Source organism: Sulfurimonas lacustris (genome assembly GCF_059705355.1).
Window position 1 is genome coordinate 2,233,553 of sequence record NZ_AP046125.1, and the last position, 44,112, is coordinate 2,277,664.

The window sequence follows — 44,112 nt, forward strand, 5'->3', positions numbered from 1 at the left end:
TTCATTGAAATCTGCGTAGAGAAGCTCAATCTTTGGAGATTTTGGATGTAAATCCAACATTCCTTGCGCAAAATCGACACCACAAAAATAGTCATACTCCCAATCTATCGCTTGTATAAGTGCGCCGCTTCCGCATCCAAGGTCTAAAATACGTTTAGGTTTATGTGCTACATGGCTTAGAAGTTTTTCTATCACCCTGTTTTGGATGACATTGTAACTTCCATACTCTAAGGCACGCTTGGAAAATTCAGAACTTACGTTCATCTTCTATTGATAACCAAAGAGAGGATAAAAATAAAAAGAACACACAGCACTATAGTAGCACCCGATGGAAGTGAGAAGTGAAAAGAGAGCGTCATACCAGAGAAAACACTTAAGAGTGCGATACAAAGAGAGATAAGCACTGTTTTTAAAAATCCAACCCTAAACTGAAGCGCTGCAATGGTCGGGATAATCATAAGCGCACTGATAAGAAGGCTTCCTACTACTCTAATGGAGAGCGCTATGATGATAGCCACAATACTCACAAGCAAAAGATTTAAAAAATCTACTTTGATACCGCTTGTTTTTGCCACCTCTTCATCATAGGCGATAAAGTAGAACTCTTTGGAAAAAAGCAGAAGCAAAAAGAGAGAGATAGCTCCAAATACTGCGATAACAACGATGTCATCGCTGCTTACAGCAAGGATAGAGCCAAAGAGATAGGAAAATAACGAGTTGTTAAAAGCCCCACCGAGCGATACGATAATAACAGCTGATGCTAGTGAACCTGAGAGTAAAATAGCAAGAACAGCGTCACTGTAGAGTGAAAACGCACTTCTTAAATACTCTATAAGCCACGCCGCAAAGAGTGCAAAGAGTACGGCAGACCAAAGAGGGTTAAACTCTGCAACAAGTCCCACTGCCACGCCAAGAAGCGCTGAATGCGAGAGTGTCTCCCCGATGAGGGAGTAGCGTCTTAGAACAACAAACGTACCGCTGATAGAAGCTAAAATGGCGATAATAATCCCCGCTATAAAAGCTCTTTGCATAAAATCGTATTCAAACATCTCTAACATTTTAATGCTCGTGTCTATGGTTGTGAAGAAGATGCGCATCAATGCCATAGAGCGAACTCATCTCCTCACAGCTTAGTGTCTGTTTTGGGTTATTGCAGATGATGGCTTTTTGGTTGATGGTAAAGAGACGTGCGATATCGTCTGCGATAACCCCGATATCATGCGTGATAAAGACGATAGTAATGCCATCTTTTTTGTTGAGCTCTCTTAGGAGCGCATAGAAGTTTTTTTGCGATGCCGCGTCAACGCCTGTGTTTGGCTCATCTAGGATAAGCATCTTTGGGTTTGAGGCAAGGGCACGTGCTATCATGACTCTTTGTCTCTGCCCTCCAGAGAGCGTTCCTACCATTTTGTCTGCCAAGTCTAGGATATCCATCTTTTGCATCGCATCATGAACAAATGTTCTATCGCTCTTACTTAATGTGCTAAAGAGCCTTCGTTGGGATGTTCTTCCCATGTTGACGATATCTAAAACTGTTGCCGGAAAGGAGCCATCGACAAGAGAGGCACGTTGGGGAACATAGCCGATTTTATACCACTCGTTAAAATGCGAAAGCCCTTTGCCATAAATCTTCACTTCGCCGTTTGTAGGTTTTTCAAGTCCTAAAAGCATCCGCACAAGCGTTGTTTTGCCGCCGCCGTTTGGACCGATGATAGCAATATACTCTGAGGGGAAAATCTCAAAAGAGATGTTGGAGAGGATGGTCTGCTCTTTGAGAACAAAACTTAAGTTTTTGACATCAAAAATCGGAACGCTAAATTTCATCGGCACTGAAGGGCTTTAGAGATTTTGGCTAAATTGATTCGCATAATAGCATCGTAGCTAAGTCCTGCTTTTGCCTCATCGGCAGTAATGTTACCAAGCGGTTGCAAGACATCGGCAGTGACATTTGCCTCTTTTGCAATATTTTGCATCGCTTTTTCATTTGCAAATTTCTCAAAAAAGATAACTTCTACTTTGTGCTCTTTGATAAATTTGATAAGTTTTATCATATTTTTTGCGTTTGGCTGTGCTTCGGGTGCTAGACCGCTGAGTGGCTCGGTATGGAAGCCGTATCTTTGCGAAAGGTAGGAAAATGCATTGTGGTTAACGATGATAGTATCTAATTTACACTCTTGAAGAGCTATTTTATATGCTGTTTCGAGGTTTTGGAGCATCGCTACATAGGCGTCTCGGTTCTTTTCATACAATGCTCTGTTTTTTGGAAAGAGTGCGATAAGCTCTTTTGTAATCTGCTCTGCGGCTAGCATCATGTTTGATGGATCTTGCCAGTAGTGCGGGTCAACGCTGTTGCCCTCATGGTTGTGCCCATGCTTATGTGCATCTCCATGATTTTCATGCTTTACGCTAAGCTCTCTTAGGTGCACAAATGCGCTTATGTCAACTGCTTTTTTTTGAAATGAAAAGCCCTTAATCCAAGGTTCTAAGCCCGCACCACTATAAAGAACCAAATCACTTTGTGCTATTTTTGCCATCTGCTTTGGTGTTGGCTCATAGCTGTGAGCATCTACGCCAAAGGGGAGAATCATAAAAGTTTGCGCACTCTCACCCGCTATATTTTTAGCGATATCATAAAGAGAAAAAGTACTTGCTGCGATGGTTGGTTTTTGCTGTGGTTCTTGTGCATACAGCGCAAAACAAGAGAAAAAAACCAATAAAAAAAGTGATACAATCGAATTTTTTAAGCCCATGTATGCCCCTGAAACATTTTTGAAATTATAGCTTATTTTACAAAAATTAGTTTTTTTGGGTATAATTCGCCACTTTTTACATAGGCTATTGCCTTCAAGGATAGAGAATGACAGCTAGTTTTTTGCTTATTGTCCAAATAGTTTTAGTAGTAATGCTTGTGATAGCAGTACTCCTACAGAAAAGCTCAAGCATCGGTCTTGGCGCATATAGCGGCTCAAATGAGTCAGTTTTTGGAGCAAAAGGACCTGCTAGTTTTTTAGCAAAAACAACTTTTACCATAGGGTTTTTATTTGTCATCAACACACTGGCACTTGGGTACATGTACGCTTCTGCAGCGGCTGAATCTGTTGTGGATGGCATTGTTGAAAAAACAGATATCGCGGCACCTTCAACAGTGCTTCCTGCTACAACAAAAGTAGAAGCACCTGTAGTAGTGGCTCCAACTACCCAAGAACAAAACAGTTCTACAGAGACCAATTCTACGACACAACAGTAGTTGCATTTTTTTGCAACTGCCCTTCCCCTCAATTTTTCTTTTAAATATTTTCTCGCTACAATACGCCACTATTTTTTACATTGCAAAGGAACGATATGCTAAACGAATTATTCAACGAGTGTGAAACAAAAATGAAGACGAGTGTGAACCACATGCTACGAGATTTTAAAACACTTAGAACAGGGAAGGTAACCACATCTGTTTTGGATAACGTAAAAATTGACTACTATGGAACGATGACTGCGCTTGATCAGGTTGGCTCTATCATAGCAACAGATGCAACGACTATTGTTGTCAATCCTTGGGAAAAAAATCTCTTAAACCTAATCGACAGCGCTATCTCCAAAGCAAATATAGGCGCAACTCCAAACAACGACGGTGTGCAAATCAAACTTTTCTTCCCTGCTATGACGGTTGAGCAGAGACAAGAGTCTGTTAAGCAGATGAAGGGCATGGGAGAGCATGCTAAAGTCGCTATCAGAAATGATAGAAAAAATGCAAACGACAAAGTAAAAAAGATGGAAAAAGATAAAGAGATTACCATCGATGAGTCAAAATCTGCGCAAGATAACATCCAAAAAATTACTGATAAATTTATTGCAGAGATAGACTCTATCTTAAAGAGCAAAGAAGCTGAGATACTAAAGGTTTAATATGGATGTTAAAAAAATATATATGGATGCGGATGCTCTTTTAGAGGGGCATTTTAAACTTAGCAGCGGTAACCATTCACAGTTTTATCTTCAGTCTGCTAAAGTTTTGGAAGATCCAAAAACTGCAAAGCTTCTTGCCGATGCGCTTGCAAAACAGATAAAAGAGAGCGGTTTAGAAGTGGACACTGTCTGCGCACCAGCTCTTGGGGGTTTGATAGCCGGATTTGCTTTGGCAACCGCACTTGATGTCCGTTCGATTTTTGCAGAGAGAGTAAATGGCGAAATGTCCATCCGCCGTGGATTTGAAGTCAAAAAAGGCGAGAGAGTTCTGATGTGTGAGGATATCATTACAACAGGTGGCTCTGCTATGGAAGCGGCGGCTGTTGTAAAAAGTCTTGGCGGAGAGATAGTAGGTGTTGCGGCTCTTGCAAACCGTGGTTTTTGTAAACGCCAACACAGCGATGTAACCACTAAACCCAACTGTAAACTTCCGCAAGATGTTCCGTTTTTTGCACTTGCGGATTTTACGTTTGAGATGTATGCACCTGAGGATTGTCCTATGTGCAAAGCAGGCAGTGAGGCGATTAAGCCTGGCTCTCGAGGAAACTAAGCAGCTGTTTTGAGAGTACCATTTTTGAAACTGTTGCTTCTTTTTTCTCTTTTTGTATCTTCTCTCTTTGGGAGTGAAGATGCAGAGCTGCAAAAGATGGTCGGACGAATGCTTCTTGTAGGGTTTGCCGATGAGAGTATCAACGAAAAAAGCCAAATCGTAGAGCAGATACAAAAGTACGACCTTGGCGGTGTTATCCTCTTTGACCGCTTTTACAATGATAGGAATAAAACCAAAAATATAAGCTCTCCCGAACAACTCCAAAAACTTACTACATCACTCAAATCATTTTCAAAAAAACCACTTCTTATAGCTGTAGATCAAGAGGGCGGCAAAGTTGCACGACTAAACCCAAAATATGGTTTTGAAGCAACGCCATCAGCTTCAAGAGTTGCGCAACTTGACGCTTATATGGCAACACATGTTTACAATGCACTCGCAAGAACACTTGTTCATAATGGTATCAACTGTGACTTTGCTCCTGTCGTGGACTTGAGGACGAACCCTGACAACAAGGTCATCTATGGGCTTGGACGATCTTATGGAAGTTCGAGCGAAGATGTTGCCATGTACGCAAAAATAATGATGACTTCTCTTAAAAACAATAATGTCATCAGCGTGTTAAAACATTTTCCAGGGCATGGCTCTTCACTTGGAGATTCGCATGAGGGGTTTGTGGATATTAGCAACACATGGAACAAAGAGGAGCTTGAGCCATACAAAGAGCTTATCAGTTCAGGGGACGCTGCTATGATTATGAGTGCGCATGTCTTTAACTCCAACCTTGATGCCACCTACCCTGCCACACTCTCGCACAACGTCAATACAAAACTGCTAAGAGAAGAGCTGGGGTTTAAGGGTGTTTTGGTGAGCGATGATTTGCAGATGGGAGCACTTGCAAGCCGCTATACGCTTGAAGAGATTGTGACGCTCTCCATCAACTCTGGCGTTGATATGCTTCTCTTTGGCAACCAACTCGCCTCACAAGATATAGACGAGCTTGTAGCCGTTATCGTCTCTGGGGTTAAAAAAGGGAGTATCTCTTTGGAGAGAATCAAAGAGTCCAACAAACGCATAGAAAAACTGATGCAAAGATATAAGCTCTAACAATGCATAGTGCTTTTTCTACGCTTGACTGGCTCGTATTTGGTGCCTACTTTTTGGTTCTTGGGGTTAGCTCTTTTTTTCTTAGCCGTACGAAAATAACCTCTTCACGAGACTATTTTCTCTCTCCGACTGCACTGCCCATCTCTGCCGTTGCACTCTCTGTTCTTGCAACGTCCCAATCTGCCGCTACCTTTTTGGGTGTTCCGGAGTACTCCTACAAAGGCGATTTTACTTTTATAGGATTTTACTTCTCAACCATTCTGGCATCCATTTTTATAGCTTATGTGCTTCTGCCAAGATACTACGAAATGCGTGCGGTTACCGTATATGAACTCCTTGAGAAGCGCTATGGAGCTAGTGCGAAAAAGCAGGCGGGTGTTATGTTTCTTGTGGGGAGAGTTTTGGCAAGCGGTGCTAGGCTCTACATAGGCGCACTTGCCGTCTCGATGATTCTCTTTAGCGATATCGCTTTTGCCCATGTGGCGTTCTCTATCGTTCTTTTGATGGCAGGTGCGCTCGCCTACACTTTTGTCGGCGGGGTTCGCTCTATCGTCTTAAGTGATGTGATTCAAGCCTTTACCTATATCTTGGCGGCCGTTGCCGTGGTGGCGTATCTTACTCTTTCGCTGCAAGATGTTGCTATCTTTCAAACATTAAATGAACATAACAAACTCAACTTTATCGATACCTCTTGGAGCGGAGACTTTAACATCTTTGCACTTCTGAGCGGATGGTTGCTTCTCAACATCGCGGCTTTTGGACTTGATCAAGATATGACCCAAAGGGTGCTTGGCTGTAGAGATAAAAATGCAGCAGCCAAATCGCTTCTTGTCTCAGCGCTGCTTACCATTCCAGTGGTACTTCTTTTTTTAACAATCGGCGCACTTTTATACCTCTTTTATCTCCAAGGGGGAGCACAGCAGAGTTTTGAGGGGGAAAAGATTACCGTTTTTATGGTTTATATACTCCATGAGATGCCCGATGGGCTTCGAGGCTTGGTAACAGTGGGCGCAATCGCAGCGGCACTCTCAAGCGCAAACTCTGTTCTTGGCGCTATGGCATCGGTTGCGGTTGAAGACCTCTACAGACCGTGGAAGCTCAAGCGTGGCACAATGGATGAGGAACACTTTTTAAAAACTTCAAGGGTTGCGGTACTCTTTTTTGCGATTTTACTCTCTGTCATGGCGATGGTGAGCTACTTTTGGCAGCGTTACAGCGACCTCTCTTTGATAAACTTCGCGCTTGGAGTTATGTCTTTTGCTTATACGGGGCTTTTGGGTGTCTATTTTGCCGCCATCTTTACCTCTCGCGGAAATAGAACAACTGTTCTTATGGCGCTCATCGGGGGATTTGTCACGGTTTTGGCACTTCAACCCTACACTTTTGGTGTAACTATAGGTTTTGCTTGGCAGATGCTCATCGGTACTGCCGTCTCTTTTTTTATTATGTTGTTAGGAGCCAAAGATGAGTGAATTTTATATCGGCGTGATGTCGGGAACAAGCTTAGATGGGATAGATATCGCACTTTGCGAAATCAAGGAGTATAGTTTTGAACTGATTCATGAAGCATCCTATCCTTTTGATACAGAACTAAAAGAGACTATTTTTGATGCTATCAACAACCCAATCACACTCAAAGAGATAGGCGAACTTGATACACGGCTAGGGGAGATGTATGCCCATGCACTAGAGCGATTTTTGCTCAATAAAAAAATCAAAAGAGAGAGCATCGGGGCTATCGGCCTGCATGGACAGACAGTGTGGCATGAACCAACTGGAATGTACCCTTTTTCAATGCAGCTTGGAAATGCAAACGTGGTAGCGGCACGCACAGGCATACCGGTAGTAAGTGATTTTAGACGCAAAGATATCGCTCTTGGCGGTCAGGGTGCCCCTTTTGCGCCCGCTTTTCACCACTATCTCTTCTCAAGGCTTGAGGGCAACATCGCCGTACTCAACATAGGCGGCATGGCAAATCTTAGCATTCTTGGCGATGAGCTAAGAGGCTATGACACGGGGTGCGGCAATGTGCTTATGGACTACTGGATAGCAAAACATAGCGGCACTCCATACGATGAAGACGGGGTATGGGCAAGGTCTGGAACTCCCAATAAAGAGTTGCTCAAAGAGCTGCTCAAAGAGCCATACTTTTCAAAAGAGGCTCCAAAAAGTACGGGACGAGAGCTTTTTAACGGTGCATGGCTTCAAAAACAGCTTGAAAATTTTGCATGGAAAAACCGAAATACCTTCTATACAAAAGCAAGAGATATTCAAGCAACACTTTTGGAACTCACCGCCATCAGTATCACAAACGAGGTCAAAAAAACTCCGACCACCTTGCTTATCACTTGTGGTGGTGGCGCGCAAAACAGATATCTTATGCAACGTCTCAAAGAGGAGTTAAGCGGAGTTGAAATCGTCTCTAGCGATGAATGCGGTGTGAGCAGCAAGTATATGGAGGCTATGGCATTTGCATGGCTTGCACACGAGAGAATCCATAAAAAATGTGTTAAAATTGCGTCCGTTACAGGAGCGTTAAAAGATTCAATTTTAGGTGCGATTTATGAATAGAGTGCAAGAGTGGGTGAAGACAACCTCTTTTAAAAATTATACAGTTGAAGCTGCTTTGGCGGATGCAAGTTTTAGAAAATACTACAGGCTCAGAGATGGTCAAAAAACGGCTATTTTGATGGACTCTTCACTAGAGAAAAACTCTCTCGATGCTTTTTTGCATGTTACCTCAAAACTCTACGGCGCAGAGGTTTGCGCTCCAAAGATTTTTGAACAAAACAGGGATGAGGGATACCTTATCTTGGAAGATTTTGGCACAACACACTATCTGGACATCTTAAACAAAGAGAACTTCAAAGCTTTCTACACAAAAGCAATCAACACTATCTTAAAGATACAAAAAGCCGATGCCTCTGCACTGCCGCTCTACGATAAAGCATTTTTGCACAAAGAGATGGATTTGATGCAGGAGTGGTACTTAGAAAAGTTACTGCACCTCAAACTCAGCGATGCACAAAAAGAGCTTGTTGCCAACACGCTTGAGCGCATCAGTGATGTCGTGCTTGAACAGCCTCAGGGTGTCTTTGTCCACCGTGACTTTCACTCAAGAAACATTATGCTCAAGGGTGATAAAAAAATCGGTATCATCGACTATCAAGATGCGATGAGTGGGGCTCTTACCTATGATTTGGTGTCACTTTTAAAAGATTGCTATGTTGCTTACGACAGGTCAGAGATAAAAAAACTCGCCCTAGAGTTTCGTGACAAAAAAGGGCTGCGCGTAGATGATGCGACCTTTATCAAATGGTTCGATTTTATGGGAATGCAAAGACACATAAAAGTCCTCGGCATCTTTGCAAGGCTCTCCATACGTGACAAAAAAAACGGCTACCTCAAAGATATCCCACTCACTCTCAAGTACGTAATCGATGCTGCAAACAGATATGAAGAGACAAAAGCGTTGGGTACGTTTCTTAGCAATATAAAATGAAAGCCATGATACTAGCAGCAGGTCGGGGAGAGAGGATGCGTCCGCTTACTGATGAGACACCAAAACCTCTTATCAAAATTCACGCAAAACCTCTTATCGTTTGGCATATTGAGAAGCTTGCTTTGCTTGGGTTCAGTGAGATTGTTATCAATGTTGCACATCTTGGAGGAAAAATCATAGAGTCTCTTGGGGATGGCTCGGCGTGGGGTGTTAGTCTGCTTTACTCGGATGAGCGAGAGAGCGGTGCGCTTGAGAGTGCGGGTGGTATCATCAAAGCGCTTCCATTTTTTGAGAATGAAACTTTTTTAGTTGTCAATGGCGATATCTGGTGTGATTATGAGTTCGAGAGGGATTTTAGACTGGGAGATGATTTGGCACATCTTGTTTTGGTGCCAAATCCGCCACACAATCCAGATGGAGATTTTGGACTTCATAAAAACAGAGTTATCAATGAGACAACCAAAAAGTTTACATTCTCAGGTATCGGTTACTACTCTCCCAAGCTTTTCAATGCACTTGAGTGTGCAAAACTCCCGCTTGCACCACTTCTTCGTGAAGCAGCCCTGCAAAACAGAGTGAGTGGTCAGCTTTATGAGGGAAAGTGGCATGACATCGGCACGCCACAAAGGTTGAGCGAGGCAGAAGCTACTTCTGTATAAACTGCCCACAACCCTTTACTTCCGTGCCTTTAAATGTTTTATAGTCTTGATTTCCATCTAAGTAAGATTGAAATCGTGCACACTCCTTGCTTTTCATGCAAATCTCATTGTTGCACGCCTTATCTACTTCCATAATTTGCTCCTGCATTAAAATTTGGTATTATACTACTACCGTATCAATAAACAGTTAAAAAACAGAAGGTAGCAAACATCATGAATAAACTCTTTTTTCTTCTCTTACTAGCTACGCTGCTTTTTGCAAAGCATAATAACTGTAGCTTTAAAAACAAAGATTATGAAGACATTTGTAAAAAGGCTGTCAAAGCGGGCGTCTCTTACGGCTACGCAAACATTTTTTTGCTCTCGGACTTTAAAACAAAAAAATTTGACGAAAAAAGCTACAAATATCTTCAACCGCAACACATCCCAACACATAGAAAAAATGAGAAAAAAGCAAACAATACACTTGTAAAGTATGTTCCAGAAATGACAGCGCACTTGAGGGCGTATGCTGAAGTTTACGACTATGTAGAACAAGAGTACGGGGTAAACCGTGAAGTGATTGCTGCCATTCTTATCAAAGAGACGCGTCTTGGCAAAATCAGACCCTCTCACGATGCTTTTGTCGTCTTTAACACCCTTGTTTTACGCACAAAACCAAAAACCCAGCGTGAGAAGTGGCTACTCAATATGGGAAAAACAAATATGGTCTCCATCATTGTTCACTGCTACAAAAGAGGCGTAACTCCAGAGGGGTGTAATCTTCCTAGCTCTTATGCAGGAGCTGTGGGGATTCCCCAGTTTATGCCAAATAGTTTTGTTTTTGCAAAAGGGTATAAAACGGAGGTTGGGGATTTGACAAAGATGGAGGATGCCATCGTCTCGGCTGCAAACTATCTACACCAAAAAGCGGGATTTACAGCACTCTTAGATTGGGAGAGAGTTGGAGATATGGCTCAAATAGAGTCTGAGTGGTATGATTTTGAGTTTGCGAACGAAGATGCCTCTTTTGTCTATGCCCAAAATAAAAAAGGTGATAAAAAGTACCAATGCTTTAGCTGTGACAAGGAAGAACTTCAGCATCTAAGAGAGTACGCCATCAAAATCATGAGTTATAACAACTCCTCAAACTATGCAGTGGGCGTTATGCGTCTGGCGTATGAAGCGCATAAGCTCCTGCAAGAAGAGCTAGTCGATAACCGCCCCTAAGATATGCTCCTCTTGGGGTTTTAAAACTCTTGCATCATCAAATGCGTTTGCGGACTCAATGCAGAGCATGTGTTTGTAGGCATCCTCTTGCATACCGCTCATTCTTAACGTTTTTTCTATCCATGGATTCCATACGACAACAGAGGATGAACCACTGTTCTTGATATAAACCTCTCTTTTTTTGTCGCTTAAAACTATCTCGCCCTCCACATTTTGGTAAACTCTATCAACCTCTTGCTCAAAGGTTATATCGCCGTTTTGGATTTCCATCTTCCATGTGAGCGCATCAAGATAGAGCTTTTTATCTAGCCCTTTGATGGCTACCTCTGAAATATGCGAAACACTAAAGTAGGTGTGAAGTGCTTGAGAGATTTTAAAAGATTTATCGTCCAAATTTGTAGTTTTTAGCTCTAGCATCAACTTATCCGAGATAGTGATTTTTAGCTCCAAAAGAAACTTGTAGTGCCAGATTTGGAGCGTTTTTTCATCATGCGTGAGCCTAAGGGTCAAAACTGTTGTTTTTGCGTCCACCTCATCGCCGCCGACAAACTCCCACAACGACGTTCTTGCAAAACCATGTTGAGGCAGAGATTTGTCTTCATTGAACCCAAACCACGGCCAACAGACGGGAACACCGCCACGGATTGCCTTGCCAAGTTCAAAATCACTCTCTTCACTCAACCACAAAATCGGCTCTTCACCTGCTCTTGCGTAATGAAACAGATGTGCGCCTTGCAGAGCCACTTTTGCCTCTGCCGCCTCATTTTTGACTTCTATGTACTCAAAGCCGTTGGCTAATCTCTTGTGAACAATCATTCACCCCTCCATGACGAGATTTTATGCCCCTTAAGCGCATAAAAAAGGATAAAGGTATAGCATCCGATGCCCAGAAGATACGCCTCTTGCATAGTTGAAAAAGAGGCGATTTTACCAAATAGAAGCGGAAGGAGTGCGCCTCCTGCTATGGATGTAATGAGAAGCGCACTTGCTTTTGCGCTGTACGCTCCTATGCCCTCAAGTGCAAGCGGCCAGATGGTAGGCCAGACAAGGGCGTTTGCAAAACCAAGAAGTGCTACAAAAAGAACCGTGTCTGGAAGTGCTGCAAAAAAGGTATGGTTTGTTCCACTTAGAACAATACCAAGTATAAAAAGTATCCCAAGAAGTGCGGAGGCAAGAAGTGCTTTTGGCTGTGAGAGGTATTTGGGTATGCAAAAGATGCCGACTATGTAGCCAAGAACCATAAAAACCATAGTGTAAGATGTGAGTGCGGTGGCATTTTCTACTCCGAGGCTCTGCGCATAAAGCCCTATGGTGTCTCCGGCGATAACCTCAATGCCTACATAAAAAAAGAGCGCAACTGCACCCAAAACCACACGAGGAAATGCAAAAATGCTCTTTTGCGTATCATCACTGCTTTGTTCAAGCTCAAGTTCTGGAAGAGGAGAGAAGCGTATCAACGCTACAAGAGAGAGAAGCAGAAGTGCCATATACATGTAAGGGGCTATAAGTTTGGATGCCATAAGCTCCTTATCTTGTGGTGTTAGCGTTTCGATGGATGGCATATCGGAAAAAACAATTAGCGTAAAGAGAAGCGGTGCTAAAACCCCTGCACTCTTGTTGATAACGCCCATTATGGAGATACGCATCGCCGCACTTTTTATATCTCCCAGATGCACAACATAGGGGTTTGATGCGGTCTGCAAAAGGGTTAGTCCGCTTCCAAGCACAAAAAGAGAGGACAAAAAGAGCATAAAACTTGCACTTTGCGCTGATGGTATAAACATCAAAGCACCCACCGCCATCACAAAAAGCCCCAACATCATGCCATTTTTGTACCCTACCCTCTCCAGCACAAAAGCCATAGGAAACGCCATTACGGTGTAGGCGATGTAAAACGCAAAAGTTACAAAAAGTGCCTCAAATTCGCTAAGTTCACAGATGATTTTTAAAAACGGGATAAGCGAGCCGTTGAGCCAAGTGACAAAACCAAAAATAAAAAACAAAACGCCTATGATAACCATCGGCAAAGCAGAATTTTTGCTACTCATGTTTAAGCGCCTCAAGATAGCGTGCAACCGCATCCTCATCGTTTGTATGCGGCAAAACAACTTTTGCACTCCTTTTGACACCTTCTTGCGCATTTGCCACTGCCACGGAGACACCGGCTAGTTCAAACATACCGATATCGTTAAAATTATCCCCAAAAACGGTCAGTTTACCAAGGTCAAATCCCACATACTCACTCACACTTCTTATGCCGTGAGATTTGTCCGCATCTTTATGCAAAATCGTCAAAAAGTAGCAACCCACATAAGCTTCCGGTGCTAAAATGTACTTAAGCGTATCGCCAAAAAGTTCTTGCAGATGCCCAGCCAAAGGACGCAACAGCTCCTCATCTCCAAAATAGACTATCTTAAAGTTGTCATCCATGGCACGCAGATTCGTCTGCTGATTGTGATGGTCATCATTTTTGTAGTTTTTGAGAACCTCTTTTTGATGTGCATTTAGCGTGGTAGAGTAAGAGAAGATTTCACGTAAAGAAGCGTCCGCCAAAGAGAGTATAAATGGGTAAATCCCAAACTTTGCCCCCTCGTCTATGATAGCATCGGCAATCTCTTTACCTACAAACTTTGTCTGTATGATTTTCTTCTCCACCGTTGCAACCAACGCACCATCAAGCAGAATCATGGGCGCATTTATCTCTATATCTTTGATAAACTGAAGCGTTTTTTTATAGGTTCTAGCCGTTGCCACGCTCATGATGGAGTGCTTTGCCGCCCTGTTCCAACTCTCTTTTGTGTAGTCGCTCAGCGATAGGTCAGTTCTCAAAAATGTATGATCCAAATCCGTTATAAAAATCTTCATCGTCGCCCTTTGCCTCCGATTTGGCATGTCATCATTCGTTCCACCAAGATACGCCCAACTTCCACCTTGTCATCCACAACAGAGGTGATTGGCAAATCCTGCAAGTTCTCTTTATCCTCAAGAGTAGATACTTTAACGACAAGGTTTATATCTTTTGTATGTTTTAAAATCGCTTCACAGATAGCTCTTTTTTTCTCTATATTGTCCAGTGTAACGATAACGGCAGCCGAACTCTCTGCATGCAGTGCCTCAAGCAACGAAAGCTTTGACATATCTCCAAGATACGCCTCTTTGCCATCCTTAATCGCTTCTTGAACATGTTTTGGATTGTTGTCGATGATAACGTAGTGCGCATCTATATTGTCAAGATTTTTTGCTACAAACTTTCCGGTGACGCTATACCCACATATAATGACATGATCCCTTCTAGCCTCAAATGCAGAGGTGTTAAGTCCAAGATACTCATATTTGGTAATATAGGCAACAAATCGGTTGATTTTAGAGATAAAAAAGGGCGTTATAACCATCGAGAAGATAACTACCAAAACAAAAAGAGACTCCAACTCTTTATCTAAGAGCCCACCAAAACTTGCAACCGCAAAGATAACAAACGAAAACTCCCCAACTTGCGAGAGTGCGAGTGCTGTTTTAAGCGAAAGCGGATTGGAAGAGCCTGTAAGGCGAAGAATGAGGTAAGTTATAGCAGTTTTTAAAAACATAACAAGCAAGAAAATTCCTACTATCTTATCTACATTGTTTATAAAAAAAGCAACATCTATCTTCATACCCACAACGATAAAAAATGTACCAAGAAGTATGTCTTTAAAAGGAGCGATATCAGTCTCTACCTTATGATGGTACTTTGTCTCAGCAATTATCATCCCAGCGACAAACGCACCAAGCGAGTAGGTAAATCCTGCAAAAGAGGCCAAAAGTGCCGCACTCACAACGATAAAAAGAACAGAACTCATAAAAAGTTCATCTACCTCACTAGAAGCGGAGAAGTGCAAAAGCCACGTCATCACTCTTTTTCCAACAATAAAAAGAAGCCCTATAACGATAACCGCACTAATAAAAGTATCCCGAAGTATTATAAAAATCGATTGATTTGCATCGCTTGTTAAAAATCCCAAAAGAATCAAGATAGGAATAACAGCGATATCTTGAAAGATAAGTATCCCCGTTGCTCTTTGTCCATAAGGGTTGTGAATCTCTTTAGAGCTCTTGAGATAGCTCAAAACAACTGCCGTCGAAGAGAGGGCAAAGGCAAGCGAGAGGATAAGCGCAGCGATAGACTCAAGTTTAAAAAGATAGTGGCTTATGGCATAAACACTCAGTGCGGTAAAACCAACTTGCATAAAACCATTGAGAAAAATCTCTTTTTTCATGTTGTACATTCTTGCCAAAGAGATCTCTAGCCCGATAGTAAACATCAAAAAGACTATTCCAAACTCTCCTATATGCTCTAAAATCGAAGAGTTGCTCATATAACGCAAATCAAAGAGATAGACAATGACCGTTCCCGTAAAAATGTACCCTATGATTTGAGAAATGCCGATTCTTTTTAAAAATAGGTTAAATACAGTCGAGACACCCAGTGCCATAACTATATATAAAAGCGTTGTATCCATATATTTTCTCTCTTGACTTATATGAGTTGATTATACAAAAAAAAGCTTTTAGCTCTTATGAAGTATGATGTTTTTTAAGAGATGCTTCACTATAATTACTTTTTTAATTGACATTTTGGAGCTATTTTATGACAAAATATATCTTTGTTACAGGCGGTGTTTTAAGTTCTCTCGGCAAAGGGATAACGGCGGCGAGCATAGGTACACTGCTTAAGCACTCAGGCATACGTGTTGGCATGTTAAAAATAGACCCATACATCAATGTCGATCCGGGAACCATGAGCCCCTTAGAGCATGGAGAGGTTTTTGTCACAAAAGATGGAGCAGAGACCGACCTTGATATCGGAAACTATGAGAGATTTTTAGATACCTCTTACCTTAAATCAAGCAACTTTACCACAGGTCAGGTTTACTCAAGCGTCATCGAGCGTGAGCGTGCAGGCGGTTATCTTGGGCAAACCATTCAGGTTATCCCGCATATCGTAGGCGAAATCGTCAAGCGCATCAAAGAAGCAGGCGAGGGGCACGAGATACTTATCGTCGAGCTTGGCGGTACAGTTGGAGACATCGAGGGGCTTCCGTTTATGGAGGCGATTCGCCAGATGAAGCATGACGAGGAGGTTGAGGGGACTTTTTTTGTCCACGTTACACTTATCCCATTCATTAAAGCAGCAGGCGAGCTGAAGTCCAAACCGACACAACACTCAGTTCAAGAGCTTCGCCGCATCGGCATCACGCCTCAGATGATAATTGCAAGAAGTGAAAATGCACTCCCAAAAACTTTCAAGAAAAAACTCGCAATGAGTTGTGATGTCTCTTCAGACAGCGTCATAGAAGCACTTGATGCGGCTTCTATCTATGATGTCCCGATGTCATTTTTAAGACAAAATATCTTAAAGCCTATCTCAAAAGAGTTGGAGCTTGGCGAACTGAACCCAAATATGGAAAACTGGGACTCTCTGGTCAAAAAGATAGTTCAGCCTAAAAACCGTATCGTTTTAGGTTTTGTCGGAAAATATCTTGAACTAAAAGAGGCTTACAAATCACTCACAGAATCCCTCATCCATGCAGGTGCGCATCTCGATACTCGTGTTGAGATTCACTGGGTGGATAGTGAAAAGATAGAAGAGAGAGGTGCAGAAGCACTTCTAAGCGACTGTGACTCTGTTTTAGTTGCAGGAGGCTTTGGAAATCGTGGCGTTGAGGGCAAAATCAAAGCTATCGAGTACGCACGTGTCAACAAAATCCCATATCTTGGCATCTGCCTTGGGATGCAGCTCACACTTGTAGAGTTTGCCCGCAATGTGCTTGGTTTTGAGGGTGCAAACTCCGTTGAGTTTGATGAAAACACACCTTACCCGATGATTTATCTTATCGACAACTTTATGGATCAAAGCGGCAACACGCAACTTCGCACACACAAATCCCCAATGGGTGGAACACTCCGTCTTGGAGAGTATCCGTGTGACACAAAAGATGGTTCGCTTATCCGCAAAGCTTACGGCGGGGCAAAAACCATCTATGAGAGACACCGCCACAGATACGAAGCAAACCCGACATATCGCAAAGCACTTGAAGATGCAGGCATGATTGTTACAGGCGAATCAAACGGACTGATTGAAGCAGTAGAGATACAAGATCACCCATGGTTCTTGGGCGTTCAGTTCCACCCAGAGTTTACATCAAGACTACAAACCCCAAACCCCTCTATCCTAGCATTCGTTGAGGCAACACTCGCTATAGCGCAACAGGAGTAACAGCTCTTTTATGGATATCTTTGAGAACATTCCCACTCTTAGCAAAGCTTCACTCGCAGCGATGCTTCGCTCAAGAGTAACTGATGAGAAAAAGCTCTCCGAGATTCCAAATCCCGCACTTCTTCATGATGCACCAAAAGCCGCAAAAAAGATAGCAGAGGCAGTGAGAGAGGGCAAAAAAATCGCTCTCGTTGGAGACTACGATGTCGATGGCGTAAGTGCAACTGCCATTATGGCTGATTTTTTCAGACAAATCCCCTACCCGCTTGAGACATTTATACCAAACCGCTTTCATGACGGCTACGGCGTCAGCCCTACCATTTTAGAGCGTATCCATGCAGATATCATTATCACGGTTGACAACGGCATAACAGCCATTGAAGCGGCACGTATCTGCAAAGAGCGAGGCATAGAGCTTATCATCACAGACCACCACACGCCTCTTGAGGTACTTCCAGAGGCATACGCCATAGTAAACCCTAAACTCTCGGCATGCAGCTATCCATTTGCAGAGATATGCGGCGCACAGGTAGCATGGCTGCTTTTGGCACTTCTCAAAAAAGAGCTTGACCTCTCCATAGATATGCGCTCTTTTTTGGACATCCTCTGTATCGCCATCATCGCTGACATCATGCCCCTTACCAACATCAACAGACCGCTTGTCAAAGAGGGGTTAAAGATGCTTATGACTTCACAGCGTCCCTCTTCTATCATCATTAGAGATTTTTTAGGCAAAAAAGCGATTACTTCAGAGGATATCGCTTTTCAGATAGCCCCCCGTATCAACTCGGCAGGAAGGCTTGAAGATGCGAGCATTGCACTTGAATTTTTTAGTGCCAAAAACACCCATGAAGCCTACAGAGCATTTGAAACACTAAGCTCACTCAACGAACAGAGACGTGAACTTGAAGCAGAAGCAACACAAGAAGCACTTATTCTTGCCGATGCCAACGACACCGTTATCGTCGTTGCCAAAGAGGGGTGGCATGAGGGCGTTGTGGGTATCGTTGCGGCAAGATTGGTTGAACATTTCTCAAAACCAGTTATCGCTCTAAGCATAGAGGATGGCGTAGCAAAAGGGAGTGCCAGAAGCATAGGCAGTGTCAATATCCACAATCTTATCAAAGAGAACAGCCACTTTCTGACAAAGTTTGGCGGACACAAAATGGCAGCAGGGCTCGGACTTTGTGAAGCGAACATAGCACCATTTAGAGATGCACTTAACAAAAGTGCCTCAAAACTAGACCCGGAAGATTTTTTACCGCTTGAAGAGGTTATCGGCATGCTTCCAAGCAGTGAGATAGACCATGAACTCCTAGACCTTCTTGAGAGTTTTGAGCCATACGGCGAAGCAAACACCCGTCCACTCTTTCTACTCAAAGATGCTCGTATTTTAGAGACAAAAACTTTTGGCAAAGACGAGTCACACTCAAAAGTCAAAGCACAACAACCACAAGACACAACATCCCTTGAACTGCTACAATTTAAAAAAGTGCTCCATTTCCCCCCACAAAAGAGGCTAACATGCAGCTACAGAGTTGTCAAAAATGAGTTCAACTCAAAAGTAACAGCACAGCTCATTATCAACAAGATTTATTAACCCCTTCTTCAGTTTTTTTCAGCTTTTTTGTGATAAAATTCCACACACAAAATAAAAGAGGGAACAAAAATGAGAAAAATCGTAACACTTTCAGCTGTTGCTTTCTTAAGCACAATGGCTTTTGCAGACGCTGATACGCAAAAACAGATTGATGAACTCAAGAAAAAGATAGAGCAGTTAGAAAAAGCTAACAAAGCCCAAGACACTAAAATCTCTAAAGTCAATGCACAATCAGCGATGGATAACATCAAATTCGATGTTGATTTTAGAACTTCGTATGACAACTTACGCTACGAAACAGCAAATGGAGAGCACTACTCTAATAGTTCACTCTATTCAAACCGTCTATGGTTGGGTATGGGCTATGCACCTACAGAAAATATCATGTTTAAAGGACAACTTTCCGTCAACAAAGCCTTTGGTGCAAACTACGGACAAAGAGGTACTGGATTTGACACTTTTGATTGGATTCACAATGAAACTCTTACAGATGATACTATCAAGCTAAGAGAGGCTTACTGGCTCTGGACTTTTAACACTGGAGATATTGGTTGGACTGTAAGCGCTGGTCGTCGTCCTGCAACAAATGGCTACCTTATCAACCTTAGAGATGACGATAAAGCAAAATCACCGATGGGACACATTATCAATATGGAGTTTGATGGCGCATCTGCATCAATGCAACTAGATAAATATGTATCTGGAATGTACTTTAAACTCTGCCTTGGTCGTGGGTTAACAAACGCACAAGGTTGGGCAAGTGAAGCTAATTCATATCTAGCAAGAGCTGGGGGCGCTACAACTCCTAACTATATTGATGATAGTCAAAATTTAGACAATGTAGATATGGTTGGACTAATTTTTCAACCTTACGATAACGGTCAATACTCTGTAATGTCAAAATTCTATAGAGGTTTTAGCGTACCGGGATTATCTATGACAAATCCAACAAGTGCTGTTCTTAAAAGCTTTGGCGATATGGATGGAGCTGCTATCTCTTTTAAAATAGATGGGATTGGTAACGAGATAAGTGATTTCCTAGATGATACTATTGTATTTGCCTCTTTTGCTGCATCTAAGACAAGACCAAATGAAAACCAACCAATGCTTGGAAGCCCTGATGATGAAACAGGAACATCTTTTTGGATAGGTACTCAGATGCCAAACCTTACAGGTGGAAAGTTTGGTTTAGAGTATAACCATGGTTCAAAATACTGGAGACCATTTACTTATGGTGAAGATACTATGATAGGTTCTAAAATGGCAGTTCGTGGAAATGCATACGAAGCATACTGGACACAACCGCTTATCAAAGATGTATTCTCTATGCAAATCAGATATACATACTTAGATTATGAATACACTGGTTCTAACGCATTCTTCGGAGATGGCGGAACACCACTTACTATGTCTGAGGCAGTTGGAAACAATATGGATCCTGTAGAAACAGCTCAAGATTTACGCGTTTACTTTAGATATAGATACTAAAAAACAGAAGAGTCTTTTGTGACTCTTTTGTAATAGTTCTTTCTTCTTTTCTTCTCTTAATTTTTGTAATACTAAAAAGCTAATAAAAAGTAACATATCCGCAAAGCATAGCCAAAAACCCTATCATTAACCCTACTTATTATAAATAAAATATATAATTATGCATTAAAAATGAAAGTGGAAAAAATCGATAAATTGGGGAATTTTAGGGGTAAAACAGACCAATTTAAAACTCCCTTAAGCATCAAACTTGTAGAATTGAAGACTTTATCACAAAAAAAGGAAAATAGATGAAAAAGAATAAAATCTTAGAAGAGATTTTGAATGAAGTTGACAAGCATCCAGAGATTATGTCTCGTCGTGAGGCTCTTAAGTATTTGACGATGTCTCCGCTTGCGGCTTCTGTAATCGCAGGTGCAACAGTTGGTGCTACAACTGCAAGTGCATCAAGCAGTGTAAAAGGGAAAATCGTTATCGTTGGTGGTGGTTTAGCAGGTATGAGTACAGCTGCTCTTATCAGAAACACTGCATCAAACCTTGAGGTTACGGTTATCGAGCCAGATCCTACATCTGTATCGTACCAACCAGGACAAACTCTTGTTGCAGCGGGCGTATGGGACAAAAAAGATATTATTTATAACAGAGATGATTTTGTGCCAAGCGGCGTGAAACTTATCAAGGGGACTGTTACTGCATTTGATCCAGACAACAACAAAGTTGTTGTAGATGGCAAAGAAGAAGTTTCATACGACCATATGATTGTTGCTACTGGTCTTGTTCTTAACTATGGTGACATCAAAGGCTTAGAGGGTGTTATCACATCTTCAGGTGCAGACAATGCAGTTGTAAAACAAAAAATCGGTAAAAATGGAGCTTACTCTATCTACTTCCGTGATGGTGCAGAAGATACTTGGAAAGGTATCCAAGAGTTAGTAGCAAAAGCAAAAGCGCACACAGGACCTGAAAAACTTCAAGCTCTCTATAGTATGCCAGCAACTGCTATCAAATGTGGTGGTGCTCCGATGAAAATCATGTACCTTACACACGCTCACTTAGCAAAAGCAGGGGTTGCAGATAAAGTTGAGTTAACTTTCAACACAGCTGGCGGCGCTCTTTTTGGTATCAAAGAGTATGCTGAAGTAATCACAAAGCAGTTTGAAAAAAGAGGCTTTAAGTGGAACTTTGGTTACAACCTTACAGAAATAGACACTGATGGTAAAGTTGCAACATTTACAAAAACGTGGAAAGAAAAAGGTGAGTACGATGAAGATTTAGAAGAGTACGCAATGGTAACAAAAAGCCAAGCGTTCCCATTCAAGTATGATTTCATCCACGTAACACCTCCACAAGGCGCTCCAGAAGTAGTAGCAAAATCTGCTATTGGTTCTATGCAAGGATGGGTACCAGTTGAAAAAGAGACACTACAGCATGCATCATACAAAAATGTATGGTCTTTAGGTGACGTTGCTGCACTTCCAATGGGTAAAACTGGTGGTTCTGCTCGTAAAGAGTACCATGTAGTTGTTGAGAACTTAATAGCTGCAATCGAAGGAAAAGCTCTCCCGTCAAAATTCGGCGGATATACAGTTTGTCCACTTATCACAGGTCTTGGAACAGTTATGCTTGCTGAATTTGACTGGAGTAAAAAACCAACTCCTTCCTTCCCACTTGACCCAACACAAGAGAGATGGATTTGGTGGTTACTCAAAGTTTACGCACTTAAGCCAATGACAATGTACGGAATGCTCTCAGGTAGAGCGTAATCTCTATTTTTTAAACTTTGGCGCAGGGGATTTTCCTTGCGTCTTCTTCTCTTCTTGCCTTATTTTTCCATATAAATATTTATTTTTTGCCTCTTCCTTATACAAATTGTTACACCTATGCATAAAAATTATATATAAATTTTATAATAAATATTCGTTTTATTTTTTATAAGATAAAATGTTACAAATTATAAGGAGATACAATGACAAAAATTGTAAAAATTGCATTAAGTGCGGCTTTAATATTAAGTGTTGGTGCAGTAACTGCAAGTGCAGATGCTGACAAAGGTCTAAAACTCTACTCTAAAAAACTTAAAGACGCATGTGGCATAAGTGGTGCAGCTATGGCTGGAAAACATTCTCAAAGTGAGTGGGAAGAGCTTAACAAAAGTGGAAATCTTGCAAAAGAGATTAAAACTATCTGTCCAAAAGCAAAAGATGAAGATTTGGATGCTAAGTTTCTTCCTCACTATTATGACTTCTTCTTTAACTTTGCAAGCGACAGCGGAAACGTTCCATCTTGCTAAAAAGCTTCTAATCCTCGCTTCTGCAACTGCAGAAGTGGGATTTTTATACTCATTTCCTCTTTTTTTACTCCGTTTTTTTCAAATTTTACTTTTTTCACATAGATAATTCAACCTACATCAAGTATAATAAATCTCAATATATCATAGGAGATACGATGAAAAAAATTGTGTTTTTAGCTTCAACAGTCATAGCATTTTCGCTCACGCTCAATGCTTTTACACTCGGAACATTAGGAAACTTTGAGTTTAAAAAAGCTCATGAAAATGTCTATATTATGCACGGACCAGAAAAAGAGCCAAGCAAAGAGAATGAGGGCTTTATGAACAATCCTGCCATCATTGAGAGTAAAAACGGGCTTATTGTTATCGATCCGGGTGGAAACTACAATGTTGGCAAGAAGATACTTGCTGAAATTGAAAAGGTAAGCAAAAAGCCTATTATTGCAGTTTTTAACACACATAAGCATGGTGATCACTGGTTTGCAAATAAAAATATCTTAGAAAAATACCCAAATACACCAATTTACGCGCTCACTTATATGATTGAGCAGGTAAAAGACAACTCTGCTGAGACATGGTATGGTATTTTGGACAGACTTACTGGAAATTTAGAGGGAACTAAACCTTTTACCTTTCCAACGCAAGGCATAGAAAACAAACAAACTGTTGAAGTAGATGGGCAAACATTTATCATGCGTCACTTTATCGGCGGACATACTGACACCGATATACTTATAGAGCATGTTAACTCTAACACACTCTTTATCGGCGACAATCTTATCACAAACCGCTTTGGAGCGTTTGATGAATCATCAAGTATTCTCGAAAACATCAAACTTTTAGAGAAGATTATGAAACAAGAAGATGGCTTCAAGAAGTATGCACTCTACGTTCCAGGGCATGGTCCTTCAGGAAAAGACCCAAAAAAGACGGTTGAACCTTTCTTGACATATCTCAAAATCGTTGCTGCAGGGGCGCAAAAAGCGTATAAAGATGGCGTTGAGAGCTATGAAATCAAACCAGAAGTACATGAGCAACTCAAAGCGTACCACAAATGGGATGCATACGAAGGGCAGATGGGTAAACACCTTATGAAGGCTTACTCTGAAATAGAAGCTTTAGACTTCTAAAATAATTGAGCCATTTTTTATGGCTCAAACCTCATCTCTACTCCCATCACAACTAACTTTCAGTTCAAATACTACTTTTTTTATCTATAATATTTTATGCTTAAGATATATGAGTGCCAAAGTGCCAAATCTGATATTACTGCTTTAACTATGCTGAGTGATGCGCTCGTGGCGTATAGTACGCTGTTACATGGCATAAAAATCTTTGACCTTAGCGCATGCGAAATCAGAAAAAGCATTGCAAATATTTCTTTAAACTCCTCCGTCACTGCCTCGGCTTTTAGTCCAAACGCTCACTATTTTGCCTTTGCAAACACTCCATTTCTCTACATCATAGACATAGAAACCAAAGAGCTTCTCCAAACGATTGAGACATATGATGAAGAGATTCAAATCATCAGTTTTGATCCAACATCAAACTACATTGTTGTTGGAACAAAAAACGGAAGAGTACTTCAGTACAAAACAAATCAGTCACAACTTCTCTCAAGACTCTGCTCTTTTCCCTATGAGAGAGAGAAAAACCCTCTCAAAACAAAAGAGGAAAAAAACTTTGTCAGCGCGTTTGCTTTTCATAAAAATCAGTTTGCCTGCAGTGGCTATGGTGGTGCTATTTTTATCATTGATTTTTATACACAGGCAAGTAAAGATGTTTTGACACATAGTAAAAACAGAGCTGATGCACTCTGTTTTTTAGATGAAAAAAGACTTCTTGTGGGAAGCAGTGATGGAAGCGTTGATGTCATCTTGCTTGACAATCACCACATATATAAAAGCATTAAAACACCGCTGCTTGGCATTAAACAGCTTTTAGTTATGCCAAATCCCAACTATGTCATGGTCATTGGCAAATCTAACACGGTCATCATCATTGATATCCAAAACTACAAAATCACGCATAGCAGATACATAGAGTTTGAGACACCGATAAATAGAGTAGTAATGAGCAGTGCTGATTCTCTAGTCGTTGCTCTTGAAAACAACAAAATCGTCAATGTCGCTCTTCCGGGTATCGCAAAGCTTCGCTCTCTTATCCTGCATAACTCCCTCGCAGAAGCATTTAAACTTATAGCAAAAGAACCCATGCTTCAAGGTTCTTATGAACATAAGATGCTTGAAGAGAAGTTTGAGAAGAGTTATGAGAACGCTACAAAAGCACTTATCAACCAAAACAATGCACTGGCGATACAGATTTTAAATCTTTACAAAGATATTCCGTCTAAACAGACCAAAATCAGAGAGCTCTTTGACGCTTTTAAACACTACCTACGATTTCAAGCACTCTTTTTAGAAAAAAAATATCCTCTTGCCTATGCGATGTGCTCAAAATATGAACCTCTTAAGCAGACGCTACAGTATCATAAAATGGAGCAGATTTTTAAGCTCGCTTTTTCAAATGCGCAAAGACATATTCTTCAAAACAATCTTGAGAGTGCCAAAGCGCTTTTGGCGCAGTATAGCACCGTACTTTCAAAAAAGCCTCTTATCAAGCTTCTACTTACACAAAACAGAGAGTTTGTAGCCCTCCTAAAGGCGATTCAAAAGCGAGATTTTAGAACCATCAACCAACTTATCGATAAAAACGAGCTCTTCAAGCAGATTCCAAACTATATTGCTATGAACAAACAGGTTCAAGAGACGATTGAAGAGGTGCAAGAGGCGATACAAAAAGGTGAAGTAGAGAAGGCAAGAAAACTCCTCTTAACCCTTCAAGAGATTCCAGATGTGGCACAAAAGGTAGAGGAGTTGCACCGCAAATGCAAGCATATTTTAGCACTACAAAAAGCCTACGGTGAAAATAATTTCATAGAGTGTTATGAAATTTTAGATATGCATCAGCACCTCAAATCCATAGAACTCGGGATACTTTTAGAAAAACATTGGTCAAAACTGATGCTAGCGTGTGAAGAGTATGCACTTGCTGGAAATATCAAAGGAATCAAAAAAACACTTGGAGAGCTTCTTACACTCCATAGCAGACGCCATAAAATAGGCGATTTACTCCGTGTAAGTTTTCATGCAAGAATCCAAACACTTATCAATACAAAAGATTTTAGAGGTGCGGAAGCGATTATCTACACCTATATCGATGTCTTTGGCATAGATAGCGAAATGAGCCAAAACATGAAAAACTTTGAGCAACTCTCTGGGCGCAAACTTGCCATCACCCAAGAACAAGCGCAAAGACCAAGAAGAGACAGCTGGAGAAATTTCGATATTATTATGAAGAACCCATAAGCTTTAGAAGTGTTGCTACCGTCTCATCAAAGTCACTCTGAAAAGAAGCACCTTGCTTCAAAAACTGTTCCATCTCGCTTTTTTTGTTCATAGCTTCATCAAGTTCAGCATCACTCCCTTTTTGATACGCTCCTATGCGGATAAGCACCTCGTTCTCTTTTAGGAGTGTGTAGAGCCTCCTAAACCTCATCACAGCCTTAAAGTGCTCAGGAGAGATGATATCATTCATCACCCTAGAAGCAGAGTTGAGGATATGCACAGGAGGGTAGATGCCAAAATCGGTCATTTCACGAGAGAGAACGATATGACCATCCAAAATAGAGCGAGACTGATCAGCGATAGGGTCGCTCATGTCGTCCCCCTCGATGAGAACCGTAAAAAAGGCAGTGATAGAGCCTTTACCTTCCTCTTTTCCTGCACGCTCCATGAGTTGTGGCAAAAGTGTCAAAGAGGAGGGCGGATACCCTTTTGATGTCGGTGGTTCGCCAAGGGCTAGCCCTATCTCTCTTTGAGCCATCGCAAAACGTGTAACCGAGTCCATGATAAAGAGAACATCCAGCCCTTGATCTTTGAAAAACTCCGCCACGCTCATAGCCGCAAATGCACCGTACTTTCGCATCAATGGCGAATCATCAGATGTTGCAACGACGATAACAGTATTTTCAAGATTGCCGCCTAAGTTTTTTTCTATAAACTCAGGAACTTCTCTTCCACGCTCACCGATAAGTGCGACCACTTTTATGGGTGCAACCGCACCACGTACAATCATCCCCATAAGTGTCGATTTTCCAACACCGCTTCCCGCAAAAATGCCTAGTTTTTGCCCTTTTCCGCATGTCAAAAGCCCATCAATGCTCTTTACTCCGACACGAAAAACCTCATCTATCATCCCTCGCTTCATGGCAGCTATGGGCGCTTTGATGATGGGAGAGAGCTTTGAACTATTGATGCCCCCTTTGCCGTCAATTGGGCGCATAAACGGATCAACAACACGTCCAAGTAGAGATGCGCCAACAGGGATATTCAACCCCGTCTGGTCTAAAAACACTCTATCGCCAGAGCAAAACCCCTCAACAAAACTAAAAGGAGTGATAAAAAAAGTAGTGCCGTCTATCTCTGTAACCATGCCTATCGTCTCTTGGGCTGTCTCGTTGGAGATTATCTTGACGATGTCACTGATGCTTACTTTAAGACCTCTGGCAGTGATAACGGTCGCATTGATTTTCACAACCTCGCCAAATGTAACCGAATACTTTTTATTTGAGATTTTCTCCCTAAGCGATTTTAGAGGCACAGCAGGCGTCCTTTGTCTTGCATAACTCTAATAACGTGAGCCAGTAGGAGAGTTTATCAAAGAGAAAAACTCGCTTCTTGTCTTCTCATCTTTTTTAAACAACCCCCTAAGAGCCGAAGATGTCGTAGTTGAGTTGATTTTTTCCACCCCTCTCATCTCCATACACATGTGTCTCGCCTGAATCACAACTGCAACGCCTTTTGGTTCTATCGTATCCATAATCGCATCGGCAATCTGCTCTGTAAGCTGCTCTTGAATCTGCATGCGGCGTGCAAAAACATTGACAACACGTGGAATCTTTGAGAGACCCACCACTTTGCCATCTGGTATGTAAGCCACATGAACACGCCCAATAATCGGCAAAAGATGATGCTCGCAAGTAGAGTAAAATTCTATATCTTTTAAAAGCACCATCTCATCGTTAGAGCTTGTAAAAAGAGCAGATTTAAGTATCTCTCTAGGGTCTTCCTTGTACCCGCCAAAGATAAATTCATAAGCCTTTTTAACTCTCTGCGGAGTTTTTAAAAGCCCCTCTCGGTTTGGATTTTCTCCAACATGAAGCATCATACACTTCACTGCGTCTTCAAATTGTGTTTCGTTTTTCTCTGACAATGCTCTGCCTTTTGAATTTTTTATAAGTGTTAGAGTACCGATAAGTTGCTGAGAAGTTCATTTTATAAGCTTTTTGGCTTGCAGATTTAAAAAATTTGAGCTAAACTTTTTTAAAAAAGGCTTTCAAATAAAACTCCTACTTTTCTCCCTTTTGCTCTACTCTCAAAACTACCTTTTTTTACTCTTTTTTGGGAGTGGATTTGAGTTTTCGCTTTTGGAGTTTTTGATGCTCTTTGCGACGCTCTGCCTTTTTTCAAAATCACACTATTTTAAAGCTTATCTTCTTGTTTTACAGAGTTTGTATCTTGTCCATTTTACTTTTATGGCTTACTTTGGCGTTCATGTTCGCACTAGCGATATCTACCTCTTTTTTACACATATAGCAGAGACATTTGAGACGCTTGGGACTCTTTATGAGGTGGGGCTTTATCCGCTTTTTGTGGTTGGGGTGACCTCTTTTGTTGCTATGTCTATGGGTTATAAAAAGAGCAACATATCGCCGATTTTACTCTCCCTTTTTCTGGTTTTCTCATTTTGGTTTCAAGAAAAACTGCATGATGCTTCGCTTTTGCTCATCAAAGAGAGTGTTAAAACTATTTTTTTACAAAAAGGGCAGGGTGCTATCCAAAAAAGTGATGGAGGGCAAAAAACAGCTCTTTATCAGCGTGACAACAACATTATTTTAGTGTTAGGCGAGAGCATGAGAAGCCGTGAGCATCTTAAAGAACGCTATGAACTGTTTGAAAACTACAACTACAAAACCATCCTAAGCGGAGCGACAAATACCGATGTCGCCGTGCCTCTGCTTCTGAATGGCGCACTCTCTCCAAAAACGCTAGATTTGCAAAATAACCTCTTTTTACTTGCAAAGCAAAACGGCTACAAAACGACTTTTTTCACAACGCAAAGCCAAAAGAGTTTGCAGTATATAGCTCCATATCTCTCTACGGAGCATATCGACACTTTTAAAGTAGCAGGTTCACGAGACGACAAGGAGTTGCTCGCACATCTAAAAACTCTCTCTTTGGATGAGAAAAGCTTTATCGTTTTGCAGATGCAAGGGGAACACAGTCCATACATCTACTATGAAAACGCAAACAGGAGCGACTCCATAGAGAAAAGATACCATCTCTCTATGCTCTATTCGGACGCTATCTTGCGCCAACTTATGGCTTATGTAAGTAGCCACTCCACAAAACCATATCTTTTTATCTTTGTCTCAGACCATGGAGAGATGCTTGGGGAAGAGGGCAAAACAGGGCATAACAGGTTTGAAAAGGAGATTTACTCTGTACCGCTTGTGATACACTCAAACCTTGAGACGCACATTGAAAAGATACTCTCTCATTATGATATCTATGAACTTGTCTATCACTATCTTGGATATACAAAAGAGTTTCAACCTAGCGAAAAAAAAACAGTGCGGGTTTATGGAACGATGATGAGCGAAGAGGATGGATACAGAGATATAGATTTGCAGAGATAATCCTCTGCAACTCCAATGTTACATTACAAAAATATGCGGAACGATAAGCGGATATTTTTTCATTTTTCTGTAGATATGCTTTCTCACAACTTGACGAAGGTCGTTTTCTAGTGCTCTTGCATTTTCAAGAAGTCCCTCTTTTATGTTAGCAAGGAAGTGCTCTAAAACTTCTTCTATCTCATTGGCAAAATACTTATCTTGCTTGTCAGCAACAAGACCAAACGATGTTACAAGCGGTTTTGAGAGCATCGTTGAGTGCTGTCCATCGATTTGAGCAACTATCATGACAATACCATCAGATGCAAGTTTTTGACGGTCGATAATGATATCGTCATCAATTTTATGGTTATTTTGGTTGTCAATATATGTCTTACCAGTTCTAACGGTTTTCACTTTTCTCATATATTTTGGAGCGATTTCGATAGTGTCGCCATCGTTCATAATGTAGATATTACGTTCAGGAATACCACACATCATCGCCGTCTCTTTATGCTTCATAACATGGTTATACTCTCCATGGATAGGCAAGAAAAACTTAGGATTTACAAGACGGAGCATCAGCTTTTGCTCTTCGATAGAAGCGTGACCTGAAACGTGAATATCTCTATCATTAGCCACTTTTGCACCAGCACGTTGGAGATGGTTTAACATCCCAGAAATAGAGCCTTCATTTCCTGGAATAGGGCGAGATGAGAGAACGATTAAATCCGTAGGTTTAATCTTCACATGTCTATGCTCACCGATAGACATTCTAAAAAGAGCAGAGCTTGGCTCTCCTTGCGAACCTGTTGTTACTATCAAAATCTCTTTATCGTTCATAGAAGCGATTTGCTCAGGCTCTACAAAGATATTTTTTGGCAATTTGATATAGTCATACTGCATCGCCACTTCTATATTTCTCTCCATTGAGCGACCGATTACACAAACCTTACGCCCATACTTCACACCATACTGGATAGCTTGATAAACACGGTGGATATTGGAACTAAAAGTAGAGAGAATAACTCTTCCCTCAGCCTTTGCAAACACTCTATCAAGAGCAGGTGCGACACTTAGCTCTGATGGTGTTGGTGCTGTGTTGTAAGAGTTTGTAGAATCACTAAGCAGACAAAGAACTCCTTTATCCCCATAATGAGCAAGTCTATGCAAGTCCGCTGTATAGCCATCAACTGGGGTATGGTCGATTTTAAAGTCACCAGTATGGATGATAGTTCCGCATGCTGTCGTAACGGCAAGCGAGGATGAATCTATAATAGAGTGGGTCATATGCATCCATTCTATGTCAAAATCTTCACCGATTTTATATATTTTTCTCTTCTCAATCGGATTAAAATACTGTTTAAACTCTTTTATGTGATGCTCATCAAACTTACTTGCAATCATCGCAAGAGGAAGCGGAGAGCCGTAAATAGGGAACTGCATCTCTTTGTAAAGATAAGGCATCGCACCGATATGGTCTTCGTGTGCGTGTGTAATAATGACTGCTTTTATCTTATCTTTTATCTCACGGATATAGCTAAAGTCAGGTACCAAAATATCTACACCATGCATATCTTCATCTGGAAAACTCATTCCCACATCGATAAGAATTGCCTCATTTTGTGTTTCAAAAATAGTGATATTGCCACCAATTTCACCAAGTCCACCAAGCGGAGTAATACGGATTTTATCTCTTGAGTTCAAATCTAGTTTGTAGTGTGGATTAAGTCTTTGCTTATGTGCTTCTTGATTGAGTTCAACAAATGCTCTAAGATTTTCATCTACAGGCAAGCCTTGACGACGACGCCCTTTTGAAGCATTTTTATTTTTATTTGCTGGGTTAGCATTTGCTGGTGCAGCAGGTTTGTTGGCATTTGGGTTATTTGGTCTGCCACTATTGTTATGTCTTTTGTTATTGTTATACTGTTTACGATTTTCTTGAGAAACGCTTTTAACGCTTTCCTGACTCTCTTGTTGTTCCATCCAAACTCCTTGTTAGTTTATAGAGTTGGTGATAGTCAAGTGTAGAGACTTGATGAGGACGAATGGTTTGTGCTAAGCCTATCTTAAGAAAAGCTTCTTGAAGAAGATTTTTTTCATACGTTACCGATAGATTTTTCATAAGAGTTTTTCGAGGCTGCGTAAATGCAACTCTCAGCATATCCTCAAAATCTCCATTACATCTATCGCTATTTTTTTGTATCAAAAAAACTGCAGAGTCTATTTTTGGTTGCGGTTCAAACGCTGTTGGCGGAACTCTCACAACTATGTGTGCATCCCCAACGCTTTGAGTTATAATACTCAAAGAACCAAACACTTTATCGCCCTCACGAGCACAAAACTTCTCTGCAACTTCAAACTGCACCATTACAAGTATATTTTTGCATTTTGAATCTGCGAGGGCTTTTAGAATGATATTTGTCGCTATATAGTATGGCAAATTTGCCACCAAATCATACGACTCTTCTATAAGCTCACTCTTCCAAGCAGTTAAAACATCCCCGCAATTTATGCGGAGCCGGTTGGTTGCGATCTCTTTTTCAAACTTTTTTTGTAACAGTTTACACAAATCGGTATCGACCTCAAAAGCTTCTACACTTTTGACATCTACTAAATATTTAGTTAAATCACCTAAGCCAGGTCCAATCTCTACGATTTTATTATCGTTGTTGGGCATCGCTTCGACGATTTTTTGTAAAACAGTTTCGTCTTTTAAAAAGTTCTGTCCGAACTTCTTTTTTGCTACAATTTTTTCCATTGAGGGGGATTGTATACTAATTTTGCTTATATTTAGTTAATGTCGCTATTTTTTTATCATAATAACCGAATGTTTCACATGAAACATTTTGCAAGTTACTGCCAAATACAACTATAAGTCATAAATAAGTATAATTTCATAATATTATCAAAGGCTTTTATTTTGAATAACTACTTTGCAAAAAGAATTATCCCATGTCTTGATGTTAAAGACGGGCGTGTTGTCAAGGGTGTAAATTTTGTCGGACTTAAAGATGCAGGCGACCCTGTAGAAGTTGCAAAAAGATACAACCAAGAGGGTGCGGATGAAATTACATTTCTCGATATCACTGCATCAAGTGATAACCGTGATACCATTGTAGATATCGTTGCGCAAGTTGCTAAGGAGGTTTTTATACCTCTAACGGTTGGCGGCGGCATACGAAAACTTGAGGATATTTACAAACTCTTAAATGTCGGATGTGATAAGGTAAGCGTCAATTCCGCTGCCATCAAAAGACCTGAACTTATAGATGAAGGTGCAAAAAGATTTGGTTCACAGTGTATCGTTACGGCGATTGATGTTAAAAAAACGGGCAATAGATACCATGTTTATCTCAACGGCGGAAGAGTTGATACTGGGCTTGATGCGGTAGAGTGGGCAAAAGAGGCAGTCGATAGAGGTAGCGGTGAGATACTCTTAACCTCTATGGATGCAGACGGAACGAAAGCAGGATTTGAGCTAACCATCACAGAACTTATCAGCCGTGCAGTCAATGTTCCAGTGATAGCAAGCGGCGGAGCAGGGACGATGGAGCATATAAAAGAGGCATTTGAACATGGTGCAGATGCTGCTCTTGCGGCAAGCATCTTTCACTATAAAGAGATAGATATCATGGATCTTAAACACTACCTCCATGCAAACAATATTCCGGTTCGTCTATGATTATCTGCGCCGGAAACAACGAAACATTTGATTTTGCCACTCCCATGGGAGTAGGGCTAATAGAGACAACCATAAATCTCACAAGAGCTTGCCTTTTTGACAAACCAGAATTTCTGCTTTTTGTGGGGAGTGCGGGAAGCTATGGAGAGCTTGGTATCTTTGACATAGTCGAATCAAAAACTGCTTCAAACATCGAACTTGGCTTTTTGTCGGGCGACGCTTATACACCACTGGACAATGTTATCTCAACTAACACCACTAACAAAAAAGATGTTATCGTCAACTCTTCCAACTATATCTCTACTAACGAAGAGCTAACAAAAAAGTTTTTTCGATTTGGAGTTGGCATCGAAAATATGGAATTTTTCGCTGTTTTAAGCGTTGCACAAGAGTTTGACATACCTGCTGGCGGAGTTTTTTGCATAACAAACTACACTAACAAAAATGCGCATGCGGATTTTCTTAAAAACCATGAAGAGGCGAAAAGGCTCTTAAGTGAGCATGTAAAAAAACGAATAAAAGAGCTAACAAAAAAATGAAACCTTCCCTTTATGAATTTACCCTCAAAGAGTTACTAACAGAGGTAAAACCCTCATTTCGAGCAAAACAGATTTACGGCTGGCTCTATCATAACTATGTAACATCTTACGATGAGATGAAAAATCTGCCAAAAACATTGCGTGATGAACTAAGCGAGAGGTTTGTTATAGACCCGCTGAAAATCGTAAAAAAAGAGATTGCGTCGGACGGAACTATCAAGTACCTTTTTGAACTTCAAGACGGCAAAACCATCGAAACTGTCTGGCTAAAGATGAAAGAGGAGATAACAGATGAAGAGGGAAATGTCACTCAAGAAGCAAAATACACCATCTGCGTCTCAACGCAAGTCGGATGCAAAGTAGGGTGTGCGTTTTGTCTAACTGCAAAAGGCGGTTTTACGAGGGATTTGAGTGCGGCGGAGATTGTTGCTCAAGTTGTTGCACTCAAACGAGACAATAACCACAAACATAACAGGATGATAAACATGGTCTATATGGGCATGGGCGAACCGCTTGACAATCTTGCAAACCTTGCAAAAGCCATAGAGGTATTTCAAGAGGAAGAGGGCTTGGCGATTTCTGGCAAGAGACAAACAGTCTCCACAAGCGGCTTAAGCACAAAGATAGACAGACTGGGAGAGATGGATTTGGGCGTTCACATCGCCATATCTCTTCATGCCGTTGATGATGCGCTAAGAACAGAACTTATCCCCATGAACAAAGCGCACAACATAGCGTCCATTATAGACGCTGTAAAACGCTTCCCGATTGACACAAGAAAAAGAGTTATGTTTGAGTATCTCGTCATCAAAAACAAAAATGACGACTTAGGCTCTGCTAAAAAGCTAGTAAAACTTCTCTCAGGCATCAAAGCAAAAGTAAATCTCATCTACTTCAACCCATATCCAGACACCCCTTATGAGAGACCAGAGAAGAAAGATATGGTCGCTTTTCAAGAGTATCTTATAAACCATGGGCTTTTATGCACTATCCGTGACTCTAAAGGCATAGATATCAGTGCGGCATGTGGTCAACTAAAAGAAAAAACTGCGAGTGAAGATAGATGAGTTATGTAGAAGTTTTTCAGATTGTTTTTCTAATAACTGTTTTTGCTGTGGGTCTCGTTGGATTTATAAAGGCTGCTACAAAAGAGGATGAGAAAAGCTAAACGACCAACACACCAGGGAGGTCGTTTATGGGCAAAATCATACCTTACAATAATTAATAAAGAGCCTATCTGCTTTTTTACAAAACTTAAAAAACTCTCTTAAAAAGAATTTATTTCATAAAAAAATCATCTTTTTTCTTCAATATGTGTACAATTCACACATTGCTCTAAGATGTGAACAAAAGTAAGTTTTCTAAAAAATAAATTTAGAAATTCTTTCTTTATTTAAGAAAATATTTATATAAATATATCCTGAATTACATCTTTTCACATATAGCGCAAAACGCCTATTTTAGGGGTGTTTATGGCTTTTATGATTTGATGTTAAAGAAATTGTTTAATTGTCTCCGAAAGATACAAAAAGTTATTCACATCTATCTTGAATAAATTTAAACTTTCATACTTTCAAAACAAATTTGCTCAAAATCTACGCTGCTTTTCACATTGTATTTTTTACCGTAAAGTTCAAACTCTAACTCATTTGCATGTAACAACAATCTTCTTGCACCACTTAGCTTTACTCTCGTATCTCTATCCAACTCTCTATCTAAATATTTAACGATGTTCTCTTCACTCTGTCCGTAAACTGGGTCACCAACTATCGGATGTTTCACATGAAACATATGTACTCGTATCTGATGTTGTCTTCCTGTATGTGGGGAGCACTCTACAAGTGTCATGTTTAAATGCTCAAAATATTTTAGTGGTTTTACAAATGTCAAAGACTCTTTGCCGCTAGCATCAACTTTTACCACCATTCTCACAAGAGCGCTCTTCTCATCATCATAACGAAGCAGCGGAGCATCAATGCGAAGTTCCTCTTTTAACGCACCGTGAACCATTGCAAGATACTTCTTTTTCATATCACGCTCTTGAAACATCATCTTTATATCAACTTCACTCTTTTTATCTTTTGCACACAGAACCAGTCCGCTTGTCTCTTGGTCTATTCTATGCGCAATGTTTGCATCCATCCCGAATTGAGCTTTTAGCTCATCTATAAGAGAGTATTCTGTATGTCTGTTTTGAGGATGGATAAGCATTCCGCTTGGTTTGTCAAAAACTACAAACTTCTCATCTACCACATGCGGAGCTAACCCTTTTGAAATCGGTTCAAAACAGATAAACTCTATCTCGCCCTCAAGAAAGTCCGATGGCTTTGTGATAGGAACGCCATTTACAAGAACTCTTCCCACGGCTATATATCTTTGAATATCTCTTTGAGAGTATCCCAATTCTCTCTTTAAAAAAAGAAAGGCACTCTCTCTTTCTTTGGCAAACATTTTTTTAATGACAAAGGGCAATTTTTAATCCTTCTGTTATGGTTTTTTATGTAAAATCTGAAAATATAAAACTGCTTTATACTCAGTTAGTAACACAAATTTTACAATAATCAGGTTGAATAAATGGTAGAGAGATACGCAAGAGAAGAGATGAGTTCAAAATGGACGATGCAGGCAAAATATCAGGCTTGGCTCGATGTAGAAAAAGCGGTTGTAAAAGCTTGGAACAAACTAGGACTTATCCCTGATGAGGACGCTAAGAAGATAGTTGAGAATGCAGGTTTTGATATAAAAAGGATAGACGAGATAGAAGCTATCACTCGTCACGACCTTATAGCATTTACTACAAGCGTATCTGAAACGCTAGGCGAAGAGAGCAGATGGTTTCACTATGGTATGACAAGTTCAGACACGGTGGACACCGCCGTAGCACTTCAGATGAAAAGCTCACTTGAACTTATCATCAAAGATGTGAAGATGGTTATGGAGTCCATCAAAAAAAGAGCATTCGAGCATAAGATGACTTTGATGGTAGGACGTAGCCACGGTATCCATGGCGAGCCTATAACATTTGGTCTTGTGTTAGCTGTTTGGTACGATGAGATGGCTAGACATTTGGAAAACTTAGAGCAGACATTTAATGTCATCTGTGTCGGTCAAGTGAGTGGAGCAATGGGAAACTTCGCTCACGCTCCGCTTGAGCTTGAAGAATATACATGTAAAGAACTCGGTCTAAGACCTGCACCCGCATCTAACCAAGTTATACAAAGAGACAGATACGCAAGACTAGCAACTGCATTAGCACTCTTAGCTAGCTCCATAGAAAAGTTCGCTGTTCAAATCCGCCACTGGCAAAGAACAGAGGTTTATGAGTGTGAAGAGTATTTTGCAAAAGGGCAAAAAGGCTCATCGGCAATGCCGCATAAACGCAATCCAATACTAACAGAAAACATAACAGGATTGGCTCGTATGATAAGAGCCTATGCGATGCCTGCCATGGAGAATGTCGCACTCTGGCATGAGAGAGATATCAGCCACTCTTCAACCGAGAGATTTTGGCTTCCAGATAGTTTTATAACAAGCGATTTTATGCTTCACCGTATGAACAACGTTATAGCAAACCTAACGGTCTATCCTGAAAATATGATGAAAAATCTAAACCTAACAGGCGGCTTGGTATTTTCTCAAAGAGTTCTTTTGGAACTTCCGCTCAAAGGTGTTAGCCGTGAGGATGCTTACCGCATAGTTCAAAGAAATGCGATGAAAGTTTGGGAAGAGATACAGCAAGGCAAACCAACCACAAATGAAAAGGGCGAAAGTCTTTACCTAAACCACCTATTGGCAGATGATGAGTTAAGAGCAAGTCTAAGCGAAGAGGCGATTCGTGAATGTTTCAATTATGATTACTATACTAAAAATGTGGACAAAATTTTTGCAAGAGTTTTCAAGTAAAAATGACATAATTGTGCTAATATTTCTTTAGCAAAAATAGTAAAAAACAGATTTTTAGGAAGTACGCATGATAACAATTATAAAAAGAAATGGCAGAACTGAAAAACTAGATATCAGTAAAATTCAAAAATATACCTCTGCCGCGGTTGAAGGTCTAAGCAATGTTTCTCAAAGCGAGCTAGAGGTTGATGCACAGATTCATTTTCGCGATGGCATTACCTCAAGAGAGATACAACAAACACTTATCAAAACGGCAGTGGACAAGATAGACATAGATGCTCCAAACTGGACATTTGTTGGAGCAAGACTTTTTTTGTTTAACCTTTACCATGAAGTCAACGGCTTTACGGGTTACTCATCTCTTAAGAGTTACTTTGAAAAAGGCGAAAAAGAGGGAAGACTTCTTTTGGGCCTAAAGGAGATGTATAACCTTGAAGAACTTGAAAAACACATCAAACCAGAACGTGACATGCTCTTTAACTATCTTGGCGTAAAGACACTTTACGATAGATATCTCATAAAAGATAGAAACGGTAACCCCATAGAGTTGCCACAACATATGTTTATGGCGATTGCAATGTTTTTGGCTCAAAGAGAGGAGAAAAAAGAGGCGTGGGCTGTCAAGTTTTATAACATGATTTCATCGTTTGAAGTTATGTTAGCAACTCCAACTCTAAGCAACGCAAGAACAACAAGACATCAACTAAGCTCTTGCTACATCGGTTCAACTCCTGACAACATAGAAGGGATTTTTGACTCCTACTCAGAGATGGCGATGCTCTCAAAATTCGGCGGAGGCATAGGTTGGGATTGGACAAATGTTCGTTCCATGGGCTCCTACATCGATGGGCATAAAAATGCAGCGGGCGGAACTATCCCGTTTTTAAAAATCACTAACGACATAGCAGTTGCAGTTGACCAGCTTGGAACACGCAAAGGTGCTATCGCTGTTTATATGGAGCCGTGGCATATCGATATAAACGACTTTTTGGATTTGAAGAAAAACTCAGGCGAGGAGCGCCGCCGTGCGCATGACCTCTTTCCAGCGCTTTGGCTCAACGACCTCTTCATGCAAAGAGTTGAAGAAGACGGCATCTGGACGCTTTTTGACCCTTATGACGCAAAAGAGCTGACAACGCTTTACGGCGAAGAGTTCAACAAAAGATACATGGAACTAGAAAATAACGAGAGCATCATCAAAGAGAAGATAAAAGCAAAAAACCTCTGGAAAAAGATACTCACATCATACTTTGAGAGCGGCAGTCCGTTTTTATGTTTTAAAGACAATGCAAACCGTGCGAACCCTAACAACCACACTGGCGTTATAAGAAGCTCTAACCTCTGTACGGAAATCTTCCAAAACACAAACCCTAACCACTATAAAGTCAAGTTTATTTTTGCTAACGGTGAAAGTGTTAGTTATGAAGAGGATGAGATTATCAAGGTAGATAGCGGACTACAAAAACCTGCTAAAAAGGTAACCGCTCTGGATTCACTCGGTGGCAGAGAGATTTATGTGGTTGAAAAAGAGAAAGTAAACGGCGATACCGCTGTTTGTAACCTCGCCTCGGTAAACCTCTCCCGCATCAACACAAAAGAGGATATCGACAGAATCGTCCCAATCGCCATCCGTGCTTTGGACAATGTCATCGACCTAAATTTCTACCCGATAGAAAAAGTAAAACGCACTAACATGAAAACAAGAGCAATCGGTCTTGGTGTTATGGGCGAAGCGCAGATGTTAGCACAAAAAGCTATAGCTTGGGGAAGTCAAGAACACTTTGACAAGATAGATGAAATCATGGAAGCTGTTAGTTTTAACGCTATCTCTGCATCTAGTGACCTTGCACTTGAAAAAGGTGTCTATCCTGAGTTTGAGGGTTCAAAATGGAGCAAGGGTGTTATGCCGATGGACTATGCAAACGCAGAGGTGAAAAATCTCATCGACCGTGGCGGACTTTTTGCTTCTGCTTATGAGTGGGAAGAGCTACGTGCAAAAGTGAAAAAGCAAGGGATGCGCAATGGCTATCTTATGGCAATCGCTCCTACAAGTTCTATCTCTATCCTCATAGGAACAACACAAGCGATTGAGCCTGTCTTTAAACGAAAGTGGTATGAAGAGAATCTCTCAGGACTTATCCCTGTTGTTGTTCCTGAACTCTCCCCAGAGACTTGGGCATACTATACACCGGCTTACGACTTGAACCAAACGCTTCTCATAAAAGCAGCGGCGATTCGCCAAAAGTGGATAGATCAGGGGCAAAGCCTCAACATCTTTATCACACTCGACAAGGCAAGCGGCAAATACCTCAATGAGATTTATTCACTCGCATGGAAGCTTGGTCTCAAATCGACTTACTATCTACGCTCACAATCGCCTCAAATGGCAAGCGATGTAGAAGACAGAAGCATGGAATGTGTCGGTTGTCAGTAAATGAAACCTCTCTTAAAAAATGATTTGAACACCTTTTTAAAGAGATTTGGCAACTTTGTGGACGCAGAGCTTAGGTCTATAAAGATTGTCTCTCCTACTATAGTTAAAATTACTGTAGCCACGCAAGACAGTGCAAGAGCATTTGACTGGGTAGCTATCGTTTTAGAATTTAGTGGCGTGAGTGATGCCAAAGTGCCAGAGAGTTCAAAACTGCCAAACATCGATATGAGTGATGGTATAACGCTTCTTTTTGTGGAGAACACTTTTACTTTTGCTCTTGGGGTTTACAACGCTCCTTTGGCTGTTGCAAACTCCATTTGCTATATCAAAGCCGCATCTCTCAAATACGAAGAAATTTCCTTTTAATTTCATTAACCTTTTAGTTATACCATTTTGAAATAAAAAAAAGGAGTTTTCATGAAAAAAGTTATTCTGCTTTCACTGCTGACATTTACACTTGTTTATGCAAAAGAGGGTGTCGAGTTCAAGTACGCACCCCAAACCATAGAGCGTGAACATCCTACAAGCCAAAATCGCATACTCTCCTATAACAATGTTTTAGAAAATGTTAGAACAAGCATAGTCAATATCTCTATCAAGAAGAAGATAAACAGTGCAGGACTAAACGCAAACCCGTTTTATAACGATCCATTTTTTAGAGAGTTTTTTAGAGGTTACGGACAAGTTCCGCAAGAGAGGATAGAGCAGTCCCTTGGCTCGGGCGTTATCATTTCTCAAAACGGCTACATCATAACAAACAACCATGTTATAGATGGAGCGGATGAGATTATCATCACTATTGCGGGAGATAAAAAAGAGTACGAAGCAAAACTGATCGGTAAAGATGAGAAGAGCGATTTGGCAGTTGTCAAAATCGAAGCAAAAAATCTCAATGCGGCAATTTTTTTCAACTCCGACAAAGTAAAAGTGGGCGATGTAGTTTTTGCACTTGGCAACCCTTTTGGAGTTGGAGAGACCATCACACAGGGAATCGTCTCAGCAACCGGCAGAAATGGCGTTGGAATCGTGGAGTATGAAGACTTTATCCAAACAGACGCCTCTATAAATCCTGGAAATTCAGGCGGTGCGCTTATCAACTCGGCAGGACATCTCATCGGCATCAACTCTGCCATTATCTCCAAATCAGGCGGCAATGTCGGCATAGGTTTTGCCATCCCCGCAAACATGGTAACAACGGTCGCAACAAGCCTTATAGATAGCGGTAAATACACCCGTGCCTATCTTGGAGTAAACATAGCCGATGTCGATAACGACATGAGCAGTTTTTATGACAACAACTATGGCGCACTTGTTACGAGCGTGGAAGAGAACTCTCCGGCGGCAAAAGCAGGGCTTAAAAGAGGCGATTTGATTATCGAGGTTGATGGCAAAAAAATCTCAAGTGCTAGTGAACTCAAAAATACCATAGGCTCATACGCTCCATCCAAAACCGTTAACCTCAAATATTTAAGAGACAAAAAGATAAGCTCTCTTGGCATAAAGCTTGGAACATCCGAAAACAAAACAACCGACGGTTCTTACGAATACAAAGGCATGAAACTCTCAGAGATAAGCACGGCAGAGAGACAACAGCTCGGTATCAAAACAAACGGCGTACTTATCACTTCAGTAGATGAAAAAAGTGAAGCTTATAAAACAGGTATAAGAAAAAATGATATCATCATTCAAGTAGAAAACAGCGAAATCGCTTCACTGGAAGATTTCAAACGCTTGAGTGCATCAAAAGAGAAGAAAAGAATCTTTGTTTACAGAAGAGGCTCTATCTATGCCGTTGTTCTATAAAATCACAGAGGAGAGAGAATGAGAGTAGTCTGTCCACACTGCAAAAGCGTTAACAATGTTCCGCAAAGAGACTCCTACACAAAAGCCAACTGCGGTAAGTGTAAAAGCTCACTTTTAGAGACCAAACCCATCGAGTTAACAACTGTTAACTTTGACGAATTCATCGTAAACAGCGACATTCCCGTAGTAGTTGATTTTTGGGCGCCATGGTGCGGACCATGCCGCATGATGGCTCCAAATTTTGAAAAAAGTGCTAAAAATTTTCCGCTAAAAGCCCTCTTTGCAAAAGTAAATACAGAAAATGAACAGCAATTAGGCGGCAGGTTTGGGATAAGAAGTATTCCGACCATTATAGTATTTAAAGGCGGCAAAGAGGTTCATAGAGTTTCAGGCGCACTTGATGAAGCAACTCTTAACGGACTTGCTTCACAGTTTATATAACTAGTTTATATATGAACAACAGTAATCCGTAACAGTCTTGATTTTGAGATCAAACGAAGAGTTCGCAGGCACACTAAAAGTCTCGGGCGTGTTTAGAGTTTTCCACTCTTCGTTTGGAAGTCTAATATCAAGCTCTCCGCTCATAATCTCCATGATTTCAGCAGCATCCGTCCCAAAAGTATAATCCCCAGGCATCATGATTCCTAGCGTCTTTTTCGTACCATCCGCAAACTCAACCGTTCTACTTGTAACTTTTCCATCATAGTAAATATTTGCTTTTTTTACTATCGTAACATTTTCAAATTTTGACATATGTTTATTATCCTTAATTTTTTTGTAATTTTATCTAAAAATTATTCCCAGTCCAACAATCTTCTTTGACCCTCTAACTGTCTTATATGCGTCACATCTTGGGAAACCTCTATAACGCCTTTGTAATTACCTTCATCATCTCTGATGGCAAAGTAACGAATGTGAATAAACTTACCCTTAAATGTTATCCAAAACTCTGCCTCATCTTTGCGACCTGCTTTAAACTCTCGCAAAATCATCAAAACTTGGTCAACAGACTTTGGCGGGTGGCAAAATTTTACCTCTCGTCCTATGATTCCTGCACTTCTTGGAAATACTCTCTCATCTCCACGGTTGTAAAAAATAACGATATCATTTTCATCAACATAAGTGATATCAACAGGCATAAATTTTAAGAGCCAGTTAATCTGTTCAGGGAGCATATAGCCCTCGTCAAGCTTGATTCTGCCATCAAGCGAAAAAGGTAGTTTTCTTTTCTGTTTATCTTGAGACGGATGGATGTATTCGCCCTCTACATGCGGAGGATAAGCTGCCGGCGCTTCATCAAACATCCAGCCTATCTCTTCATCACCGGCTCTCATCTCTTTCCAGTCCTCTTCATCAAGCATATTCATCGCATTTGGCAAAAGTCTGCCCTCTTCAACCTGCATGATATGTTCTAGGCTTCCAAAAACTCTCTGCAACTGCTGCATAAGTGCGGGCATATTTTTCTCTTGTGCCAAAGCTCTTGCGGTTTTTATCTCTGCTCTTATGTCGTCATGAAATGCCCACATATTTTGTGACGGACTTGTCCAGCCGTACTTTTCAAGATATGGAAAAAGCTGATTCTCTTTTCTTGCAAAATGTTTTTCGACCAGACAAAGCTTGTTAAATTTCTCTTCAAACTCTTCAAAATTGTCAACTATGTTGATACTGCTGATACTTGCTATCAAACCTCGCATCAACATATTTTCTTCCAAATAGACCCTAACAGGGTGTCCGTCCGGCAAATTCAGGTATGGATTCATAACTTTCCTTGATATTTTAATAGTACAATTATACTGTTTTTACTCTTTTCATCTTTGATTTAAGGCAAGATGTACTCTTTGTGAGTGCGTTATCGCAACTGCAATGGCATCTGTTATATCTAGCGGTTTTATCTCTTTTTTTATGTTTAAAAGTCTCTTTGCCATAAATGCAACCTGCTCTTTTGTCGCTTTTCCGTTTCCTGTAAGTGCCTGTTTTACTTGAAGTGCGGTGTATTCACTAAACTGTCCAAACTGTTGAAGAAGCATAAGCATTATCGCTCCACGAAATTGGGCGAGTTTTATGGTTGTTTTTGGGTTGTGTGCATAAAAAATATCTTCAATTGCCACTTCATCTATCTTAAAATTTTTAAAAATATGTTCAAAAGCCTCTACCATCTGCGGAATCTGAAACTGTAGCTCTTCGGCTTTTATCTTTATAAGTCCCGCCTCAATTAACGCTATTTTTCCCTTCTCCAAAGAGATAAGAGCATAGCCCATTTTTCTCGTTCCAGGGTCAATTCCTAAAATTGTCATCTTATACTTTCACATGTTATAGGTAAGCTATTCACATAGTTTTAACTTTATTTATGGGAATTATAGCTACTATTCACATAAATATACAAAAGGTCAAGAT

The 44,112-nt window shown here is 40.8% G+C and carries 42 protein-coding genes (1 of these 42 running past the window's edge); 25 read left to right on the forward strand and 17 right to left on the reverse strand.

Features of this window, described 5'->3' with window-relative positions:
- The 4 genes in view from AC6H4V_RS11620 to AC6H4V_RS11635 are tightly spaced (each overlapping or abutting the next) and all read right to left on the reverse strand, a layout consistent with a single transcriptional unit that may run on beyond the window.
- On the reverse strand, window positions 1-264 hold the beginning of the coding sequence (locus AC6H4V_RS11620) for a methyltransferase domain-containing protein (RefSeq protein ID WP_428730398.1). 429 nt of this gene lie to the left of the window's left edge; the window shows 264 of its 693 coding nt (coding positions 1-264); its start codon is at window positions 262-264; its stop codon lies off the left edge, out of view.
- Window positions 261-1,106, reverse strand: a complete 846-nt coding sequence (locus tag AC6H4V_RS11625) for a metal ABC transporter permease (protein ID WP_497606960.1) — start codon at window positions 1,104-1,106, stop codon at window positions 261-263. Before AC6H4V_RS11625 ends, AC6H4V_RS11620 begins: the two co-directional genes overlap by 4 nt.
- Complete coding sequence (locus AC6H4V_RS11630) at window positions 1,060-1,824, reverse strand: metal ABC transporter ATP-binding protein (RefSeq protein WP_497606961.1); 765 nt, start codon at window positions 1,822-1,824, stop codon at window positions 1,060-1,062. The genes AC6H4V_RS11625 and AC6H4V_RS11630 overlap by 47 nt, the downstream gene beginning before the upstream one ends.
- A complete protein-coding gene (locus AC6H4V_RS11635) occupies window positions 1,821-2,750 on the reverse strand; it encodes a metal ABC transporter substrate-binding protein (RefSeq protein ID WP_497606962.1) in 930 nt (309 codons plus the stop codon). The genes AC6H4V_RS11630 and AC6H4V_RS11635 overlap by 4 nt, the downstream gene beginning before the upstream one ends.
- A gap of 107 nt (window positions 2,751-2,857) precedes the next feature.
- Here AC6H4V_RS11635 and secG point away from each other — a divergent pair, with 107 nt between their 5' ends.
- The 8 genes from secG to murU all read left to right on the forward strand — a co-directional run bounded on the left by secG (window position 2,858) and on the right by murU (window position 9,778).
- Window positions 2,858-3,247: a preprotein translocase subunit SecG gene (gene secG / locus AC6H4V_RS11640; protein ID WP_428730402.1), complete on the forward strand. Its 390-nt coding sequence runs from the start codon at window positions 2,858-2,860 to the stop codon at window positions 3,245-3,247.
- Between the two features lie 95 nt (window positions 3,248-3,342).
- Window positions 3,343-3,900, forward strand: coding sequence for a ribosome recycling factor (gene frr / locus AC6H4V_RS11645; protein WP_428730403.1), 558 nt, complete (start codon window positions 3,343-3,345; stop codon window positions 3,898-3,900).
- Between the two features lies 1 nt (window position 3,901).
- Window positions 3,902-4,510 (forward strand): orotate phosphoribosyltransferase, encoded by a 609-nt coding sequence (gene pyrE, locus AC6H4V_RS11650; RefSeq protein WP_428730404.1) that lies wholly within the window; start codon window positions 3,902-3,904, stop codon window positions 4,508-4,510.
- 9 nt (window positions 4,511-4,519) lie between these two features.
- Window positions 4,520-5,617 carry a glycoside hydrolase family 3 protein gene (locus AC6H4V_RS11655; protein WP_497606963.1) on the forward strand — a complete coding sequence of 366 codons (1,098 nt, stop codon included), beginning with the start codon at window positions 4,520-4,522 and terminating at the stop codon, window positions 5,615-5,617.
- 2 nt (window positions 5,618-5,619) lie between these two features.
- Window positions 5,620-7,089 (forward strand): sodium:solute symporter, encoded by a 1,470-nt coding sequence (locus AC6H4V_RS11660; protein WP_497606964.1) that lies wholly within the window; start codon window positions 5,620-5,622, stop codon window positions 7,087-7,089.
- A complete protein-coding gene (locus AC6H4V_RS11665; RefSeq protein WP_497606965.1) occupies window positions 7,082-8,188 on the forward strand; it encodes an anhydro-N-acetylmuramic acid kinase in 1,107 nt (368 codons plus the stop codon). Before AC6H4V_RS11660 ends, AC6H4V_RS11665 begins: the two co-directional genes overlap by 8 nt.
- On the forward strand, window positions 8,181-9,119 hold the full coding sequence (locus AC6H4V_RS11670; RefSeq protein WP_428730408.1) for an aminoglycoside phosphotransferase family protein: 939 nt from the start codon (window positions 8,181-8,183) through the stop codon (window positions 9,117-9,119). The genes AC6H4V_RS11665 and AC6H4V_RS11670 overlap by 8 nt, the downstream gene beginning before the upstream one ends.
- Complete coding sequence (gene murU, locus AC6H4V_RS11675) at window positions 9,116-9,778, forward strand: N-acetylmuramate alpha-1-phosphate uridylyltransferase MurU (protein WP_497606966.1); 663 nt, start codon at window positions 9,116-9,118, stop codon at window positions 9,776-9,778. The genes AC6H4V_RS11670 and murU overlap by 4 nt, the downstream gene beginning before the upstream one ends.
- Here the strand turns inward: murU and AC6H4V_RS11680 are convergent.
- The gene (locus tag AC6H4V_RS11680; RefSeq protein WP_299858753.1) at window positions 9,765-9,911 is read right to left on the reverse strand and encodes a hypothetical protein; all 147 of its coding nucleotides are present in this window, start codon (window positions 9,909-9,911) and stop codon (window positions 9,765-9,767) included. The two genes, murU and AC6H4V_RS11680, sit on opposite strands and share 14 nt — an antisense overlap.
- A gap of 80 nt (window positions 9,912-9,991) precedes the next feature.
- Here AC6H4V_RS11680 and AC6H4V_RS11685 point away from each other — a divergent pair, with 80 nt between their 5' ends.
- Window positions 9,992-10,987 carry a lytic murein transglycosylase gene (locus AC6H4V_RS11685; RefSeq protein ID WP_428730410.1) on the forward strand — a complete coding sequence of 332 codons (996 nt, stop codon included), beginning with the start codon at window positions 9,992-9,994 and terminating at the stop codon, window positions 10,985-10,987.
- Here AC6H4V_RS11685 and AC6H4V_RS11690 read toward each other — a convergent pair.
- From AC6H4V_RS11690 to AC6H4V_RS11705, 4 genes are read right to left on the reverse strand one after another with little or no spacing between them, the layout of a single operon-like run.
- On the reverse strand, window positions 10,967-11,803 hold the full coding sequence (locus AC6H4V_RS11690; RefSeq protein ID WP_497606967.1) for a D-hexose-6-phosphate mutarotase: 837 nt from the start codon (window positions 11,801-11,803) through the stop codon (window positions 10,967-10,969). The genes AC6H4V_RS11685 and AC6H4V_RS11690 overlap by 21 nt on opposite strands.
- Window positions 11,800-13,035 carry a sugar MFS transporter gene (locus AC6H4V_RS11695; RefSeq protein WP_497606968.1) on the reverse strand — a complete coding sequence of 412 codons (1,236 nt, stop codon included), beginning with the start codon at window positions 13,033-13,035 and terminating at the stop codon, window positions 11,800-11,802. The genes AC6H4V_RS11690 and AC6H4V_RS11695 overlap by 4 nt, the downstream gene beginning before the upstream one ends.
- Entirely contained in the window at window positions 13,028-13,852 is an 825-nt protein-coding gene (locus AC6H4V_RS11700; RefSeq protein ID WP_497606969.1) for an HAD-IIB family hydrolase, read from the reverse strand. Before AC6H4V_RS11700 ends, AC6H4V_RS11695 begins: the two co-directional genes overlap by 8 nt.
- Window positions 13,849-15,483, reverse strand: coding sequence for a cation:proton antiporter (locus AC6H4V_RS11705; RefSeq protein WP_497606970.1), 1,635 nt, complete (start codon window positions 15,481-15,483; stop codon window positions 13,849-13,851). Before AC6H4V_RS11705 ends, AC6H4V_RS11700 begins: the two co-directional genes overlap by 4 nt.
- A 128-nt stretch (window positions 15,484-15,611) precedes the next feature.
- On the opposite strand from AC6H4V_RS11705, the gene pyrG reads away from it, so the two are divergent.
- The 7 genes from pyrG (at window position 15,612) to AC6H4V_RS11740 (ending at window position 25,986) form a co-directional block, all read left to right on the forward strand.
- On the forward strand, window positions 15,612-17,240 hold the full coding sequence (pyrG, locus tag AC6H4V_RS11710) for a CTP synthase (protein WP_497606971.1): 1,629 nt from the start codon (window positions 15,612-15,614) through the stop codon (window positions 17,238-17,240).
- A 10-nt stretch (window positions 17,241-17,250) separates the two neighbouring features.
- Window positions 17,251-18,840 (forward strand): single-stranded-DNA-specific exonuclease RecJ, encoded by a 1,590-nt coding sequence (recJ, locus tag AC6H4V_RS11715; RefSeq protein WP_497606972.1) that lies wholly within the window; start codon window positions 17,251-17,253, stop codon window positions 18,838-18,840.
- Window positions 18,841-18,909: 69 nt separating this feature from the next.
- Window positions 18,910-20,328 (forward strand): DUF3373 family protein, encoded by a 1,419-nt coding sequence (locus AC6H4V_RS11720; RefSeq protein ID WP_497606973.1) that lies wholly within the window; start codon window positions 18,910-18,912, stop codon window positions 20,326-20,328.
- A 290-nt stretch (window positions 20,329-20,618) separates the two neighbouring features.
- Complete coding sequence (locus tag AC6H4V_RS11725; protein ID WP_497606974.1) at window positions 20,619-22,091, forward strand: NAD(P)/FAD-dependent oxidoreductase; 1,473 nt, start codon at window positions 20,619-20,621, stop codon at window positions 22,089-22,091.
- A gap of 203 nt (window positions 22,092-22,294) precedes the next feature.
- A complete protein-coding gene (locus tag AC6H4V_RS11730; RefSeq protein WP_428729563.1) occupies window positions 22,295-22,618 on the forward strand; it encodes a cytochrome C in 324 nt (107 codons plus the stop codon).
- 155 nt (window positions 22,619-22,773) lie between these two features.
- Entirely contained in the window at window positions 22,774-23,748 is a 975-nt protein-coding gene (locus AC6H4V_RS11735; protein WP_428729562.1) for an MBL fold metallo-hydrolase, read from the forward strand.
- A 96-nt stretch (window positions 23,749-23,844) separates the two neighbouring features.
- Complete coding sequence (locus tag AC6H4V_RS11740; RefSeq protein ID WP_497606975.1) at window positions 23,845-25,986, forward strand: WD40 repeat domain-containing protein; 2,142 nt, start codon at window positions 23,845-23,847, stop codon at window positions 25,984-25,986.
- On the opposite strand, the gene fliI is transcribed toward AC6H4V_RS11740, so the two are convergent.
- On the reverse strand, window positions 25,970-27,280 hold the full coding sequence (gene fliI / locus AC6H4V_RS11745; protein ID WP_497606976.1) for a flagellar protein export ATPase FliI: 1,311 nt from the start codon (window positions 27,278-27,280) through the stop codon (window positions 25,970-25,972). The two genes, AC6H4V_RS11740 and fliI, sit on opposite strands and share 17 nt — an antisense overlap.
- A 27-nt stretch (window positions 27,281-27,307) precedes the next feature.
- Window positions 27,308-27,892, reverse strand: coding sequence for a GTP cyclohydrolase I FolE (gene folE / locus AC6H4V_RS11750; RefSeq protein WP_497606977.1), 585 nt, complete (start codon window positions 27,890-27,892; stop codon window positions 27,308-27,310).
- A 73-nt stretch (window positions 27,893-27,965) separates the two neighbouring features.
- On the opposite strand from folE, the gene AC6H4V_RS11755 reads away from it, so the two are divergent.
- Entirely contained in the window at window positions 27,966-29,378 is a 1,413-nt protein-coding gene (locus AC6H4V_RS11755; RefSeq protein WP_497606978.1) for a sulfatase-like hydrolase/transferase, read from the forward strand.
- Window positions 29,379-29,396: 18 nt separating this feature from the next.
- On the opposite strand, the gene AC6H4V_RS11760 is transcribed toward AC6H4V_RS11755, so the two are convergent.
- Together AC6H4V_RS11760 and rsmA are read right to left on the reverse strand one after the other, a co-directional pair.
- The gene (locus AC6H4V_RS11760; RefSeq protein WP_428729557.1) at window positions 29,397-31,340 is read right to left on the reverse strand and encodes a ribonuclease J; all 1,944 of its coding nucleotides are present in this window, start codon (window positions 31,338-31,340) and stop codon (window positions 29,397-29,399) included.
- The gene (gene rsmA / locus AC6H4V_RS11765; protein WP_497606979.1) at window positions 31,309-32,115 is read right to left on the reverse strand and encodes a 16S rRNA (adenine(1518)-N(6)/adenine(1519)-N(6))-dimethyltransferase RsmA; all 807 of its coding nucleotides are present in this window, start codon (window positions 32,113-32,115) and stop codon (window positions 31,309-31,311) included. The genes AC6H4V_RS11760 and rsmA overlap by 32 nt, the downstream gene beginning before the upstream one ends.
- Before the next feature lie 162 nt (window positions 32,116-32,277).
- Here rsmA and hisF point away from each other — a divergent pair, with 162 nt between their 5' ends.
- Genes hisF through rlmN form a run of 3 tightly spaced genes read left to right on the forward strand, consistent with a single transcriptional unit; the run spans window position 32,278 to window position 34,645 of the window.
- Complete coding sequence (gene hisF, locus AC6H4V_RS11770; RefSeq protein WP_497606980.1) at window positions 32,278-33,039, forward strand: imidazole glycerol phosphate synthase subunit HisF; 762 nt, start codon at window positions 32,278-32,280, stop codon at window positions 33,037-33,039.
- Window positions 33,036-33,578, forward strand: a complete 543-nt coding sequence (locus AC6H4V_RS11775; RefSeq protein WP_497606981.1) for a phosphorylase family protein — start codon at window positions 33,036-33,038, stop codon at window positions 33,576-33,578. Before hisF ends, AC6H4V_RS11775 begins: the two co-directional genes overlap by 4 nt.
- The gene (gene rlmN / locus AC6H4V_RS11780; protein ID WP_497606982.1) at window positions 33,575-34,645 is read left to right on the forward strand and encodes a dual-specificity RNA methyltransferase RlmN; all 1,071 of its coding nucleotides are present in this window, start codon (window positions 33,575-33,577) and stop codon (window positions 34,643-34,645) included. Before AC6H4V_RS11775 ends, rlmN begins: the two co-directional genes overlap by 4 nt.
- Before the next feature lie 490 nt (window positions 34,646-35,135).
- On the opposite strand, the gene AC6H4V_RS11785 is transcribed toward rlmN, so the two are convergent.
- Window positions 35,136-36,029: an RluA family pseudouridine synthase gene (locus AC6H4V_RS11785; RefSeq protein WP_428729552.1), complete on the reverse strand. Its 894-nt coding sequence runs from the start codon at window positions 36,027-36,029 to the stop codon at window positions 35,136-35,138.
- A gap of 123 nt (window positions 36,030-36,152) precedes the next feature.
- Here AC6H4V_RS11785 and purB point away from each other — a divergent pair, with 123 nt between their 5' ends.
- The 5 genes from purB (at window position 36,153) to trxC (ending at window position 42,159) form a co-directional block, all read left to right on the forward strand.
- Window positions 36,153-37,481 carry an adenylosuccinate lyase gene (gene purB / locus AC6H4V_RS11790; RefSeq protein ID WP_497606983.1) on the forward strand — a complete coding sequence of 443 codons (1,329 nt, stop codon included), beginning with the start codon at window positions 36,153-36,155 and terminating at the stop codon, window positions 37,479-37,481.
- 67 nt (window positions 37,482-37,548) lie between these two features.
- Window positions 37,549-39,915, forward strand: a complete 2,367-nt coding sequence (locus AC6H4V_RS11795) for a ribonucleoside-diphosphate reductase subunit alpha (protein WP_497606984.1) — start codon at window positions 37,549-37,551, stop codon at window positions 39,913-39,915.
- Window positions 39,916-40,281: a hypothetical protein gene (locus AC6H4V_RS11800; protein WP_497606985.1), complete on the forward strand. Its 366-nt coding sequence runs from the start codon at window positions 39,916-39,918 to the stop codon at window positions 40,279-40,281.
- 51 nt (window positions 40,282-40,332) lie between these two features.
- Window positions 40,333-41,718, forward strand: a complete 1,386-nt coding sequence (locus AC6H4V_RS11805) for a Do family serine endopeptidase (RefSeq protein WP_497606986.1) — start codon at window positions 40,333-40,335, stop codon at window positions 41,716-41,718.
- A gap of 18 nt (window positions 41,719-41,736) precedes the next feature.
- The gene (gene trxC / locus AC6H4V_RS11810; RefSeq protein WP_497606987.1) at window positions 41,737-42,159 is read left to right on the forward strand and encodes a thioredoxin TrxC; all 423 of its coding nucleotides are present in this window, start codon (window positions 41,737-41,739) and stop codon (window positions 42,157-42,159) included.
- On the opposite strand, the gene ppnP is transcribed toward trxC, so the two are convergent.
- From ppnP to ruvC, 3 genes are read right to left on the reverse strand one after another with little or no spacing between them, the layout of a single operon-like run.
- A complete protein-coding gene (gene ppnP, locus AC6H4V_RS11815; RefSeq protein WP_428729546.1) occupies window positions 42,160-42,471 on the reverse strand; it encodes a pyrimidine/purine nucleoside phosphorylase in 312 nt (103 codons plus the stop codon).
- A 41-nt stretch (window positions 42,472-42,512) separates the two neighbouring features.
- A complete protein-coding gene (locus AC6H4V_RS11820; RefSeq protein ID WP_497606988.1) occupies window positions 42,513-43,478 on the reverse strand; it encodes a DUF438 domain-containing protein in 966 nt (321 codons plus the stop codon).
- Between the two features lie 48 nt (window positions 43,479-43,526).
- Window positions 43,527-44,012: a crossover junction endodeoxyribonuclease RuvC gene (gene ruvC, locus AC6H4V_RS11825; RefSeq protein WP_428729544.1), complete on the reverse strand. Its 486-nt coding sequence runs from the start codon at window positions 44,010-44,012 to the stop codon at window positions 43,527-43,529.
- Window positions 44,013-44,112 lie beyond the last annotated feature (100 nt).

What these genes read in the sequence shown, in the direction of transcription:
- AC6H4V_RS11625 (WP_497606960.1), bottom strand. Translation starts at nt 1,106, where the DNA reads ATGGCATTGATGCGCATCTTCTTCACAACCATAGACACGAGCATTAAA.
- AC6H4V_RS11630 (WP_497606961.1), bottom strand. Translation starts at nt 1,824, where the DNA reads ATGAAATTTAGCGTTCCGATTTTTGATGTCAAAAACTTAAGTTTTGTT.
- AC6H4V_RS11635 (WP_497606962.1), bottom strand. Translation starts at nt 2,750, where the DNA reads ATGGGCTTAAAAAATTCGATTGTATCACTTTTTTTATTGGTTTTTTTC.
- secG (WP_428730402.1), top strand. Translation starts at nt 2,858, where the DNA reads ATGACAGCTAGTTTTTTGCTTATTGTCCAAATAGTTTTAGTAGTAATG.
- frr (WP_428730403.1), top strand. Translation starts at nt 3,343, where the DNA reads ATGCTAAACGAATTATTCAACGAGTGTGAAACAAAAATGAAGACGAGT.
- pyrE (WP_428730404.1), top strand. Translation starts at nt 3,902, where the DNA reads ATGGATGTTAAAAAAATATATATGGATGCGGATGCTCTTTTAGAGGGG.
- AC6H4V_RS11660 (WP_497606964.1), top strand. Translation starts at nt 5,620, where the DNA reads ATGCATAGTGCTTTTTCTACGCTTGACTGGCTCGTATTTGGTGCCTAC.
- AC6H4V_RS11665 (WP_497606965.1), top strand. Translation starts at nt 7,082, where the DNA reads ATGAGTGAATTTTATATCGGCGTGATGTCGGGAACAAGCTTAGATGGG.
- AC6H4V_RS11670 (WP_428730408.1), top strand. Translation starts at nt 8,181, where the DNA reads ATGAATAGAGTGCAAGAGTGGGTGAAGACAACCTCTTTTAAAAATTAT.
- murU (WP_497606966.1), top strand. Translation starts at nt 9,116, where the DNA reads ATGAAAGCCATGATACTAGCAGCAGGTCGGGGAGAGAGGATGCGTCCG.
- AC6H4V_RS11680 (WP_299858753.1), bottom strand. Translation starts at nt 9,911, where the DNA reads ATGGAAGTAGATAAGGCGTGCAACAATGAGATTTGCATGAAAAGCAAG.
- AC6H4V_RS11685 (WP_428730410.1), top strand. Translation starts at nt 9,992, where the DNA reads ATGAATAAACTCTTTTTTCTTCTCTTACTAGCTACGCTGCTTTTTGCA.
- AC6H4V_RS11690 (WP_497606967.1), bottom strand. Translation starts at nt 11,803, where the DNA reads ATGATTGTTCACAAGAGATTAGCCAACGGCTTTGAGTACATAGAAGTC.
- AC6H4V_RS11695 (WP_497606968.1), bottom strand. Translation starts at nt 13,035, where the DNA reads ATGAGTAGCAAAAATTCTGCTTTGCCGATGGTTATCATAGGCGTTTTG.
- AC6H4V_RS11700 (WP_497606969.1), bottom strand. Translation starts at nt 13,852, where the DNA reads ATGAAGATTTTTATAACGGATTTGGATCATACATTTTTGAGAACTGAC.
- AC6H4V_RS11705 (WP_497606970.1), bottom strand. Translation starts at nt 15,483, where the DNA reads ATGGATACAACGCTTTTATATATAGTTATGGCACTGGGTGTCTCGACT.
- pyrG (WP_497606971.1), top strand. Translation starts at nt 15,612, where the DNA reads ATGACAAAATATATCTTTGTTACAGGCGGTGTTTTAAGTTCTCTCGGC.
- recJ (WP_497606972.1), top strand. Translation starts at nt 17,251, where the DNA reads ATGGATATCTTTGAGAACATTCCCACTCTTAGCAAAGCTTCACTCGCA.
- AC6H4V_RS11720 (WP_497606973.1), top strand. Translation starts at nt 18,910, where the DNA reads ATGAGAAAAATCGTAACACTTTCAGCTGTTGCTTTCTTAAGCACAATG.
- AC6H4V_RS11725 (WP_497606974.1), top strand. Translation starts at nt 20,619, where the DNA reads ATGAAAAAGAATAAAATCTTAGAAGAGATTTTGAATGAAGTTGACAAG.
- AC6H4V_RS11730 (WP_428729563.1), top strand. Translation starts at nt 22,295, where the DNA reads ATGACAAAAATTGTAAAAATTGCATTAAGTGCGGCTTTAATATTAAGT.
- AC6H4V_RS11735 (WP_428729562.1), top strand. Translation starts at nt 22,774, where the DNA reads ATGAAAAAAATTGTGTTTTTAGCTTCAACAGTCATAGCATTTTCGCTC.
- AC6H4V_RS11740 (WP_497606975.1), top strand. Translation starts at nt 23,845, where the DNA reads ATGCTTAAGATATATGAGTGCCAAAGTGCCAAATCTGATATTACTGCT.
- AC6H4V_RS11760 (WP_428729557.1), bottom strand. Translation starts at nt 31,340, where the DNA reads ATGGAACAACAAGAGAGTCAGGAAAGCGTTAAAAGCGTTTCTCAAGAA.
- rsmA (WP_497606979.1), bottom strand. Translation starts at nt 32,115, where the DNA reads ATGGAAAAAATTGTAGCAAAAAAGAAGTTCGGACAGAACTTTTTAAAA.
- AC6H4V_RS11775 (WP_497606981.1), top strand. Translation starts at nt 33,036, where the DNA reads ATGATTATCTGCGCCGGAAACAACGAAACATTTGATTTTGCCACTCCC.
- rlmN (WP_497606982.1), top strand. Translation starts at nt 33,575, where the DNA reads ATGAAACCTTCCCTTTATGAATTTACCCTCAAAGAGTTACTAACAGAG.
- AC6H4V_RS11785 (WP_428729552.1), bottom strand. Translation starts at nt 36,029, where the DNA reads ATGTTTGCCAAAGAAAGAGAGAGTGCCTTTCTTTTTTTAAAGAGAGAA.
- purB (WP_497606983.1), top strand. Translation starts at nt 36,153, where the DNA reads ATGGTAGAGAGATACGCAAGAGAAGAGATGAGTTCAAAATGGACGATG.
- AC6H4V_RS11795 (WP_497606984.1), top strand. Translation starts at nt 37,549, where the DNA reads ATGATAACAATTATAAAAAGAAATGGCAGAACTGAAAAACTAGATATC.
- AC6H4V_RS11800 (WP_497606985.1), top strand. Translation starts at nt 39,916, where the DNA reads ATGAAACCTCTCTTAAAAAATGATTTGAACACCTTTTTAAAGAGATTT.
- AC6H4V_RS11805 (WP_497606986.1), top strand. Translation starts at nt 40,333, where the DNA reads ATGAAAAAAGTTATTCTGCTTTCACTGCTGACATTTACACTTGTTTAT.
- trxC (WP_497606987.1), top strand. Translation starts at nt 41,737, where the DNA reads ATGAGAGTAGTCTGTCCACACTGCAAAAGCGTTAACAATGTTCCGCAA.
- ppnP (WP_428729546.1), bottom strand. Translation starts at nt 42,471, where the DNA reads ATGTCAAAATTTGAAAATGTTACGATAGTAAAAAAAGCAAATATTTAC.
- AC6H4V_RS11820 (WP_497606988.1), bottom strand. Translation starts at nt 43,478, where the DNA reads ATGAATCCATACCTGAATTTGCCGGACGGACACCCTGTTAGGGTCTAT.
- ruvC (WP_428729544.1), bottom strand. Translation starts at nt 44,012, where the DNA reads ATGACAATTTTAGGAATTGACCCTGGAACGAGAAAAATGGGCTATGCT.